This window comes from Actinocatenispora rupis, assembly GCF_016861975.1.
Lineage (GTDB): Bacteria > Actinomycetota > Actinomycetes > Mycobacteriales > Micromonosporaceae > Actinocatenispora > Actinocatenispora rupis.
Map to the genome: position 1 here is coordinate 1 of NZ_BOMB01000035.1, position 52,142 is coordinate 52,142.

Here is a 52,142-nt window from a genome sequence, read left to right on the forward strand (position 1 = left end):
AGTAGAGAGCTATTCGGCAGTCACCATCGCTGGCTGCCTGTCCTGTACCACCTATGTGCGGCCGGGGTGCGCCAATTGATCTGCGACACGGCTGTCTCGACCATGGCGCTTGTCGAGGTGCGCGGTTGATTGTGGTTCGGTGCCCGGCGGTTGGGGAGGTGCCAGCGATTTCCGATTCGCCGGATTTCCGAGTAGGCGCGGCCTAGCCTGCTGTCATGTGCACGCGGGTGTTGTGGCCGACGAACGGCCAGATCGTCCTGGTGGGCCGGAACATGGACTGGCGCAGCAGCCTCGACACGAACCTGTGGTCCTTGCCGCGCGGCGCCGAGCGCTTCGGTGCCCACGGCCGGGATCCGAACCCGCTGCGCTGGACGGCCCGGTACGGCAGCGTGGTGGCCACAGCCTACGACAGGGCCAGCACCGACGGCGTCAACGAGGCCGGCCTCGGCGTTCACCTGCTGTGGCTGGCCGAAGCCGACTTCGGCGAACGCGACCCGGCGTTGCCGGCGCTGGCCGTGTCGCTGTGGGCGCAGTGGTTCCTGGACACCGTCGCGACGGTCGCCGAGGCCGTCGAGGAACTGTCCGCACACCCCGTGCAGGTGCGGCCACAGACCGAGTCGCACTCCGGCAGCTTCTCCACCGTGCACCTGGCGCTGGACGACGCGATCGGCGACTCCGCGATCATCGAGTACCTGGACGGCACGCCGCACGTGCACCACGGCCGCGAGTACCGGGTGATGACCAACTCACCGCCGTTCGACGAGCAGCTCGCGCACCTGCGCCAGTACGAGGGTTTCGGCGGCACCGCGCCGCTGCCGGGCACCACCGAGGCCGCCGACCGGTTCGTGCGGGCCAGCTACTACGCCGACCGGCTACCGCCGGCGGCCAGCACCGAGGCCGGCTACGCCGCACTGCTGAGCGTGATGCGCAACGCCGCGCAGCCGTTCGGCACGCCCGATCCGGAGCGCCCGAACATCTCCATGACGATCTGGCGCACCCTGACCGACCTCTCCAACCGGGTGTACGCGTTCGAGTCCACGTTCCACCCGAACATTGTCTGGACCCGCCTGGACGAGCTGGACTTCACTCGCACGTCCCGCCTCGACCTCTCGGTCGACGGCCTGGTCGGCGACGTTACCAATCACTACCAGCCGAGCGCTCCGATCGAGTTCGCCTACCCCTGACCGGTTGGCCGAGCAAGCGGGCCATGTCCTTGCGGCCCAAGTCTCGCTGCTCGACCCTGGCCTGCGCTCTGTCACACATGAGCTTGCACGCTTCCGTCGCGCACCAGGTGGCACAAGGCACCATCGCTGGCTGCCGCTGCCTCGCTGGGGTCGTGGCACCGTGGGCGGCTCGTACACTGAGGGCATGTCGCTGTACTTGACGGCTGCGATCACGCACGAGGACGACTGGTACGTGGCCCGGTGCCTCGACGTGGAGGTCACCAGCCAAGGCGAGACGGTGGAAGCGGCTCTGGCCAACCTGCGTGAGGCGTTGGAGCTGTACTTCGAGGATCAGCCGGTGCCTGAACTGCACGAGGTGATGACGGCGCCGATCCGCCTCGATGTCGCGTGACGCCCTCGTCGCTGCCGCGTGGCCTGTCCGGTGAGGCGATAGCGCGGGCGCTGCAACGCGGAGGATTCGAGTTCGTCTCGTCCAGGGGTAGCCACCACAAGTACCGCGATCACGACGGGCACACGGCCATCGTGCCGATGCATCGGGAGATCGCCATCGGCACCTTGCGGTCGATCCTCCGGCAGGCCGGCTGGGACGACGACACTCTCCGTAGCTACCTCTAGCCCAACGCGCTCTGTTGAAGTCGGACGGCTCGGAACGTCCGGTCGCGCTCCCCCCGCCCGTGCCTGGTCGCGCTCGCCGCGCACCGGGACGCCCAGGAGGCGGAGAAGGAGGCGGCTGGCACCCGGTGGCACGACCTCGGGCTGGTGTTCACGACCGGTCACGGCACCCCGATCGAGCCGCGCGACGTGAACCGGCAGTTCGTACGACTGACCGAGCTGGCAGGGGTGCGGCGGATCCGGTTCCATGACCTGCAGCATCGTGCGCGACGCTGCTGTACGAGCAGGGGGTGCCGATCGAGAACATTCAGGATGTTCTGGGTCACAGTTCCCCGACGATCACGAAGACGATCTACGTGGATGTGTCGCGGCGGGTCCAGCGGGGCGCCGTGGACAAGCTGGGCCACCTGTTCGAGGACGAGGGTGGCGGGCAGGACGGCTGAGCCGGTTGGGGTCAACCGTGGGGGTCAAAAAAGGGGCGGCCATCGGGCCGCCCCTTTGTTTTGCCTGGTGCGCCGCCAGGGACTCGAACCCCGAACCCGCTGATTAAGAGTCAGCTGCTCTGCCAGTTGAGCTAGCGGCGCAACGGGTAAGAACTTAGCACGGGGCTGGCGGGGGGCGGAAACCGATACCCCGGTTGCGGGCGGCAACGACGCAACCGAGGCACCCTTCGCGCAGTTTGTCGGTTTTCTCAGGGGGCGAGGAGCTCGATCTGGGCGAGCGTGAGCGCGTCGCCGGACGAGGCGGTCACGGCGAGCCGGTACCTCGTGTACGCGCCGGCGTGCGCCACCGCGAACGGCCGCGTCTGCGTACGCCAGGGGAACGTCTCGGCGGTGCGGGTGTCGAGCGTGGTCCAGGTGGTGCCGTCGGTACTGCCGCTGAGGGTCCAGGCGGTGGCGTCGCCGGGGACGCTGCCGGAAGTGAGCGTGTAGTACGTGGCGGTGACGGGCTGGTCGAAGGTGTACGTGATGCTCGGTGTGGCGGTGGTGAACGTCACCTGGGTGGCGGAGGTGTTGTCGAACAGGTGGGCGACGTCGCTGCCGTCGGAGGCGGTCGGGGTGCCGTGGCCGGGTGCGGTGCGGTCGACGAGGGGGCGCGCGACGGCGCTGCCGGTGGTCAGCGAGGGCGGCGCGGCGGCGGGGTCGCTGGCCCAGCGTGACGGCGTGGTTCCCATGGTGAAGTCGAGCCGGGCGCCGCCGACGATCTCCGCGTGTTCCAGGTACGCGCGGTCGTGTGGGCGCCCGTTGCGGCGCAGTCCCTGGACGTACACGGTGTCGGTGGTGTTGCCGGGGGCGGTGATGACGAGGTCGTGGCCGCTGTCGAGGTGCACGGTGGCCTTGCGGAACAGTGGCGAGCCGATGGCGTAGCGCGGGCTGCCGACCTGGAGGGGGTAGAGGCCGAGCGCGGAGAACAGCCACCAGGCGGACATCTCGCCGTTGTCCTCGTCGCCGGGGTAGCCCTGGCCGATGTCGCTGCCGGTGTACAGCCGGCGCAGCACTTCGCGTACCGCGGCCTGGGTCTTCCACGGTTGGCCGACGTAGTCGTACATGTAGCAGATGTGGTGCGAGGGCTGGTTGCTGTGGCCGTACTGGCCCATGCGGACGTCGCGGGCTTCGAGCATCTCGTGGATGGTGCCGCCGTAGGAACCGGGATACTGCGCGGTTTCCGGGGTGGCGAAGAACGTGTCGAGCTTCGTGGCGAGCTTGTCGCGCCCGCCGTAGAGGTTGGCGAGGCCGTTCCCGTCGTGGGGTACGTGGAAGGCGAAGTTCCACCCGTCGGTCTCGGTGTACTCGTTGCCCCAGACGCGCGGGTCGTACTGGGCCGGGGTGAGTCGTGGCTTGTGGTCGGCGTCGTAGCCCTGGAAGAAACCGATTGCGTCGTCGAACAGGTGCACGTAGTTGCGGGCGCGGCTGAGGTAGTAGGCGCTTTCTTCGGTGTACCGCTTGGCTTCCGCGCTGCCGGGCTTGGCGCGGCGGGCGAGTGCGGCGGCCATGTTGCCGATGCCGAAGTCGTTGACGTACCCCTCCAGCGCCCAGGAAACGCTTTCCCCGGTACTGGTCGGCGTGTAGCCGAGGAACAGTGACGTGGTCAGTCCCTTGCGTCCGACGGACTTGTCGGTGGAGGCGACGGTGCCGTTGCGCACGGCCGCGTCGTACGCGGTGGCGGGGTCGAATCCGGTGACGCCCTTGAGGTACGCGTCGGCGAAGGCCACGTCGGAGCTGGTGCCGGTCATCTGGTCGGCGTAACCGGGCGACGACCAGCGCGACACCCAGCCGCCGTCGACGTACTGCTGGACGAAGCCGCGGACGAGCTGCCCGGCGACGGTCGGGTAGAACAGCGCGTACGCCGGCCACACGGTGCGGTAGGTGTCCCAGAAACCGTTGTTGACGTAGATCGTGCCGGTGACGATCTTCGCGCCGGTCCGCGTCGGCGTCGGGTCACCGACCGCCTTCGACACCGGCGAGGCGTACTGCCAGACGGGGCGGCGGGCACTGCCGGTGTTCTCGTGACCGGAGTTGGGGTAGAGGTTGAGCCGGTACAGGTTGGAGTAGAGGGTGGTGAGCTGGTCGGTGGTGGCGCCCTCGACCTCGATCACGCCGAGCCGGTCGTCCCACTGGCGTTGCGCGCGCCCGCGTACCGATTCGAGGCTGTCGCCGGCGGAGATCTCCAGGGCGAGGTTGTGCTTCGCCTGGTCGACGGAGATCAGCGAGGTCGCGATCCGCATCGTGACGGTGCGGGAATCGCCTGCGGCGAAACGGAACCAGCCGGTCACCTTGTCCCCGCCGCCGCCGGGCAGCATGCCGCCGGCGGTCACCGCGCGGTCGAACTCGGCGTACACGAACAGGCGGGTGGCGCCGGCCGACCCTCCACTGTGGACATCGGAGTAGCCGGTGAGGCTGCGGCCGTCGGCGTCCAGGGTGAGCCCGCCGTTGTTGTTGGCGTTGTCGAACACCAGCGCGGCGTCGGCGCCCGGGTACGTGAAGCGGAACAGCGCGGCGTGGTCGGTGGGCGCGAGTTCGGCGACGATGCCGTTGTCGAACGTCACGGCGTACGTGTGCGCCCGCGCGGTCTCGTGGTCGTGCGAGAACGGCAGCGCCCGTGCGGTACGGGACGCGTCCGGGGTGCCGCTCGCCGCCGACGGCATCACCTGGAACGTCTGCCGCTCCCCCATCCACGGGCTCGGCTCGTGACTGACGGCAAACGCTTGCAGCCGCGGCCGGTTCTGCGCGTCGTTCGACGCCTGGTACCGGTAGAGCCAGCTGGTGGAGCCGGCGTCGGTGACCGGTATCCAGAAGTTGAAGCCGTTGGGTACCGCGGTGGCGGGGATGTTGTTGCCGCGGGAGAAGCCGCCCGACGCGTTCGTCCCGCGGGTCGTCACGACGTACTCGGAGGGCCGGGATCGCTTGTCCGGTACCGGACTGCCGATCGTGACGTCGTCGATCCAGCCGTGGAACAGCGCCGGCCCGTGCGGGTTGTCGTAGCCGAACAGGACGCGCTTGATGGTCTTTCCCTTGGCCACCGTGCCGATCCGGCACACGACCGAGTTCCACTGGTCGGCGTAGAGGATCTTGCCGGTGCCCTGGCCGCTCGGGCTCAGCGGGACGCCGTGGATGTCGACACCGTCCAGTTCGGACAGGTAGCTGCCGTCGGCGAACGCGAGGTCCACCGCGACGTACGTGCTGGGGTAGCTGAGGTCGCCGGCGGTCAGTTCCGGGAACACCTTGTACGTCAGCTCGAAGTCGGCGCCGACCGTGATGTCCACGTCGTACAGCTTGTTGTACGCGTAGCCGCGGCCGTCGGCGGTGTGCTGCCCGGAGTACTCCAGGGATCGGACGCCGGTGAATCCCGCGTGCGGCAACATGTTCGGACCGTTGACGGGTCCGGCGGCGACGAACGTCTTCATGTCCTCGGCGGGCGGCGGCGTACCGTCCCCGTTGGACAGTTGCAGCTCGGCAAGCTGGAGCAGGTCGTCGCCGTTGCTGGCGCTGATGGACAGCCGGTAGTGCCGGTAGGCGGTCGTGTTCGTGAACGCGTACTCGCGCAGCTGGAAGCGGCGGTCGAAGCTCTGCCCGGTCTGCCGGTCCAGGTCCGTCCACTGTGTACCGTCGGCGGATCCCTGGAACGTCCAGTCCTTCGGGTCGCGACCGGCGGCGTCGTTGGCCGTGGTCAGCGCGTACGCGACGACGGCGACCGGTTCGGACAGCGTCACGGCGACCCAGCCCGTACCGGAGAAGGTCAGCCATTTGGTGTTGAGGTCGCCGTCGACGAGGTTCGCGGCGACCTCGGACGGCGGGTTCTCGCCGCTGGCGGTGCACGCGGTGATCTTGTCGGCGATGCTGCCGGGGATCCCGGTCGACGAGCTGCCGGTCACGCCGGACATCCGCTTGTGCCCGGCCGGATCGGTCTCGACGGTACTGGTCCAGTCGAGCGGCCGGTCGGTCGCCTCGAACGACGAGGAGAAAGCGTTGTCTACCGCCGTACTACCGCGGCCCGGTGCGGCGGACGCGGCGTCCGGCATCCCCTCGGCCAGCGCTACCAGCGTGGCCCCGCTGCCCGCCAACAACGACCTGCGCTTCATGCCCGCCTCCAGCCCACCGGGGGGTGAATCAGGACGCACCCAACCGGAATCTGACACCGTTGTCAAGAGCGGAACACGGCGCGTAGCCGGCTTCCCGCGCGAGAACACCGCACGCCCGCGTACGAACCCTGACCGGAGCGACCCGGGGAAAGCGGGACGGGCGGTTCGTCAGGCCGGGGGTTCGGTGAGCACCGGGAACGGCGGGGATCCCTCGCCACCCACCCGGTACCGGCCCCACGGGTCGGCGTCGGCAAGCGTCGTGGTGACCGACCCGTACGGCGTGGTGAGGGTGATGCCGCGGGTGCGGACGCCGGCCAGCTCGGCGATCTCGGCGTCGGCCGAAAGCCGCCCGTACCACCGGTAGCGGCCGCTGATCGGCTCGACCGCGCCGCGCAACTCCGCCTGCGCCTCGACCGTGCGGCCGGACACGGCGAGCGTGACCGGGCCACGGTACCCGTCGTCGGACATCAGGACTCCCCCACGAGAATCGGCAACGGTACGTCCGGGTCCAGCTCGATGCCCCGGGCGCGCAGGTGACCGTCGATGATGTGCCAGATGGAGTCGGCGAGGATGTCGACCAGCTTGCGGCGACTCATGGAACGCTCCCGCAGCCACCAGTCGCCGGTCGACTCGACCAACCCGATCAGCCCGAACGCCAGCGGCGCGGCCACGTCGTCGGTGACGCCCAGCGCGGTCATGCAGGCTTCGAGCACCGCGGCGAGCCGGGCGGCGAACACCGTCTCGCCCTCAGAAAACGCTTCCCTACCGACCGGCAGCGTCGAGCCGGTCGAGATCAACCGGTACAGCTCGGGGTGCTCGTCGATCCAGCGCACGTGCGCCTGGACCACGCCGCGGATCATCCGGCGCGGCACGGGACTGGCGCTCAGCGGCCGGGTCAGCTTCTCCAGCAACAGATCCACGGCCCGTCGGGCCACCGCGGACTGCAGGTCCTCGCGACCCTCGAAGTACCGGTAGAGCACGGTGCGGGAGACGCCGGCGCGGGCGGCCATCGCGTCGACGCCGGCGTCCGCCCCCTCGGCCTCGATGGCCTCGATGGCGGCGTCGACCAGCGCGAGCCGTCGGGCCCGGCGATGCTCGACCCAGCGGCGGGCACGCCCGTCGGTCACGTCCTCGGTCTCTGTCGGCACCGCGCCAGTCTAGCGCTTCCTGTGACACGCGTTATCCGTAACTTCCCGTCACAGTATCTCTTGACGGAATCGCCGCGGCTCCCGCACACTGGGTGAACGCGACACGGCGTCACACACACTTCCGCAGATCGAGAAGGTGACCCCGGCATGCCCGACACCTCGACACCCACCGACACCACCCGTCGCCTGCTCACCGCGTCCGCCCGGCACAGCTACGACCCGGATCTCGACATCGACTGGGAGGCGCCGGTGCCGGACGAGGGGCACAGCCTGCCGCCGCACCGCATCTCCCTGTACGGCACGGACCTGTGGGACCGCCTCACCCCCGAGCAGCAGATCCGCCTCGGCACGCACGAGTGGTGCAGCATCACCCGGTTCGGCATCTGGTTCGAGATGCTGCTGATGCGGATGCTGCTGCGCGACATGTACCGGCGCGACCCCGCAAGTGAATACGTGCGGTACGCGCTTACCGAGATCGGTGACGAGACCCGGCACAGCGTCATGTTCGCCCGCGAGATCGAGAAACTCGGCGCCGCGCGGTACGCGCCGAGCGCCACCACGTACCGGCTCGGCTCGCTGTTCGTGGCAACCGCACCGCGCGGCCCCGCCATGTACGCCGCGGTCCTGCTCGCCGAGGAGACGCTCGACCGGCTGCAACGCGAGATGATGGCCGACGAGACCCTGCAACCGTTGGTACGCATGGCATGCCGCATCCACGTGGTCGAGGAGGCGCGGCACGTCCGGTTCGCCCGCGCCGAGCTGGTCAAGCAGCTCGAACACACCTCCCGCCCCGTACTGCTGCGGCACCGCCAGCTCACCGCCGCCGCGGCGTACGTGATCGGCACCAACCTCATCCACCCGCGCGTGTACACCTCGGTCGGGCTCGATCCGCGGGTGGCGACCGCGGCGGCGCGCGCCAACCCGTACCACCGGGACACGTTGCGCTGGATGGCCGGACCGGTCACCGACTTCCTCACCGAGGTCGGCATGATCGGTCGCCCCGGCGGCGCACTGTGGCGCCGATCCGGCTTTCTCGACTGACGTCGCCCGGACCTGGGGGCGGGTCGCCGGCGGCCGCGGGTGGTCCCGTACCGACCGCCCGCGGCCCCGCGCGCACAGCCCGCTCCACCCAGGCGCCAGTTCCGGTAGCAAACGTTTCACCCCCGCCAACCACGAACGCCGTCCAGCACCAGAGGTGCCGCGGAAACGGTCCACCCGCGCCACGCGGAGCAAACGCTCACCCCGCGCACCGCAGAAACGTCGGCCAACCCGGCTCGCCGCGAACGGGTCAAGCCTCCGGCCCCCCGACAAGCGCTCACCCCGCGCACACAAGAAGCCCCCCGCACCCGAACCGCTGCGGAAACGTCCAACTGCCGCCACCCGCAGTAAACGCTCACTGTCCCGCGTCAAGTAGTTGGCAGGATTTCGGGTTCGGGAAAGTTGGGGATCAGGGGGTCGGCGAGGCCGACGTGAACGTCGTGCGGGCGGTTCCAGGCCAGGGCCTCGTGGGGCCGCACGGTGTTGTACTCGGTCCGGTAGTTCTCGGCGTGCTGCACGAGGTCGAGCACGTCGTCGATCTCTTCGCAGAACAGCTTCTCGTACTTCAACGAGCCGAAGCCGCGTTCGCGTGAGCCGTTCTGGCCCGGGGTGCGAACTCGGGTGCGGACGTGTCGCAGTTCGGGGTGGGTGGCGATGAACGCTTCGAACCGGAACGAGCGGAACGGTCCGCCGTTGTCGGTCACGATCGTGACCAGAGGCTGGATCTGCCCGTCAGCGTCACGGCTGGCGAGGTCGACCAGCCGGGCTCCGGCCAGGCGCTCGGCCTCGGCCAGGGCCAGCTCGATCGCGGCGATCGCGTCGTGCTGGTTGGCGGTCGGCGCCACGTGCCAGCCCAACTCGTACTTCGACCAGTAGTCCCGGCAGCCCGCCAGCCGCCACGTGCCGCCGGCCGTGGTCTCGAACTCGGAGAAGTCCAACTGCCACACCTGGTTCGGGCCGGTCGGCTCGGTCGCGAACGCGGCCTTGCTCCGCGCGGCGAGCTGTCTGCGTTCACGCTGATAGTTGGCCTCGAGCAGCAGACCCTCGTCGCGCAGCAGCCGCAGCACGCTGGCCTGCGAAACCCGCAGCCCGTCGTGGCGGCACATCGCCCACACCTTCCGATGCCCCCACGCCGGATGCGCCAGAGCGTGCCGCCGGGCCGCGGCACGGACCCGTTCGCGGGCCGGGCGAGGCCACGGGCCCTTCGCCCGGTGCCCTGCCCGCGCCCGGGCCTGACGACGTCGCCAGGTGCGTTCGGGCACGCCGACCAGCTCGCAGAACCTCGTGGTCGGCATGCCCGCCTCGACGCGGATCACCTCGAGGTCCTCGAAGGGCCCAGCCGACCCTCCGCAGACTTCTTCCACACCCGCAACTCCACCGCGGCCTCACCCAACGCCTGCGTCAAGTCCGCGACCTGAGTCTCAAGCTGCTGCTCCCGGCTGCTGGGCCCGGACTTGCCGGCCACCAGCCCGGCCCGGCCGGACTCCAGGAACTGCCGTTTCCAGTTCCCGACCGACTGCTCGGACACCTTCGCCCGCCGCGCAGCCTCAGCGACCGTGACCTCACCAGCCAGGATCGACAACACGATCCGGACCTTCTCCTCCGGCGGCAACACCGCTGGTCTTGCCATGAACGATCAGACTCCTTCACACACGGCAGGACCCGCAAGAAACGAGCCCTGCCACAAAGTCTGACGCGCGACACCACCTCCTCACCCCAGAAACGTCCGGCACCCGGCCCGCAGGGGAAGCGCTCAGCCCGCGCGAACGGCGGAATGGCAAGCACTCCGGCTCGTCGTGGACGCGTCCGGCACGGTCTTCCGGGGGACACCGTTCTCCTGGGACGTCGAGGAACGGTCAGCTGCGGGCGTGGCGGAGGAACTCGGCGTACGCCGGGGCGTGGCGGGGGTCGGGTGCGCCGACCGGTTCGGTGGGCAGGGTGGGGGCGGGGAGCAGGCCGGCGCGGGTCGCGGCGAGCAGGGCGGCGCCGGTCGCCACCGGTTCGGCGGCGGTGACGTGCCGCACCGGTACGGGGAGGATCGCGGCCTTGAGGCGCAGCCACAGGTTGGCGCCGTCGGACTCGCCGCGACCGAGGCCGAGTACGGTGACGGACCCGGTGTCGCGGGGCTCGCCGGCGAGGGCGCGCTGGGTCTCGTACATCCAGCGGGCCTGGTACGAAAGCGCTTCCAGTACGGCGCGGGTCGCCTCGGCGTCGTCGCCGTCGGGCAGCCGCAGCGGGGCCGCCGGATCGGGTTCCGGGCACTGCCGGCCGGACGGGTACGGCAGGGCGAGCCGCCCGGTCGGTGGGTCGGGCAGCGCCGCGGCCGACGCGAGTGCCGCCTCCCGGTCCAGTCCGCGCGCGGCGAGGAACCGGTCGAGCATGGCGCCGGCCGCGGGTGAGCCGGCGACCAGCGCCTCGTGCCGGGCGTCGACCGTTCGTGCGAGGCTCATTCCCTGTGCTGCCACCGCATCCCGCGGCACCGGCGCACCGAGTACGCGGATGAGGGATTCGGCGGTGCCGATGGAATCGGCGACCGTGCCGGGCTCGCGTACCCCGGCGGCCCAGGCGCCGACGGCGTGGTCGTGCCCGGCGACGACCACGGGCGTGCCGGGGGTCAGCGGTTCGCCGGTCGCGCGGGCCACCGGATCGACCGCGGGCAGCTGGGACGGCGACATCCCCACCGCCGCAAGGAGATCCGCGTCGTACCCGGCTGGCAGGTCGGCGCCGGCCGGCGGCAACCGGTACGCCATGGTACGACCGGCGAGGGTGTGGTCGGTGACGAGCCGGCCGGTCAGCGCCAGGCAGACCAGGTCGGCGACGCCCGCCCAGCGCGCCATCCGGTCGAACACCGCCGGCCGGGTACGCCGCAGCCAGGCCCAGGTGGCCAGCGGTGTCTTGCCCGCCGGCCGTACTCCGGTGGCGGCAAACAGCGCGCCGCGCCCGAAGGTGGCAGCAAGCGCGTCGGCGTCGGTGCTGCCACGGCCGGCGTCCCAGCGCAGCAAGGCACCGATCGGCGTATCGTCGGCGTCCAGCGGTACGCCGGTCTCGGCCATCGACGCGATCCCCACGGCAGCCACCGGAACGCCGCCGGACACCGCGCGGATCCCGTTGCGTACCAAGCGAATCAGATCGGTCGGGTCGGACGGGGTGGGTGCCCGGCGGACGGTGCGCACCTCGCCGGCGCCGGCGACCAGGACGACCTTGGTACTGGTCGATCCGACGTCGACGCCGACCGTGAACACCTACCGCACCAGGGATTCCAGCGTGGCGCGGGCACCGCGCTCGTGCAGCGAGTCGAGCGCCGCCCGGTACGCGGTGACGAAGCGGTGATTGTCGACCAGATCGCCGAACAGGTCGCGGTCGGCGAGGAACGCCAGCGGCTCCTCGTACTGCCGGCGCGCGGCGGCGGTCAACTGGTCGGCCAGCCGGTCGACGACCTCGATCGGCTCGCCCTGCTCGTCGACACCCTCCGCGTACCGCGCCCAGCTGGCGACGACGGCCGCGGCGCGCTCCATCGGCCCGTCCGACGCGAGTTGCGTGCGTACCACGGGAAGCAGCCACTTCGGGATGCGGTCGGACGACTCCGCGCACAGCCGCGCGATCGTGTCCCGCACCTCCGGGTTCGCGAACCGCTCCAGCAGGGAATCCTTGTACGCCACCAGATCCACGCCCGGCACCGGCGACAGCGTCGGCGTCCCCTCCAGATCCATGTACTGCCGCAGGAACGTGGCGAACAGCGGATCGCCCGCCGCCTCGTGCACCAGCCGATAGCCTGCCAGGTAACCGAAGTAGCACAGCGCCTGGTGGCTGGCGTTCAACAACCGCAACTTCATCAGCTCGTACGGCTCGACGTCGCGCACCACCTGCACGCCGACCTTCTCGTACGCCGGGCGGCCGGAGACGAAGCTGTCCTCCAGTACCCACTGGGTGAACGGCTCGGTGACCACCGGCCACCGGTCCTCGATGCCGAACCGGCGGGTCACCTCGGCGCGGTCGTCGTCGGTCGTGACCGGCGTGATCCGGTCGACCATCGAGTTCGGAAACCGCACCGTACGGTCGATCCAGTCCGCCAGCTCCGGATCGCGCAGCCGCGCGTACGCGGTGAAGACCCGGCGGGACAGGTCACCGTTGCCCTGCAGGTTGTCGCACGACATCACCGTGAACGGCGCGACGCCGCGCTCCCGCCGCCGCGCCAACGCCTCCGTGACCAGACCGAACGTCGTGCGCGGGGTCGCACCCGGCGCGAGATCGTGCTGCACGTCCGGGTTGTCCGCCGCGAACTCGCCCGTCACGTGGTGCAGGTTGTAGCCGCCCTCGGTGACCGTCAGCGACACGATCCGGGTGGTCTCCGCGGCCATCCGCTCGATCACCGCCTCCGGATCCTCCGGCGCCAGCAGGTACTCCACGATCGACCCGACCACCCGCGGCTCGTACCGCCCGTCCGGGTGCTTGACGACCAGCGTGTACAGCCCGTCCTGGGCGTCCAGCGCGTCGCGCATCGCCGCGTCGGCCGGCAGCACACCCACCCCGCAGATGCCCCAGTCGAGCGCGAGCCCCTCGTTCATCAGCCGGTCCAGGTACATCGCCTGGTGCGCCCGGTGGAACCCGCCCACACCCAGGTGCACGATGCCGACCCGCACCCGACTCCGGTCGTACGCCGGGACCGGGACCTCACCCAGCGAGTCCAGCGTCTTCGCGTTCAGCGCGACCACGGCACGTCCTTTCCGATCATTCGCCTGCCCCGCACGGTACCGGTGAGCGCCGGGTGCGGCCCGGTGGGCGGTCAGCCGCGGCGCAGCAGCCGGCCGACCGCGCCCATCATCTCCTCGGTCATCTCATCCGACCGCCCGTCCGCCGCGCCCTCGCGCATGCAGTGCCGGGCGTGCCCGTCGAGCAGGCCCAGACCGACCTTGTCGAGCGCGGCCTGGATCGCCCCGATCTGGGTGAGGATGTCGATGCAGTACCGATCCTCCTCGACCATCTTCTCGATGCCCCGGACCTGACCCTCGATCCTGCGCAGCCGCGTCGTGAGCTGTGCCTTGGTCGCCGTGTAGCCGCGCGTCGTCATGCCGCCATGATATTCGGCCGCGCCGCCGCCACCGCCCCACCGAGATCCCCCGGTACTGCCCGCTCCCGCCCGCCGCCGCTCCACCCCATTCCCCGGTACGCCCGGTTGAGCCCGTGTCCGCTCGTTGCTGGTACGGCATTGCCCGGGGCGGCCGGCGGTGGAGTGCCGTCAGCCGCCCCGGGTCGGGTGTCCCGGCCGGGATCAGCCGAGGTGCGGACGCCGGGGAACCCGGTCCCCCGCGTACGGGTCGGTCACGCCGGTCAGCGTCGCCGGCGCGGCCTTCGGCGTCGCGGTGTGACCGCGCCACGCGCCGGTGTCCGTACCGGCCGGCGCGCGCCCGGCGACGTAGTCGGCGTACACCCCGAACCACTGCTGCGCGGTGTACGGCGACCAGCCGTGCCCCTTCTCCCGGCCGTACACGAAGCTCGCGTCGGCGGGCGGGGACGTCTCGGCGTCGAGCTGTTGCTGGAGGAGTTCGACGGCGTCGTTGAGGTAGTAGGTGTCCGTGTCACCGACGTACAGGTGGATCTCGCCGCGCAGGGTGTCGCCGAGCTGCGGCCAGTGCGCGGCGAGGTAGGCGCGGATGTCCTTGCCCTGCCACTGCGCCGCGACACCGTGGTCGATCGCGCCGGTGTCCTTGTCCCACACCGTCGCCGGGTAGCCGTCGGCGCCCTGCGGACCGTACACCGCCTCCCAGATCGCCCAGGCCCCTTCGGAACGGTCCTTGTCGCCTAGCGCCAGCTCGTAGTGGTTCTCGTCGGCGTTGGAGTAGTTGATCTCGCCCTGCGGAGTCCGCGAGTCCGGCCGCGTCACGCTGTCGTACGGATGGTCGATCCGGTAAGCGTTTGCGTCCGAGTAGACGTTTACTATCTGGTGCCGGCGGAAGTCGACCGGGTCGGGGTAGCCGGCGAACGTACCGCCGTACACGTCGGGGTAGAACACCAGGCTGGCCAGCGCCTCCCAGCCACCGGTCGAGCCACCCGAGGTGACCCGCGCCCACGGCTGCCCGATCGTACGGAACTGCTTGTCCAGCAAGGGAACCAGCTCGCGGTTGGTGGCCGTACCGTACGGTCCGACGTTCGGCGAGTCGACGTTGTACGACGAGTCGTAGAACGGGTTCTCGGTGCGGAACGTGACCGAGATGAACCGCGGCGCCGCGTCCGACAGCCACCAGGCGGAGAAAGCGTTTCCACCGTCCTCCCTGAACCCGTGCGGCGCCCCCGTCGAGAAGTGCCCGAAGTTGTACTCCACCGGGTAGCGCACGCCCGCGTTCGCCGGGTCGTCGTACCCGGCGGGCAGCAACACGTTCGCCCCGACGTACATGGGACGGCCCCAGAACGCCGACAGCGACGGGCTCAGCATCTTCACGTACTTGACGTGCGCGGTGTCGGTCGGGTTGCCCTGCTGGCAGGTGCCGCCCGGCGGAACCGTCGGCTGCGGGATCACGTTGCCCAGGTCCAGGTTCACCGTGCCGGTGTTCCGGTCGATGTGCACCGTCCTCGGCGTACTGAACAGGTTCCCGGGCGAAGCGAACATGTTCTGCCCGTCGCCGCACGGCATGTGCAGCTTGACCGTCGAGCCGTCCGACCGGTGGAACGTGTCGTACGTGTTCAGAAAAGCCTGTACGTGGTAGTCACCGGGCGGCAACTGATCCACAGTGGACAGTGGATGCCCGTACGTCACCGCGTCGTCCGACAGCACCGCCCGCTGCCCCGGCCGGAGACCGTTCACGTCCCGGCCCCAGAACGGCGTACCCCCGATGATGTCGATCTGCTCGAACGGATCGCTCGACCCGTCCTTGCTCACCGCGACCAGCACCCGACCGTCCACCGGCGAGCTGCGTACCTGGCTGCCGAACGACACCGCGAACCGCAGCGGCTTTCCCGAACCCGCCGCCGATCCGCTCAACCCCACCGCCGACACCACGACCATCGCCGCCGCTGCAGCCACCCACCGCGCGCCACGTCCGCTCATGAAACCTCCCGGCATCCGCCTGTTGGCGAAGGAAGTTTCCACCGCCGGCCCGCCGCTGTAAAGACACCCCCGCCAGCCGCCGTACGAACCGCCGGTGACATCCGCGTACCGGCACCGCGGCGTGGAGCCTGGCTCGCCCCGTGAGCCGACTGGTCCGGGCCCGTCGGGTGGGACGTGGGGCAAGGCGGTCCGCGTGGTGCGGTTGGCACGGCGAGGTGGGCGCCGATGGACCGCTGCCGGATCCGGCACATGCTGGTAGCAGACCGCGCGCGTTGTCCCGCCGCCCGGCGGTCCGCGCTGCCCGACGCATCGTCGGCATCGGCAGCGCCGTCGGTATCTCAGCCACGAACGGACCGGGTCGGCGCAGCCGATGGTGACCGGCAGGCACGGGTGACCGAGACGGCACACCCAACCGTCGCGACGGCCGTCCCAGCATCGCCGACGTGAACGCGGCGCGTCTCGCCGGTCGCCTCTCGCTGTATGGGCCGGTCATCCCGGCCAGCCGATCGGACGCGAGGATCACGGGGGCGCCATCGCCGAACGCCCGCAGCCCGGGGCGGGTGCCGCGCGCCGCGACCGGCAGCGCCACTCGGGCGGCCACGTGACAGGGAATGGGCTCGCCCCGAACACGGTGCCGGCGAGCACGACGGTGCCGCCGGCCCGCACCGGCATCACGGACCGCAGGGGGGCACTACGGTGTCGCCGGCGCGCACCGACCGGCGCTGACGTGACACCCAACCGGAGCCGACAGCTGAGCCGAACTCGTCACCGGGCAGGGAGCGGGCAACACAGCCGAACGGGCCCGCGCAAGCCGCGGACGGCCGCTACGGCTCGCGGCGCGCGAACAGCATCGCGCCCGGCCGCGCCGAATCCACGCCGAGTCGCAGGTCGGACTCCACCACGAAGCCGGCGTCGCCGAGCAGCCCGGCCATGACCTCGGGGCGCCGGCGGTACACGTGCACCCGCATCGGATGCCCGCCGTACCCCTCGGTCTTCAGCCGCGCACCGTCGCCCACGTGGAACCCGACCAGCAGCTGCCCACCCCGCCGTACGACCCGACGGAACTCCCGCAGCGCGAGCGGCAGTACCTCGTCGGGCAGGTGGATCAGCGACCAGAACGCCAACGCCCCGGCGACCGACGCGTCCGCCAGACCGAGGCCGGTCATCGACCCCACCGCGAACCGCAGGCCCGGATGGTCCCGCCGCGCCACCTCGACCATCCCCGGCGACAGGTCGATCCCGAACGCGTCCACGCCCAGCCCACGCAGGTGTGCCGTCACGTGCCCCGGGCCGCACCCCACGTCCGCCACCGGACCACCGCCCGCCGTCGCCACCAGCTCGGCGAGCACCGCCAGTCCCGCCCGCAGGTGCGGCGAACCCGCCAGCGCCTCCCGCACGAACTCCGCGTAACTGTCCGCGACCGTGTCGTACGACCTGCGCGTGTCGGCAAGCCACCCATCCCCCGGTACTGCCGCGAGCGGTTCGGACGTAGCGTTCGACTCGGCGCTCATGCGCGACACCGTAGCCGCACCCTCCGACAAGGGTGCGGTCACTGGAAGCCTGGGACTCCGTTTCCTGGCAACCACATGCCTGCGCCGCCCTCGGGCGCGCCATTCCGGCCTGTCGGCCCCGGCCAAGCGTCGTCGCGACCGCGTGGCTCCCTGGGCTACCGAGGCTGGGCCGCGACCTCGTAGATGATCCCCAGGCCGTCCTCGTCGTCCCAGTCCTCACCGACCTTGGCGAAACCGTACTGCGCCGCCAACTGCCACGAAGCGGTGTTGTCAGGGCTGATCGTCACCCGTACCGTGTGCACCTGCGGTTCGCGGGCCGCACGGTCGAGCAGTACCTCCAAGGCCGCCCGGGCGAAGCCCTGCCGTCGGTACGCCGGATCGACCGCGTATCCGATCTCCACCATCCCCGACGCATCGGGCGGCCCGTGGTAACCAGCGCGGCCGACGGCCACCTGCCGCCGCTCGTCCCAGATCACACCGGTCACCCAGGCCGCGCTGGCCGGGTCCTCCTCCACCTGCCTGCTACGCATCCGCCACACGCCACGCCAGTCCGGGCCGGCGAAGTACGCCGAGAGGGGCACGGGACTGGCCGCGTTCGCAGCCGCCAGGTCACCGTCGGCCAGCGCGCGGAACACCGGCGCCGTCAGATGCACGATGCGTACACGCTGCGGACGGCGCCGTTCGGTCCTGTCTCCCTGCTCCTCTGGTATCACGAGGCAAGAATGCCAGCCCAGCACACCGGCAGCGGCACAGGGCCCGATCCTCGCCGCGTCACGCCCTGGCCACGGCGGCGGCATCTCAGCGGTGCCCGGCGTTGCGACATGATGAGCCAACGGCACAACGTCAGGTCGTAGGCAGGTGCCGGCTTGCGCGCCGACCCAGCCGGCGACGATGCGGTGTACTGCTCCCGCGTCTGCAACGCCAGCCGGTACGCCGGCGCCCTGACACGGCATCGGTTCTGGGCGGTGCAACGTGGCGCAGGTGCCGTCCGGGTGTTCGATCCGCTGCGGCTGCGACTCCGGCCCGGGAACCCTGCTGGATCGCAGTACTGCCAACACATGCAAGCCCCGTCAGTACGTCTCGACGGGGGTGGGGACGATGTGGACCTGGGCGCCGGCGGCGCGTATCGCGTCGATCTCGGCGGTGGGGGTGGCGTCGTCGAGGACGACCAGGTCGGTGGGGCGCAGCGGCGGGAACACGTAGGTCGAGGTGTGGCCGAACTTGCTGTGGTCGACGAGCAGTACGCGGCGGTCGGCCGCCTCGGTCATCGCCACCTTGAGCGCGCGCGATTCGGGGAGCGGGTGGAAGAGCTGGCCGTCGGCGACGGCGGGCACGCTGAGCAGCGCCACGTCGACCCGCCAGGTGCGTACGGCGTCGACGGTGGCGACGCCGAACACGGCGTCCAGGTCGGGCTCGTACTCCCCGGGCAGCAGGTGTACGCGGATGCCGAGCCGGTTGCCGGCGAGCCGGGCGGCGCGCAGGTAGTTGGTGACGACGGTGAGGTTGCCGAGCGGCCGGGCCAGGCCGGGCAGCACGCCGAGGCAGGTGGTCGAATCGTCGACCAGAACGGACCGGGCGTCGGTGAGGAACCCCACGGCCGCGGTGGCGAGCACGCTCTTCACTTCCTGCCCGCTGCGCAGCCGCCACCGCGCGCTGGTCTGCACCAGCAGCGCGGACGGCGCCTCGACCCAGCCGCGGTGTTTGGCCAGCAGCCCGTCGGCGACGAGCGAGTCGACGTCGCGGTGCACGGTCATCGCGCTGATCCCGAACTCGTCCGCGAGTTGCTGGATCTCCGCCCGTCCCTGGCTGAGGATCCGGTCGAGCATCTGTTCGCGGCGCGTGTTGACGTCGGCGGCGGACCTGCGCCCAGGGTTGGCCATGGCGGTCATCCTGCCCTGAGCTGCGGCAGCACCACCGCCTTGATCCGCTCCTCGCCGTCGGGCTTCGGGCGCATCGCGGCGGCCGCGTCGTCCAGCGGGTACCGGTCGGTGACGAGGCCGTCCAGGTCGATCCGGCCGGTGGCGGCGAGGCGGATGGCTAGCGGCCAGGTGTTCGCGTACCGGAAGGTGCCGGTGAGGGTCAGCTCGCGCCGCTGCACGACGTCGACGGGGATCGGCACCTCGTCGGCGCCCATGCCGACCAGTACGGCGGTGCCGGCGCGGCGGACCGACCGCAGCCCGGCGGTGACCGCGGCCGGTGCCCCCGAACAGTCGACGAACACGTCGAACCCGCCACCCGCAGTCGCATTCTCGGCGCCGGCGAGCGGTGTTCCGGCGAGTACGGTGCCGGTCGCGCCGAACCGCCCCGCGACGGCCAGCCGTGCCTCGCTCACGTCGGTGACGATCACCTCGGCGGCCCCGAAGACCCGCGCGGCCTGCGCGGTGACCAGGCCGATCGGTCCGGCGCCGGCGACCAGTACCCGGCTGCCGGGGGCGACGGATCCCTTGCGGCAGGCCCAGATCCCGACCGACATCGGCTCGATCAACCCCGCCGCCTCGTCCGACACCCCGTCCGGTACGGGATGGGCGAAGTCCGCGGGGACCGTCACGTACTCGCAGAAGGCGCCGTCGATCGGCGGCGTGCCGAAGAACCGTACGTCGGGGCAGAGGTTGTAGCGCCCGTGCCGACACTCGTGGCAGCGTCGGCAGGGCACGCCCGGCTCGACGGAGACCCGCTGGCCGATCCGGTCGGCCGGCACGTCCGCGCCGACCGCGACGATCCGCCCGGCCGACTCGTGCCCGAGGACCAGCGGGGCCCGCACCACGAACTCGCCGATCCGGCCGTGCTCGAAGTAGTGCGTGTCGGAGCCGCAGACACCGACGGCGGCCACCTGCACCAACACCTCGCCGTACGCGGGGGTGGGGCGCGGACGCTCCTCGATCCGCAGGTCGCCGGGCGCGTGCAGCACGGCGGCCCGCATGGTGTCCGGCAGTCCCATCCGCTCCCCCGCTCTCCGACGCACGACCGCACGGGTCGCCACCCGCGTCGCCCACGGACGGCCCCGGGCGACGCGGCCGGATGCCAACTTCTCACAGATTTTGTGAGCGGACAAGCCTTGATTCCACATGCTTCGCGGGGCATTCTGGTCTGGCCGCGCCGGCCCGGCGCGCGGTGGACGTTCCGGACCGACGACGCGACTGGGAGGCGACGGATGGCCGTCCGCGGGATCGACTCCTCGACGCAGTCGTGCAAGGTCCTCACCGTGGACGAGACCACCGGGCGGGTGCTCGCCACCGGCCAGGCACCGCATCCGGACGGCACCGAGGTCGACCCTTTAGCCTGGTGGCGCGCGCTCGCCGACGCCGGCGGCCACGACACCGATGGAGTCGACGCGCTGTCGGTCGCCGCGCAGCAACACGGCATGGTCGCGCTCGACGGCGACGACACCCCGGTCCGCCCCGCCCTGCTCTGGAACGACGTGCGCAGCGCGCCGCAGGCCGCCCGGCTCACCACCGACCTCGGCGCCGAGTGGTGGGCGAAGTCGGTCGGCCTGGTGCCTGTCGCGTCGTACACGGTGACCAAGCTGGCCTGGCTGGCCGAGCACGAACCGGTGCACGCTGCCCGGGTCGCGCGGGTCCTGCTGCCGCACGACTGGCTCACCTGGCGACTGCTCGGCGCCACCGACCCGCCCACCACCGACCGCAGCGACGCCTCCGGCACCGGCTACTGGTCCCCCGTCACCGGACGGTACGAGCGGGATCTGCTGGTCCGCGCGCTCGGCCACGACGTCGACGTACCGGAGGTGCGCGGCCCGACCGACCCGGCCGGGCGTACCGCGGACGGCACGCTCGTCGCCGCCGGCGCCGGGGACAACGCCGCCGCCGCGCTCGGTCTCGACCTGCGCCCCGGCGAGGCGGTCGTGTCCCTTGGCACCAGTGGCGCGGTGTTCACGGTGACCGACCGGCCCGTCACCGACCCGACCGGCGCGGTCGCCAGCTTCGCCGACGCCACCGGCCGGTTCCTGCCGTTGGCCTGCACGCTCAACGCCGCCCGGGTCCTGTCCGCGACCGCCACCCTGCTCGACACAGACCTCTCCGGGCTCGACGCGCTGGCCGAGTCCGCGCCACCCGACGCCGGCGGCCTCGTCCTACTGCCGTACCTCGACGGCGAGCGCACGCCGAACCTGCCGGATGCCGCCGGCAGCCTGCACGGCCTGCGCCGCGCCACGATGACCCCACCGCACCTCGCCCGCGCCGCGGTGCTCGGCATGCTGTGCGGGCTCGCCGACTGCCTCGACGAACTGCGCCGGCACGGCGCCAGCATCGACCGCGTCCTGCTCATCGGCGGCGCCGCCCGGTCCCGCGCGGTCCGTTCCGCCGCACCGGACGTGTTCGGCGTGCCGGTCCTCGTCCCCGAACCCGCCGAGTACGTGGCGCTCGGCGCGGCGCGGCAGGCGGCCTGGCTACTGTCCGGCGCCGACGAACCGCCGGCCTGGCCGCGCCAGATCGCCGACCACCGGGCACCCACCGGCGCACCCTGGACCGCCGACCTCCGCGCGCGGTATGCGGAACACCGCCGCAGGACGTACGGCGTGTGAGCATGTACCGCCTCGGATCTCACGCCGTCGTGGAACCGTTGCGCCGCAACCGGTCCGTGCTGTGGCGGGGACGACCAAGTCGCCCCGTCGGCGGATCGTTCGACAAGGTCGCCGGGTCGTACTGGTCAGCGCAAGGGAGGCCACCCGGCACCCGGCAGGGGCTCCGGCAGGAATATCCGCACCAGGTCGTGACAGCGCGCGTAGTGCCGGTCGTAACGGTCGTGGTCGAAGACCCACCGCCAGCCTTTCCACGCCTGCGCCCAGCGTTCCGACACCCCCTCGATAGTGTGCACGGTCCAACCGGTGCCGATGCGGCTGGCCGTGTCGAGGTGCAGCCCCAGACCGGGCAGCGGCACCGGCTCGTCGCGGTGCCACCATTCGGCCAGGTTCTCGATCCGCCAGGCGTCGGGCAGGGTGACGGCCTCGTCCGGTCCGGCCAGCAGTTCGGCGGGTTCGTCGGGCATGCTCAGTGCGTACCCGGCGTCGTCGACGGTGACGAGGAAGAACTGTTCGTCCCAGGGCTGGTGCATCGTCTCGTACGGTCGCCACCCCGGGGCGTACAGCGGGGTGACCTCACCGGGCGCGTGGCCGAGGTACGCCTCGATGTCGCCCGCGCCGCCGTACGCCCAGCAGACGTCGTAACCGGTCCATGCCTGCCGCAACTCAGGCAGGACGGCGTGCCGGTGCGCGTGCATGACGTCCCAGGCCCAGATGGCGAGCACGCGCCGGTCCCGGTCGATGAGCACCGTCCCCTCGTACGGCGCGAGGTGGGTCGCCTCGTACGACCAGGGCCCGAGTTCGGCGACCCGGTCCAGAACCGCCTCGGGCCCGCCGGCCAGCGAGGTGAGAAAGCCGTATCCGTGTGTGTCGCCGGCCATGCGCACCGTGCCGCCCTCGACCACGACGTACGCGATCCAGTAGCTCATTGCGGTGCATGCCCTCCTCGCCGCCGTGTTCTGCCCATCATTCGCTGTCCATGCACGCCCCGCTGACCGCAGGTCTCGCGGCGGTGCCGCCCGCGCCCGCTCAGCCCGTCACGGTGGGGTTGGGTTGCCTAGGTAGGTGGGCCGATCTCATGGGGCGGCGGTGAGGCGACGCGGGAGTACGGAAAAGTCTGGGGGTGGTGTCGATCGGGGTGCGGTTCGATCGACGCAGGGGGTGAGCGGGGACCGACCCCGCCGTACGGAGGAGAGATCATGCCGCGCTTCATGACGATCGTGCACGTCGAGGAGAGTTCGCTGGACCACGGGGAGCCGAGCCCGGAGGCGCAGGCCCGGATGGGTGCGCTGTTCGAGGAGATCACGCGGGCCGGGGTGATGGTCGACACGGCGACCCTGGCGCGTACGGCGCAGGCGACCCGGGTGGTCGGGTCGGGCGGCAGCGTGAGCTACACCGACGGTCCGTTCACGGAGAGCAAGGAGGTCATCGGCGGGTACTCGATCCTCCAGGCCAAGGACATGGCGGAGGCGGTCGAGTGGACGCGCCGGTTCGTGGAGATCCAGTCGGAGTGGCAGGAGGTCACCGCGGAGGTCCGCGAGATCCTCGACGCGTGACACACACGATCCGCGCCGGTACGCGAGATCCTCGACGCGTGACGCGCATGGTCTGATGAGAAGCGTGGACGCGGCGGGTTCGGTCGAGGCGGTGTACCGGATCGAGTCCGCGCGGATCATCGCCGGCGTGGCGCGCATCGTGCGCGATGTCGGCATCGCCGAGGAACTGGCGCAGGACGCGCTGGTGGCCGCGCTGGAACAGTGGCCAGGGTCGGGCATCCCGGACAACCCGGGTGCCTGGCTCATGGCCGTGGCGAGGCGCCGGGCGGTCGACCTCGTCCGCCGGCGCGACACGTACGCGCGGAAGCTGGCGGAGGTCGGCCGCGCGCTGACCGACGTACCGCCGGACGAACCGCCGGAGCCGGACGGCATCGACGACGACCTGCTGCGGTTGATCTTCACGGCGTGCCACCCGGTGCTGTCCACGGAGGCGCGGATCGCGCTGACGTTGCGGCTGCTCGGCGGGCTGACTACGGCCGAGATCGCCCGGGCGTACCTGTCGGCGGAGTCCACGATCGCGCAACGCATCGTCCGGGCGAAGCGGGCACTGGCGCGGGCGGACGTGCCGTTCGAGGTGCCGTACGGGGCGGACCGCGCGGACCGGCTCGCCTCGGTGCTGGAGGTCGTCTACCTGATCTTCAACGAGGGCTACTCCGCGACCTCCGGCGACAACCTGGTACGCCCGGCGCTGTGCGAGGAGGCGCTCCGGCTGGCCCGGGTACTCACCGGGCTGATGCCGACGGAACCGGAGACGTACGGGTTGGCGGCGTTGCTGGAGTTGCAGGCGTCGCGGCTGGCCGCGCGTACCGGGGAAGACGGGGCGCCGGTGCTGCTCGCCGACCAGGACCGGACTCGCTGGAACCGGCTGCTCGTCCGGCGCGGACTCGACGCGCTCACCCGCGCCGGCACCGGCCCGTACGCCACGCAGGCCGCGATCGCCGCCTGCCACGCGCGCGCCCTCCGGTACGAGGAGACGGACTGGGCGACGATCGCCGCACTGTACAGCCGGCTCGCCGTGCTCGTTCCCTCACCCGTCGTGGAGCTGAACCGGGCCGTTGCGGTCGCGCAGGCCGACGGTCCCGCCGCCGGCCTGCGCCTGCTCGACGCGCTCGCCGCCGAACCGGCACTCGACTCGTACCACCTGCTGCCGAGCGTGCGGGGCGACCTGCTCGCCCGACTCGGGCGTACGGCGGAGGCGAGCGCCGAGTTCACCCGCGCGGCCGCGCTGACCCGCAACGAACGCGAGCGCGACCTGCTGCTCCGCCGCGCCGCCGACCCCACCGCCCGCTGACCACAAAACCGGAAACCCTTACCCCACAACAAACGCAGCGCACCCTACCACCCCGCGCGCCGCCGATCCGGCCGCTCAACCCGCGCACAGTCCGTACCCTTGCGCAGCAACGCCGCGAACTGCGCCACTGCCCAGGGAACGGGAACCGTTGCGCCGCAAGGAACGCGAACGCGACCTCCTACTCCGCCGTGCCTCCGACCCGACGACCCAAACCCTCGTCCGACAGCAATCGCTCGTGCGAGCTCCTGCCTCGTCGCTCCGCCAACTCGCCGGAACAACAAGCGCGCGACCTGTCGCCCCGCCGTGCCGACAAGCCGACCACCACGCGTACGGGAACCGTTGCGTTGCAAGGTATCGAGCGGGTTCAGGCGGAGGCGTGTTCGGGGACGGCGGGTGGGGGCGCGGGCGCGCGGCGCAGTCCGGGGGTGGTGGCGCCGACGAGGACGACGGCGGCGACGCACGCGATTCCGCCGGTGAGTAGCGCGACGGTGGCGGATGTGGCGCGGGCGACGAGGCCGCCGCGCAGGTTGCCGAGGTCGGGTCCGGCCATGCCGACCATCTGTTCGACGGCGGCGAGCCGGCCGCGCATCGAGTCCGGTGTGGACAGTTGGACGATGGTGCCGCGGGACACGACGGTGAGGGTGTCGGCGGCGCCGGCGAGGGCGAGGCAGGCGAGGGCGGCCCATGCGCCGGGTGCGAGGGCGAAGCCGACGAGCGCGATCCCCCAGCCCGCCGATCCCGCCAGCATCACCAGTCCGGTACGTGCGCGGCGGGTGAACGTGCCGGACAGCGCGGAGGCAACGGCGCCGCCGACGGCGATGGCGCTGAGGAACAGCCCGAACGTCCGGGGGTCGCCGCCGAAGCGTTCGGCGTTGACGACGGGGAACAGGCTGACCGGCATGGACAGTACGGTCGCGGCGAGGTCGCTGATCAGCGCGCCGCGGACGATCGGCGTACGGGCGATGAAGGCGAGGCCGTCGACGAGGCCGTGCACCCCGGGCCGGGACGCGGTGCCTTCCGGCCGCATCGCCGGCAGCCCGAACGCGCCGAGGAACGCCAGCCCGAACGTGGCCACGTCGACCAGGTAGCACCCGCCGACGCCGAGCCAGCCGAGTACGAGGCCGCCGAGCGCCGGCCCACCGAGCATCGCGGCCAGGAACGCGATGCGGTTGAGTGCCTGCCCCGCGGCCACCTGTTCGGGCGGCAGCAGCCGCGGCACGAACGTCCGCGCGGCGGGTCCGGACACCGCGAAGAAGCACGACTGCGCGGCGAGGAGGACGAGTACGACGGCGGTGGGCGTGTGCCCCGCGATCCCTTGTACCGCAAGGAGAATCGAGCAAGCGGCCGAGCCGACGAGCGCGACGAGGTAGATGCGGCGGCGGTCGAGCCGGTCCACGAGCGACCCGGCGAGCAGCCCGACCACGATCAGCGGTACGGCCTGGGCGACGCCGACCGCGCCGGTCCACACCGTGCTGCCGGTCGCGCGCCACACCTGGAACATCACCGCGACGAGCGTCATCTGCCCGCCGAATCCGGAGAACATCGCCCCGAGCCACACCCGCCGGAACGCGGGGGACGTACGCAGCGGGGTCAGGTCGACGAGTGCGTGTCTCAGCGCCACGAGTCGTCCTCGGCGAGCTTGGCGCGGATCCGGTCGTGGAAGCTGCGCCGGCGCAGCGCGGCCTCGATGTCGGTGACGACGCGGCTCAGCGGGTACGGGATCTCGGCCTCCAGTTCGGCGAGGGCGGCCTCGGTGGCGCGCCACTCGGCGGCCATCCGGTCGACGAGCGCAACGGCGCGCTCGGTGAGGGTGATCCGCTTGCTGCGCGCGTCCGGGCCGGGTTCGGTACGCACCAGGCCGGCCTCCCGCATCGCCGCCACCTTCTGGCTTTCGGCCGAGTGGGTGCGCTGCACCGACTCGGCGAGTTCGCTGATGGTCATGGGGCCGCGGCGGTGCAGCCGGATCAGCTCCAGCACGAAGCTCGGCCGCAACCCCTCGACGTGTGCCTCCGTGTACAGCCGGGCGATGTCGTCGTCCATCTCGGCCTGGAGCCGCCGCAGCGGTCGCCACAGGCTCTCCTCGGTCGGATCCGCGTCGTCGGGTTCGCGTGTCATGCCCGGGATCGTAACAGCGCTTATATAAGTACTGTCAAATTGGATGGCGGCTATCGTGGGCGACCATGACGCGCGCCTGGTACCGCGGCGACCTGCACGTCCACTCCGTGCACTCCGACGGCGAGCTGACCCCCGCCCGGCTGGCCGCCGACGCCCGCCGCGCCGGGCTCGACTTCCTCGCCACCACCGACCACAACACCGCCGCCGCCCATCACGCCTGGGACGACCACCACGACCTCCTCGTCGTACCGGGGGCCGAGGTCACCACGGCGACCGGCCACTGGCTCGCCCTCGGCGTACGCCCGGGTCAGGTCGTCGACTGGCACCACCGGGTACGCGACGGCTCGGTCGCCGCGCGCCTCGCCGAGGTGCACGCCGCCGGCGGCATCGCCGTCGCCGCACACCCGCACGCCCCGTACCGGTCCGGCACGTTCATGTACCCGTACGACGGGTTCGACGCGGTCGAGGTGTGGAACGGCGCGTGGACCTCCGACCGGCCCTGGCAGGCCGACAACGAGGCGGCGCTCGCCGAGTGGGGCCGCCGGCTCGGCGCCGACGTCCACAGTGGACAGTGGCGCCCAGCGGTCGGCGGCAGCGACACCCACCTCCTCGACCAGCTCGGTACGCCGCACACCGTCGTGCTCGCCGACGCCCACACCGCCCCCGCCGTACTCGCCGGGCTGCGCGCCGGACGCAGTTGGCTCGCCGAGTCCGCCCGCGTCACGCTCACCCTCACGGCCACCGCCGGCGACCGTACCGCCGGGATCGGTGACCGACTCGACACCGCCGGCCGCCCCGCCGCCGTACTCGTCTCGATCGGCGGCGTCCCCGCCGGCACCGTCGTCCTGCACACCGAGGAGGGCGCCGTACACCGGGCACCGCTGGGCGCCGGCCCCGTCGAGTGGACCACCACAGCCGCCGAGTCCGGCTTCGTCCGCGTCGAGGTACGCCACCCCGACGGCCGCATCGCCGCCCTCACCAACCCGGTACTCCTCGCCTGAGCCGGACGTGCCCCGGTCGGCGCATCGCCGCCCGTGAGCCGCGCCCGCCGCGTCGCGGGCCGTGACCGGTCCGGCGGCTCACTGTCCATTCCACGCACACCGCCGGATCGTCGGACGTGACCGGCCCGGCACAGTCGTTGTCCGCCCGCCGCGCTTCCGCGTCCCGCCGCATCCCGACGGACATCACCGGCCCGGCCGAGACGTTGGCCGTCCGCCGCAGCCTCCGCGTCCCGCCGCGTCCCGACGGACATCACCGGCCCGGCACGGTCGCCGTCCGTCCACCGCAGATTCCGCGTCCCGACGGGCGTCACCGGCCCGGCCGAGACGTTGGCCGTCCGCCGCAGCCTCCGCGTTCCGCCGCGTCCTGACGGATGTGACCGGCCCGGCCGGGTCGTTGTCCGCGGGCCGTATCCGTCGCGCCCGTAAGTGACCGGTCCAACGGGACGCTGCGTGGGGTGCGTTACGTTCGGTGGACGGCCGGAAGGCGTCGGCTGTGACCAATTCCGCCGGCGTCGGGCGATACTCGGCCGGCGGCCGGGCGGGTGCGTTAGGGTCCGGCCGTGAGTATCGAGGACGGACGATCCGACACGCCGACCAGCCCGGCCGAGGCGTTGGCCACGCTGATGACCGGCAACGACCGGTTCGTCACCGGCGACCGGCAGCATCCGCACCAGGACGCGGACCGCCGTACCGCGGTGGCGACCGTGCAGCGACCGTTCGCGGTGCTGTTCGGGTGCAGCGACTCCCGGCTCGCCGCGGAGATCATCTTCGACCGCGGCCTCGGCGACCTGTTCGTCGTCCGTACCGCCGGGCACGTGGTGGGGCCCGAGGTCCTCGGCAGCATCGAGTACGCGGTGGCGGTGCTCGACGTGCCGCTCGTCGTCGTCCTCGGGCACGACTCCTGCGGTGCGGTCACCGCCTCCCTCGACGCGCTGCGCGACGGCGTTCTGCCCCCCGGATACGTCCGGGACCTCGTCGAACGCGTCATGCCGAGCGCCCTCGCCGCCCGCGGCACCGCGCCCGACGACGTCGACGCCGCGGTCGCCGAACACATCCGCTACACCACCGGCATGCTGGTCGAACGCTCCGACATCATCGCCGAACGCGTCGCGGACGGCCGCTGCGCCGTCGTCGGCCTTTCGTACCGCCTGGCGGAGGGCACCGTCAAGCAGATCGCCTCGCGCGGCCTCTGACGTACCTGCCGTTCCGGTGCCCGCGATGTCCCGCGGACATCGGAACGGCGACGGCACCCGGACCACGTACTTTCCTTGCGGTGCACGGGTTCCGTCACCGGCGCGATGACCGGAATCCCACTCTCTCAGCCCGGGCAACCACCCCGCCACCAGGCCGAGAACTGAAGCGCATCGCCCAGGTTCACCGGACGCTCGCCCGCATCCATCCTGGCCCGCGCCCGCTCATGCCGACGAGTGACACAACGGTTCGGGCACCGAACGGACCATGCCCGTCAGCCGATCGATGCTCAACCACAGATCCGACCGCAAGCCACACCCGTTGCGGGGCACGGGTTCCATCCCGACCCGACACCCGTCGCGCGCCCGGCCTGGCATCCGGCCTGCGCCAACACGCTGGAGTGAGTCACGGCCGGCATCCCGTCGGGTACCGGTGCACGCGTCGTGGCGTCGGCACCTCCCGGTGGCCGGCCGGGAGTCGTTGGGGCGTAGGGGTTCTACGGGCGGGCGGCGGCGGCCGCGGCGACGATGTCGGGGTCGGTGACGAAGTGGGTGGCGGCGTCGGCGGCGCCGAGCGGTACCCAGGCGGCGTTGTCGCGGGACGGTGCGGGGCGCTTCGCGGACAGGTGGACGGCGGCGACACCGGCGCCGGCGAGCGCGGGCACGTCGGCGGGCCGTACGCCGCCGCCGGCCATCACCTCGATCCCCGGTACTGCGGCGGCGATGCGGCGGATCGTGTCGACGCCGTCCGCGGCGACGGCGGCACCGCCGGAGGTGAGTACCCGGGTGCAGCCGAGGGCGTACGCGGCGGCGGTGGTGTCGACGGGATCGGTGGTCTGGTCGACGGCCCGGTGCAGGGTGACCTCGACGGGGCGGCCGGCGGCGGTACCGGCGTCGCGGGCGGCGTCGACGAACCGCCGCACCGCGTCGCCGTCGAGTACGCCGGTGGCGGTGAGCGCGCCGACGACCACACCCGATGCGCCGGCGGCGACGGCGGAGCGCACCTCGGCGGCCATCAGCGCCACCTCGTCGGCGTCGTACACGAAATCGCCGGGGCGGCAGCGGACGAGGACCTGCACGGGGAGGCCGACCCGCGCGGTGGCGGCGACGAGCGCGTCGGACGGGGTGACGCCGCCGAGTTCGAGGGCCGAGCAGAGTTCGACCCGGTCGGCGCCACCGTCGCGGGCGGTCCGCGCCCCGGCGGCGGCCGTGACGGCGATCTCCAGCGCGATCATGCGTACTCCTCGGTCAGCGGTGCGGCAGACGGTCCAAACGTCGACCGGTCGGTACGGCACGGGACGCGTCCGGTCGGCGAGAGCCGGCCCGCTCCCGCCGCAGAACCTAACATCAGCACAGGTCACGGCAGTCACCTCCGGCCCCCGACGTGCCGCGTACGTCACCCGCACCGGCCAGGGCCCGGACGCGAGGAGGACGATCCGATCGGTCTCGACATCGAAGCCCAGCAACGGATCGCGACCGTCGCCTCTGCGCGCACGAGTACCGGCTGAGCCAACCACGCGGCGGGATGGTCGGCGCCCGAGCCGGGAACCGAGAGGCCACGCGCTGCCATCTCGACGCGACACACCGCGCTCCCGGTAACGAGAATCCCGGGGCCGGCCGACTCCCACTCGCCCCGCACAACATCGGCCAGCACCGCAGCGGACACTTCCGCGCTGCGGCAACGACAAGGCGGACTGGCGCCGCGCTAGCAGGTCGACCGGGCCGGAAAGCCGGTCGCAGCAAGGGATCCGGCCGGCGGACGAACTCGCCACCGCGGCAACGTGGCGGAAACACGGCCGTGTCACGCTGGCGCGGTGACACCCCTGTGCATCGAGCCCGGCGACCTGACGAGCCCCGACGTCCGCGCGCTGCTCGCCGAGCACCTGACCGACATGTACGCCACGTCGCCGCCGGAGAGCGTGCACGCGCTGGACACCGAGGCGCTCCAGGTACCGGAGGTGACGTTCTGGACGGTACGCAAGGCGGGCGTGCTGCTCGGCTGCGGTGCGCTCCGCCGGCTCACCGCCGAGCACGGCGAGATCAAGTCGATGCGTACGGCCCGGCACGCGCGCGGCACCGGTGTCGCGTCCCGGCTGCTCGACCACATCACCGCGGAGGCGCGGCGCCGCGGGTACGCACGGCTGAGCCTGGAGACCGGTGCGCAGCCGTACTTCGCGCCGGCGCGCCGGCTGTACCGCGGGCGCGGGTTCGTCGACTGCGCGCCGTTCGGCGACTACGCGCCGGACCCGAACAGCGTCTTCCTCACGCTGCCGCTCGGTGGAACTCCCGTACGACGGTGATCTCACCGACGAGGTGCGCGTTGAACTCGGGCAGGTCCTCGGCCGGCACCCACAGTTCGCGGATGGTGCGCCCGCCGACCTGCCGTTCCGGGTACCGCGCAAGGAAGTCCGTCGCGACCTCGAACCGCGTGACGTACCCGGCTCCGTCGCGCGGCACGTGCCAGTCGCGCGCGATCCGCACCGCGTACGCCTCGTTCAGTACCGGGTAGAAGATCGGCTGGTCGGGCAGCCGCGGCGGCCAGGCGCGCCAGCCGGAGCGGCGGACCAGCGCCAGATCGGCCGGGCCGGTCGGCCGCCAGAGCGTCGTCGTCGCGGTCATCGCACGCCGTCCCGGGTCGGTCGTCAGGGCGACCACACGCTACCCCCGCGACCACCACCGCTCACCCCAGAAACGATCCACGGCGCCGTCGGAAAGCCACCCGCGCGCCGTGGCAGCGCCGACGACCCGCACCTGCGGCGTACGGGATGGTCTGGGATGCTGGCGGTCGGTTCGTCCCGTCGTGGTCCGGAGGGGTACTCGTGCGCGTGTCGTGGTGGCGTGTCGGTGCGGTGTCGGCGGCGGTGGTACCGACGGCCGTGACGATCGCGGCGGCGCCGTGGCGGCGGTCGTCGACGTTCGCCTGGGCGGGTTCCGGGGACATCATGACGACGGTGCGCCTGCTGAACGCGTGGTTCGTGTGGCAGTCGGTGGTGGTCGTCGCCGTACCGGCGCTGATCGTCCTCGCCGCCGGTCTCGTCCCGGTACGTCTCCGGCGACCGGCGACCCTGGTCGCCGCGGTGCTGCTGGCCGTCGCGACCGCGGTGGCCGTCGCCATGGCGTACGTGCGGACGGAGTTGACGCTGCCGGCCGGCTTCCCGATCCCGCCGGTGGCCGCCGCCTGGACCTTCGTCCCCTGTTACGCCGCCGCGGCGGTGCTGCTCGTCGTGACCCGACGACGAACGGAAACCCAGTAGTACCAAGGGGTGTGTGTCTGTCCGCTGTGGACGGTCGGGTGCGGCGCGGCGCGGCTTCGCTCTCGCCGTCGACGATGCGGCGGTGACACGAACCCGCCGGCTGTGCGGGCCACTCTCCCGGCTCACGGTGAGCAGGGCCCGGCCGCGGCGGCGCACCTCGGCGCAGGCGGCGAACCGCCCGTACCTGCGGCCCTGGCGAGCCCGACCCCTGGTCGGCCACCCACGGGCCGCCGTTCACCAACCGTGTCGGCCGCGACGTTGCGGCGCCAGAGCGCGCAGCCGACGGGCTCGGTGTCGAGCTGGAACGCGGCCATCACGAACGCGACGGCACGGCCGGCGTCGGTGATCAGCCGCGGCCACGCCACTTTCCCGCTGCACGTACGCCTCGGCGAGGGAGACGGCGACCGGTGCCACCATGCGCTGCCGTTCCGGCCGGACGTTCCCGGGTGCTGGTCTCGATCCGGCCGGCCCCCTACCGGTACGCGACCCGACGACATATAGCCTACGCGCAGATCATCTCCACGGAGGCCACCGGAGGCACCCATGTGGGAGTACGAGCACAGCATCGAGACCACGGCGGGGCGCGACGCGCTCTGGGAACTCTGGGCGGATGTCGCCCGCTGGCCCGACTGGAACGCCGGCGTGGCAACGATTCGCGCGGACGGACCGTTCGCCGTCGGTACCCGGATCACGATGACGCCGCCCGGGGAGGACGCCGTCGAACTGCGGCTGGCCGAGGTGGAGCCGGGCGCGCTGTTCATCGACGTGATGGACGCCGGCGACTTCACCGTCCGTACGACGCACCGGCTCACCACACTCGACGGCGGCCGCACCAGGATCGGGTACCGGACGGAGATCGACGGGCCGGCCGCCGACCGGGTCGGTCCGGAACTCGGCCCCGCGATCACCGCGGACTTCCCCGACGTCCTCGCCGCACTCGCCGCGCTCGCCGAGTCCCGCGCGCCGCGCTGAGGCGGCGCCGCGGAACCACGGTCAGGCGAACATCGCGTCGGCCATCCGCAGCGAGCCGTCCACGGTGTCGAAACCCCGCGGCAGCATCACCTTCTCGTACGCCGCAACCGCGTCGGGCAGCGGTGCCCCGGCGCGCACCGCGGCGAGGAGTTCGCCGGACAGCGTGGCGGCGTCGCGCAGCGCGGTGTTCGCGCCGACCCCGCCGGTGGGCGGCATCGCGTGCCCCGCGTCGCCGAGCAGCGTGACCGGACCGGTCGGCCACGGGTCGACGCGTTCGGCGGCCCGGATCGTGATCGGGAAGTACGCCTCGGGGTCGGAGGCGGCGAACAGCGCGCGCAGGGTGGGGTGCCAGTCGGCGGTGGCGTCGAGGCAGACTTCCAACAGTTCCCGGGAACTCAGCGCGAACAGCGTCTCGTCCGGGACGCCCAGCCGTTCCCGCGTCGCGACGAACGTGGTCATCAGGTAGTCCGCGGCGCCGTCCGGCTGTCGGGTACGGAAGCGCATCGGCGCGATGCCGGCGCCGCAGCCCGTTCCCCCGCCGTACCAGCAGAAGCCGCGGGAGATCTCGGTCGGGACGAGCGGCACGGTCTCCGGGGTGAGGACGAGCCGCCCGTACAGGCAGCGCAGGCCGGTGTCGCGGACGACCGCGTGCGGGACCAGCTGGCGGCGTACCGGGGAGCCGATGCCCTCGGCACCGACGAGCAGGTCGCCCTCGTCCGAACCGCCCTCGGCGAACTCGACGCGCACCCGACCGTCCACAGTGGTCCGGTACCCGGTGACGGTCCGTCCGAAGTGGACGGTGTCGGCGAGGCCGGTGAGCAGGCAGCGGCGGAACGCGTTGCGGTCCACGTGCGTGATCTCCGTGGCCGGGATGTCGGGGAACTCCTGCACCGACACCGGTTCCCGCTGCGCGGTGTACATGCCGACGAGGTCGTTGGCGTCGCCGCTGGAGTCCCGTACGACGTCGAGGACCTCGGGCGGCAGGCACGCGCGCAGTGCCGTGTTCCCGTCGTGGTCGATGTGGATGCGGTAGCCCTGGTTACGGATCTGCGGCGTGCGGTCCCGCTCGTACACGGCGACGTCCACGCCGCCGGCGCGCAGGGCCTGTGCGAGCGCCAGCCCGCCGACGCCCGCGCCGGCGATCAGGACCCGTGTTCGGTTCGCCATCGTCGTCCCCTCCCGTCCCGCCGGACGCCTCCGCGCGGCCGGCACCAGCCCAGCGTAAAACGGGCGCATGACTCCGTCAAGTAGATGTTTGATTAAGTCGACCGCGTGCATGAGAGATTGGGTACGCGATGAGTTTCGGTCGTGCGGGCCGTCTCCACCAACGGACACGCGCATCGCGAGGAGGTACCGATGAGCCACGACCGAACCGCCGACGGGTACGCGCTGGCGGTCGAGCGGGTGATCGCCGCGCCGGCCGACACCGTCTTCGCCGCCTTCGTCGACCTGTACGACGGCGACCGCCCCGACTGGGTCACCGCCGCCCGGCTCGACCTGCGGCCCGGCGGTCGGTGGACCATCACGTTCCGGGTGCCCGGCGTGCCGGAGTTCACCGAGGAACGGCGCATCACGGTGCTCGATCCGCCGCGCCGCCTCGGCTACACCGCCACCTCGACGTACGACGACGGGACCGTGCTGGAGACGGTCGTGGAGCTGACCCTCGACGCCGTACCGGGCGGGCAGCGCGTGCGGCTCGGCCAGCGCGGTTTCCCCACCGCAGCGATCCGCGACACGTACGCGGGCGCGTGGCCCGACGTCCTCGCCGAACTGGCCCGCCGCGTCGGCGGCTGACCCGTGACCACCCACGCTCGCGCCACCGCTGCGGCAGACCGCGGACGGCCGGGCCGAGCGGGAACTACGGGAGCGGTTCGCGTCGAAGGGCGGCCGGGTCGCCGCCGAGGTACGCGACCTCGACGTCAGCGTCGACGGCGACGTGCGTTCGGGCACTGCCTGGAACGGATGGGCTGGCCGGACGGCGCCGGCGAGTACTCGATGTGGTTCCGCACGACGTTGGGGCTGCGGCTGATCGACGGGCGGGCGCGGATCGCGCACGAGCGCACCTCGACGCCGTTCCAGATGAACGGGTCCGCGCGCGCCGCGACCGACCTGGCCCCGTAGACCGGGCGCGCGCTACTCCTGCCACTGCGCGTTCTCGCGGTCCAGGTCGGGGATCGGCCCGAGGATCGTCCACCCCGGCGTCAGGTCCCGGGTGCTCCGGAACCCCCGATCATCCGCGTACTCGTCCACGTCCGTACCGTCGGGTGCGCGCATGATCGTGTACCGCGGCGGATCCTCGCCGTACAGCTTGAAGAACGTGCGCCCGCGGTCGTGGGACTGCCGGACGATCACGTCGACACCCCACAGCCCGTCGTACGTCGCCCGGTCCCGCGGGCTCGGTGACGCGCAGGTCTCGGCGCGTCCGGCGTCGCGTACGCAGATCATGGCCATGGTCCAGGCGATCCGTTCGGCACGCGGGTGGGCGGCGGCCAGCTGCCGCATCCGCGCGTCCGCCCGCGCGAACGCCGTACGCCGGTGGTCGAACTGCGACTCCAGCGTGTCGAACCGGCGGGCGTCGAAGCCGGCGCCGAAGTGCAGCTCCAGCATGCCGAAGACGAGGACCCGCCAGGCCACGAGGACCGCCACCACCACGACCAGGACGACGGGCGCCGCGACGAGCACGACCCGGAGCGGCGAGCCCCGGCCGAACCTGGACCTGTTGTCTCCCAACGACTCCACTCCGTGACCTGTCGCGCCAACCGGCCCGAGCCGGGCCTCGGGACAGTGTCACAGGAGCACGCGCGCGCGGCCACCCCGACCGCCTAGAGGTACGGGTGCTGCGCCTCGCGGGCCTTCTCGTACCCGGCGCGGGCCGCGCGCGTCTCGTCCACTGTGGACACCTCGGCCACCGGTACGTCCCACCACGCGGCCGAGTCCGGCGCCGGTACGAGCGGATCGGTCCGCACGTGCACCACCGTCGTACGCGGGGATCGGCGGGCGGCGGCGAGCGCGTCGCGCAGCTCGGCGACCGTGGTCGGGGTGTGCACCTCGGCGCCGAGACTGGCGGCGTTGGCGGCGAGGTCGGTCGGCAGCGGGTCGCCGGTCAACCCGCCGCCGGCCTCGCGGTAGCGGTACCAGGTGCCGAAACGGGGCGCGCCAACGGTTTCCGACAGCGCGCCGATCGAGGCGAAGCCACCGTTGTCGACGAGGACGACGATCAGCTTGACGCCCTCGGCGACCGCGGTGACGATCTCCTGCGCCATCATCAGGTACGAGCCGTCGCCGACGAGCACGTACACCTGGCGGTCGGGGCCGACGGCGAGCTTCGCGCCGAGCCCACCGGCGATCTCGTACCCCATGCAGGAGTAGCCGTACTCCACGTGGTACTGCTTCGGGCCGCCGGGCCGCCACAGCTTGTGCAGGTCGCCGGGCATCGAGCCGGCCGCGCACACGACCACGTCGTCGTCGGCCGCCGCCTCGTTGACCGCGCCGATCACCTCGCTCTGCGCCGGCAGCGGCCCGTGCCCCAGCGTGTACGCACGGTCCACAGTGGACGACCAGTCGTCCCGCAGCGCCGCGATCCGTTGCCGGTAGCCGGAATCCACCTGCCAGCCGGACAGTCCGGCGCGCAACGCCTCGACGGTCGCGCGCGCGTCGGCGACGACCGACAGCCCGGCGTGCTTGGCCGCGTCCATCGACGAGACGTTCACGTTCACGAAGCGCGGCGAGCCGAACAGGGTGCGCGACGCGGTCGTGAAGTCGGTGTAGCGCGTGCCGATGCCGATCACCACGTCGGCGTCGGCGGCCAGCGCGTTCGCCGCGGTGGTACCGGTGGCGCCGATCGCGCCGACCGCGGCCGGATGGTCGTGCCGCAGCACGCCCTTGCCGGCCTGCGTCTCCGCCACCGGTACGCCCGACTCGGCGGCCCAGGCGGCCAGCGCGTCCTGCGCCCCCGAGTACGTGACGCCGCCGCCGGCGACGACCAGCGGCCGGCGCGCCGCGCGTACCGTGGCGACGGCCTCGGCGAGGACGTCGGGGGCGGGCACCGCGCGGCGCACCGGCCAGTCGCGCTCGGCCAGGAACGCCGCCGGCCAGTCGTACGCCTCGGCCTGGACGTCCTGCGGCAGCGCCAGGGTGACCGCGCCGGTGGCGGCCGGGTCGGTGAGCACCCGTACGGCGGCGAGCGCGGCGTCGACGAGCTGCTCCGGCCGCGTGACGCGGTCGAAGTACGCCGACACCGGGCGCAGCGCGTCGTTGACCGACACGTCGCCCGCCCACGGCGCCTCCAGCTGTTGCAGCACCGTACCGGTGGCGCGGGTGGCGAACACGTCGCCGGGCAGCAGCAGTACCGGAAGGCGGTTGATGGTCGCGCCGGCCGCGCCGGTCACCATGTTCGTCGAGCCGGGGCCGACCGACGCGGTGCACGCGTACGTCGACAGCCGGTCCGTCATCCGCGCGTACGCCGCGGCCGTGTGCACCATCGCCTGCTCGTTGCGCGCCTGGTGGTACGGCAGGGCGTCGCCGGCCTGCAGCAGCGCCTGACCGAGCCCGGCGATGTTGCCGTGCCCGAAGATGCCGAAACAGCCGGCGAACAGCCGTCGCCGCCGCCCGTCCCGCACCGTGTACTGGTTCGCCAGGAACGTCACCAGGGCCTGCGCCACGGTCAGCCGCATGTCCCGCCTCCCGTCATCGGCAGTCGCGGATCGGTGCTCTCGTCCGCCCAACGCCCGCGGATCCACGCGTACGCCGGGTCGTCGGTGATGCGCCACGCCCGTTCCGGGTGCGGGCCGGCCATCACGTTCAGGTAGTACATGGGGTAGCCGGGGGCGGCGATCGACGGGCCGTGCCAGCCGTGCGGCACCAGCACCACGTCGCCGGTACGTACCTCGGCGAGGACGTCGATCGGGCGCTCGGGCGTGCCGTACACCCGGTGGTAGCCGACGCCGTCGCCGCCGATCTCGAAGTAGTAGACCTCCTCCAGTTCGGATTCGGCCGCGGTGTGCTCGTCGTGCTTGTGCGGCGGGTAGCTGGACCAGTTGCCGTCCGGCGTCAGGACCTCCACCACGATCAGCCGGTCGCAGCCGAACCCGCCGGCCGCCGCGAGGTTGTTCACCTGCCGGCTGCACGCGCCCGCGCCGCGCAGCTCCACCGCCACGTCACCGGCCCCCTGGTACCGGAAGGGCAGGTCGGCGGTGGCGGGCGCGGCGGGCAGCGCGAACCGGCCGCCACGGGCGCTGGTGATGGTGGCCTCGCTGCGGCGCGGCAGGTAGCTGAAGTCGGTGAGCGCGTCGAACACGCCCGCCCGACCGGCCAGCGTGTGCGCCTCGCCGCCGCAGGCGACCTCCGCCGACCCGGCCAGCGGTACGAGGAGCATCTCCCGCTCGCCGGTCGCCACCGTGTGCGCGCCGCCCGGCGGCAGCTCCAGTACGGACAGCTCCGCGTACCCGAGGCCGGTGCGGACCGTCCACGGCGACGCGGCGGTACTCCCGGCGGGCTGGTGGTGCTCCATCGGCGTCCTCACAACATCTCGGCGGCGGTGTCGACGGCGGCGGCCACGTCGTCGTCCGGCGGGTACAGCAGGGACCGGCCGACCACCAGCCCGCGTACGCCCGGCAGGCCCAGCGCGTCCCGCCACGCCGCGTACGTCTCGTCGGGGGCGCCGTGCGGATCACCGCCCAGCAGTACGGTCGGCAGGGTCGTGGCGGCGAGCACCCGCGGCATGTCCGGCACCACCGGCAGCTTCAACCACGTGTACGCCGAGCGGCTGCCCAGCGCCTGCGCGATCGCCACCGACCGGACGACCGCGTCGGTGGACAGGTCGTTCACGGCCCGGCCACCGCGGTCCCGGCGTACCCAGAACGGCTCGACCATGGCCACCAGTGTGCGGTCCGCGAGCGCCGAGACCGCGCGGGCGCAGCCCTCCAGCGTGTCGGCGCTCGACCGGTCGTCCGGGTCGATGCGCAGCAGCATCTTGCCGCCCTGCAACCGCATGTCCGCGAGCGTGGCCGCGTCGTACGCGGTGAACCGGTCGTCGATCTCGAACACCGTGCCCGGCACGCCGCCGCGATTCATCGACCCGACGACCACCTTGCCGTCCAGCGCGCCGAGCAGCAGCAGGTCCTCCACCACGTCCGGGGTGCCGAGTACGCCGGCGACGCCAGGTCGGGACAGCGCGACCAGCAGCCGCGACAGCAGCTCGCCGCGGTCGGCCATCGCGTCCGCCCGGTCCCCCACCGCCAGCGAGCCGCGCGCCGGATGGTCCGCCGCGATCAGCAGGAACCGGCCCGCCTCCGCCAGCGACGGCCCCGGCCCGCGGTCCACGGCGGCCCGCCGTACCGCGTCGGGGCGGGTCGCGCGCAGCTCCGCCAGCCGGGCCCGCAGCTCAGTCATCCGCGGTCGTCCCGAGCAGCGCCCACACCTCGTCCGGGTACGGCATGTCGTCCGAGCACGCCAACCGGCCCGCCACGATCGCCCCGGCCGCGTTCGCGAACGCGACGGTACGGGCCAGCGGCCAACCGGACAGCAGCCCGTGGCACAGCGCGCCGCCGAACGCGTCCCCCGCGCCCAACCCGTTGACCACGTCGACCCGCACCGGCGGTACGACGACGCGCTCGTCCGCGGTACGCGCCAGCACCCCGGCCGGGCCCTGCTTCACCACGGCCAGCCGTACGCCGGCGGCCAGCAGCGCCTCGGCGGCGCGGTCCGGATTCCGTTCCCCCACGGCGACCTCGCACTCGTCGAGGTTGCCCACCGCCACGGTCGCCGCCCCCAACGCCGCCGACAGTACGGCGCGGGCCTCGGTGCGGTCCGGCCACAGCGCCGGCCGGTAGTCCAGGTCCAGTACGGTGTGGCCGCCGCGGCGTACCCCCAGGGCCGTCTGGTGCGCGGCGCGGCTCGGCTCGGCCGAGAAGCCGGTTCCGGTCAACCACAGCAGATCCGCGGCGGCCAGCGCGTCGGCGTCCAGTTCCGCCGGGCGGATCTGGAGGTCCGGCGCGGACGGCCGGCGGTAGAACCAGATCGGGAAGTCGTCCGGCGGAAAGATCTCGCAGAACGTGATCGGCGTCGGCAGGTCCGGCACCGTGGACACCCACCGGTCGTCCACGCCGTACCCGCGCAGCGCGGTGTGCAGAAAGTCCCCGAACGGGTCGGCGCCCGTCCGGCTCACCAGCGCCGTACGGCGGCCGTGCCGGGCCGCGGCGACCGCGACGTTCGCCGCGCTGCCGCCCAGGTACCGGCCGAACGTGTCGACCTCGGCCAGCGGCACCCCGACCGCCTGCGGGTACAGGTCGACGCCCAGCCGACCCATCGTCACCACCTCGAACCCGCTCACCCGAGCACCGCCGCGAGATGCTCCAGGCTCCGGCGTACGTCGTCGACCGGGCCGGCGCCCGCGGCGGGTTCGGCCGCGAGCACGGTGTCCTGCTCCAGCACGTACCAGCCCGCGTAGCCGGCCGCGCCCAGCGCGCCGAGCACCCCGGCCAGATCCACGTCCCCGGCGCCGAGCGGCCGGTACAACCCGTCGCGTACCGCCTCGGAATACGGGATCCGGCCGTCGCGTACCGCGGTGGCGAGCGCGGCGTCCACGTCCTTCAGGTGTACGTGCGCGATCCGGCCGGCGACGCGCGCCGCCAGCTCCGCCGGATCGGTACCGCCGACGAGCAGGTGCCCGGTGTCCAGGCACAGCGGCACCACGCTGCCGGCGAGTACCCGGTCGACCTCGGCCGCGGTCTCCACCAGCGTGCCGACGTGCGGGTGCAGGCACGCGGTCACGCCGTGCGCGGCGGCCAGCGCGGCGATCCGGTCCAGGTTCGCCAGCAGCAGCCGCCAGTCCTCGTCGTCCAGCGCCGGACGCCCGTCGTACCCGTCGGTGCCGGTCGCGGCGGCGAGCACCAGCGTGTCGGCGCCGCTGGCGACGAACGCCGGGAGTTCGGCGGCGACGTGCGCGACCGGGTCGACGTCCGCCCGGTGCGCCACCACCGGTACGAACCCGCCGACGGCGGCGAGGCCGTGGCCGGACAGTACCGCGGCTCGGTCGGTGGGGTCGGCGGGCAGGAACCCCTCCGGGCCGAACTCGGTGGCGGCCAGCCCGACCGCGGCCATCTCGGCGAGTACCCGGTCGGGGGCGAGCTGGTGGCCCCAGCCCGGCACCTCGCAGACACCCCACGAGATGGGCGCCCCGGCGATCCGTGCGGTCACGACAGCTCCTCCAGGCGTACGGGCCGCTGCTCGCGGCGGGACCGTTCGGCGGCCTCGGCGACCAGCAGCGCCGCGAGCGCTTCCGTTCCAGGGCAAGGGTTCTCGCCGTCGCCGCCCGCCAGCGCCACGAACGCCGACAGCTCCGCGACGTACGCCTCGGCGAACCGGTCCGCGAATCCCGCGTACGGTTCGGCCGGCGCCGTACCCAGATCGGCGGACGGCAGCGGCGAGCGCGCGTCGAGCCCGGCGACCAGGGTGCCCGCCGACCCGTGCGCCTCCAGCCGCACGTCGTAGCCGGCGCCGTTGTACCGGGTGGCGGTGCACACCGCGAGCGCGCCGTCGGACAGCGTCAGTACGCTGACCGCGGTGTCCACGTCGCCGGCCGCGGCGAAGAACTCGGCGCCGGTGTTCGCGCCGGTCGCCGACACGGCCACGACCTCCCGGCCCGTCACCCACCGCACCGCGTCGTAGTCGTGCACCGCGCAGTCCCGGAAGATGCCCCCCGACCCCGCGATGTACGCAGCCGGCGGCGGCGCCGGATCGCTGGTACAGCCCCGGAGCGTGTGCACCCGGCCGAGCGTGCCGGCGCGTACCGCGTCGCGCAGCGCCCGGAATCCGGCGTCGAACCGGCGCTGGAAACCCACCTGTAGCACCAGATCCGCGTCCGCGACGGCGGCCACCAGGTCGCGCGTCTCGGCCAGGCCGGCGGCCACCGGCTTCTCGCAGAACGTCGGCAGCCCGAGCGCCGCGGCCCGCCGGATCAGCGGCGCGTGCCCCTCGGTCGGCGTCGCGACCACGAGGGCGTCGACCCCGGCGAGCAGCTCGGCCACCCCGTCGACCACCACCGCACCGGTACGATCCGCGACCTCCGCCGCCCGCGTACGGTCCGGGTCGCTCACCACCACCCGGTCGACCGCGGGCAGCGAGGCGAGCGTCGTGGCGTGGCGGGCGCCGATCCGGCCTGCCCCGGCGAGTCCGATACGCATGCTGGTGTGGTCCGTCTCTGTCGGGGACGTCTGCATCCGCACGCGCGGCGCGGTACGCCGACGGCGTCGGCACCGTTCTATCCCGCTGGCGCTCCGGCCGTCAAGCATTTGTTAGGACATACGGACGTCCTGATCCCTGCGGTACCGGGTGCATAATGGCGACGCCGCACGGCCACGCCGCCCCGCGCCGAGGAGCCCTCCGTGACCCGCATCGCCGATGAGATCACCGTCGACAGATCCAGCCCCGTCCCGCTCTACTTCCAGGTCGCCAGCCGGCTGGAGGACCTCATCACCGCGGGCCGCCTGGAACCGGGCACCCGGCTGGACAACGAGATCGCGCTCGCCGACCAGCTCGGCCTGTCCCGACCCACCATGCGGCAGGCGATCGGCCACCTCGTCGACCGCGGCCTGCTCGTCCGCCGCCGCGGCGTCGGCACCCAGGTCGTGCACGGCACCGTCCGCCGCCGCCTCGAACTCTCCAGCCTGTACGAGGACCTCGCCGCCGCCGCGCGCCAGCCGCGTACCGAGGTGTTGGGGTTGTCGACCGTCGAGGCCGACGAGCAGGTCGCCGCCGCGCTCCGGATCGAGCCCGGCCACCCCGTCACCTTCCTCGAACGCCTCCGGTACGCGCAGGGCGAACCGCTCGCGCTGATGCACAACCACCTGCCCGCCGGCCGCGTCGACCTGACCGCCCGCGACCTGACCCGCGACGGGCTCTACCCGACGCTGCGCGCCGCCGGCGTACGGCTGGCCACCGCGGACCAGTCGGTCGGCGCGCGCCGGGCGACCGCCGCCGAGGCGCGGCTGCTCGGCGAGTCACGCGGCGCGCCGCTGCTCACCATGACCCGCACCGCGTACGACGGCGCCGGGCGACCGGTCGAGTACGGACGGCACGTGTACCGGGCGTCGCGCTACACGTTCGAGTTGACCCTCACCGCACGCTGAGCCCCGGGTGGCCGCCGGGCCGTACGCTGCGGTCCCCGCGGAAAGGACGAACACCATGGGCACGGACGCCGACCTGCCGGTCCTCACCACCGACCAGGCCGACCGGCTGCGCGCCGAGGCACGGGCCGCGTTCGCCCGGCGCGGCGTCGACGTCACCGGCGACGGCGCCGAACTGCGCGCCGGCGACCGCCGGTTCCCGCTGCACACCGTCGCGCAGAAGGTACGCCAGGCCGACGAACAGTACTGGCCGCAGGTGATCGACGCGCACGTCGGCGCCCTTTTCGGCACCCCGGACAGCGCCGACGACCTCACCGACGACGACCTGCTCGCCGGCACGTACCTGCGGCTCCTGCCGGACGACTTCGCGCCCGACCCCGCCGCCTTCCGGTACGTGCGGCCCGTCGCCGCCGGGCTCGTCGCCGCCCTCGCCGTCGACCTCCCCCAGGCCGTCCAGGTACTCGACGACGCCACCGTCGCGCGGCTCGACGCCGACGCGGCCTGGGCCGCCGGCCACCGCAACCTCGCCGCCCTGCCCGTCGAGGACCACCAGGTCGCCGAACGCCCCGACGGCGCCCGGATCCACCTCGTCAACGGTGCCTCGATGTTCGTCGCCAGCATGGCGCTCACCCTGCCCGACCTCCTCCGCCGTACCACCGGCGCCGAGCCGCCGGCCGACGGCGTCCTCGTCGCCGTACCGTGGCGGCACCACATCGCGTTCCACCCGATCGTCGACGCCACCGCGCTCACCGCCCTCAACGACATGACCGCGTACGCCGTCGGCGCGCACGCCGACAACCCCGGCCCCCTGTCCCCCCGCCTCTACTGGTGGCACGACGGCACCCTCACCTCCACCACGCACATCGACGACGCGGCCCGCACCATCACCCCCGCACCGCCCGCCGAACTCATCGACATCCTCGTACGCCTCCGCGGCTGACCCCCGCGTTCCGCCTGACACGGGTCGGGGCTCCTTCCAGGCGTCGGTACGCCAGCGCTGGTGGGCGATGCCGTGGCGCCAGTGGGACCACGCGGTGCGGCGGGCGACGGCGCCGATGCGCCACATGATGGCGTCTCAGCGCCCCGGAAGCGAGCGATCGCTGGTACCAGGCGGCTTCGCGGCGACCGACGGTACTCCGAGCGCGGTGCGGCGCGTACCGTCGCCCGCGCTCCGGGTGGTTGACGGCGGCTTCTAGAGTGCGGGGCGCCACCGCGGCCGTCTGGGGAGGAACCTGGCATGAGCACCGCGACCGTACGACCGGACGGGCCGCGCCGGCTGGTGCCCGTCCTGATGCTGGCCGGCGCGGTGGTCGGGCTGGTCGACGTGGCGCTGGCGGTGGTGCTGGCGGTGCACTCCCGGCACGGCATCGGCACGCTGCACACCCTGCCGCCGCAGTTGGCCGCCACGGTCGACACCGGCACCGTCGAGATCGCGCAGGCATTGGCCTCCGGGTACACGGGGGTGCTCGGTCTGGCGATGCTCGCGCTGGTGCCCGTGGCGCTGCTGATCCGTCGTGGACGTGCGCTGGTCGGTGTCATCACCGCGGGTGTCCTCGCCGTCGGCCAACTGGCCGGGATCGCCGTGGCCTTCGTCGCCGGCCAACTCGTCGACACGGCCACCACCCGCATGGCGAAGACACTCTGCCCGACCTGGCCGCACTGCGAGTCCGGAGCAGGCCAACTGGTCGAGAGGATGCACGGCCTGCTGCTGCCCGGCTGGTACCTGCCCGGGTACGGCGCCGCCGCGTTCCTCGCCGCCGTACTGCTGCTCGTCGCGGCCGTCCTTCTCCTCACCACCCGCCGCCCCGCGCCGGCAGGACACCCGACCCCACCCGGCGCACCGTTCCCCGGCGGACAGTTCCCGGGCGGCGCGTTCCCCGGCGCACAGTCCCCGAACGTGCCGGGCAACCGGCTCCCCGGCGCACCGGCCCCGCACGGCCAGGTCCCGGGCGCACCGATGCCGAGCGGCCAGATCCCCGGGGCGCCAGGCCCGACCGGGCAGACGCCGAGCGGCCAGGTACCGGGCGCGCAGCCCGCGGGCAGTCAGGTACCGGGTGACCCGATCCCCGGCGGGCAGGCCCCGGCCACTCCGACGACGCCCGGCGCACCACCTCTCGCCGGGCAGATGCCAGGTGCACAGATCCCGGGTGGGCCGACGCTCCGCCCGGCGTTCCCCGACGGTCCGGTTCCTGGTGCGCCATCACCAGCCGGGCACGTCGCCGGCAACCCGGTCCCTGCCGCGCAGGCGCCGGGCGGACAGGTCCCCGACACGCAGTCGCCCGCCGGGCAGGTTCCCAGCGCGCAGGTTCCTGGCGACGGCAGCCAGGCGCCGGGCGGACAGGTTCCTGGGGTACAGCCGGCGGCCGGGGAGGGCGCGGGCGGGAAGGCCGGGGACGGGCACCCGACGCGGCCGACCGCGGAGTAGGCAGGCGATGCAAGAACCGTTCGCTCAGGGGTTAAGGGTGACGGTGAGGTGGGCGGACAGGGCGTCCAGTACGGCGGGGGCGTCGAAGATCGCGCCGGCGGAGGCGACGCCGACGGTCCGGGTACGGCCGGTCAGGATGCGGTGGACGGCTTCGACGACGAGGGGCGCGCTGACGGCGTAGATGTCGCGGCCGCGGGCGACGGCGCGCCGCTGGACTCCGCCGGTGCGTACGACGGCGTCGACGAGGAAGGTCTGGTCGGAGCGGCCGGTGTCGTCGGTGGCGACGGGTGCGGGGGTGTCGGGGTCGGCGAGGTCCCGGGCGGCCTCGACGGTCATGTACGTGCGGACGTCGGGGATGTCGAGGTGGCTGGGGATGGTGACGATGTCGGCCATGGAGTACTCGGCGAGCACGGTGCGCTCGCCCAGCGGCGCGGGGAACGGCCAGGTCACGGTGCCGGCGTCGTCGTCGCGGTACTCCAGCCGGCCGTGGGCGTACCGGACGCGGCGGCCGGCGCGGCGCTGCCGGGAGACGGCGCCGGCGGCGCGGGTGCCGGCGGTGGGGTGCCAACTGCTGAGGCCGTACGCGACGTGTGCCTCGTCGGCGGTGGTCGGTTCGCCGAGTGCGGCGGTGACGAGCAGGTCGCCGAGTCCGCCGTAGAAGGCCATGGCGGGGACGACGGGGACGCCGGCAACGCGGGCCGGTTCGGCGTACCGGGTGAGGGTGTCGGCGTTGGCCTCGATCTCGGCGGCGACGTCGACGTACGGGATGCCGGCGCGCAGCGCGGCGTCGATCAGCGGCCCGGCGGTCGTGGCGAACGGTCCGGCGGTGTTGACGACGGCGGCGGAGCCGGCGAGCGCGCGGTCGAGCGAGTCCGGGTCGTCGACGGAGGCGGGCCGGACTGCCAGTCCGGGCGTCCGGTCGGCGAGGTCGCGCAGCCGGCGGGGGTCGCGGCCGGACGCGACGGGGGCGTACCCGCGGGCGAGCAGTTCGGTCAGTACGAACCGACCGGTGTGGCCGTACGCGCCGAACACCGTCACCGTTGCCGTACCCATGGGAGCCTCCGTCCGTGATCGGTCGGCCCCATCGTGGCCCGGGCGGGATCGCCGCCGTGAGTGGCCGCAACGCCAACATCCGTACACTTTCGGCCATGCACACGGTCGCGTTCGCGCTCACCGACGGGATGCTGTCGTTCGAGCTGTCCCTGGCGTACGAGGTGTTCGGGGCGGATCCGGCGGGGCTGGCCGACCGCTGGTACCGGATCGTGGTGTGCGCGCCGGGGCCGGTGCGGGCGGGGCGGTTCCGGCTGGCGCCCGACCACGGCCTCGACCACCTGGTACGCGCCGACACGGTGATCGTGCCCGGCTGGGCGGACACCGACACCGCCCCGCCCACCGACCTCGTCGACGCGGTACGTGCCGCGCACGGAGCGGGCGCGCGGGTGGCGTCGCTGTGCACCGGCGCGTTCGTGCTGGCCGCGGCCGGACTGCTGGACGGGCTGCGGGCGACGACGCACTGGGCGCACACCAACGCGCTCGCCGCCCGGCACCCGACCGTACGGGTCGACCCGGACGTGCTGTACGTCGACAACGGGACCGTGCTCACGTCCGCGGGCAAGGCCGCCGCGCTGGACCTCTGCCTCCACCTGGTACGGCTCGACCACGGATCGGCGGTGGCCAACACGGTCGCCCGGCGCCTCGTCGTACCGCCGCACCGGGACGGCGGGCAGGCGCAGTTCGTCACCACCCCCGTACCGGCGCCGGAGCAGCACGCGCTCGCCGAGGTGTTCGGCTGGGCGCTGGCCCGGCTGGACCGGCCGCTGACCGTACCGGATCTGGCGCGCCGGGCCCGGATGAGCCCGCGCAACCTGGGGCGCCACTTCCACGCCGTCACCGGTACGACACCGCTGCGATGGCTGCTGGCGCAACGGATCCGGCGCGCGCAGGAGTTGCTGGAGACCACCGGCGACGGCATCGACGCCATCGCGGTCGCCACCGGCCTGGGTACGGCGACGACGCTGCGGCGGCACTTCCAGCGCACCGTGGGCGTACCGCCGGACACGTACCGGCGGACGTTCCTGGCACGTACCGGGGAGGCGGGTCAGGCGGGGACTGAACCTCTCCGATGGCCGCGCGGTCGACAGTCCGAATTGTCGCTTTGTTCGACTGTTCAACAATTGGACAGTTGAACAGTTGAACAATCGATAGCGCATCGGCCGGGGCAGCGCACCCGCCGCCCCGACCCGACGGAATCGCTTGTACCGCAAGCGATCCGTACGTCAGCGGACGTCGCGGCGCAGTGGGGCGAGGACGGCGACTGTGGCCGCGACCGCGGCGTACCCGAGGAGAAGCAGGGCACCGGTCGTCGGCGGCAGCAGGCGGATCCCGCCGGTGGGCACCTGCTGGGCCACGGCGTCGGCGACGTAGTGGAAACCGGTGAGCGCGGAGAGCGCGCCGCCGGGGAGTACCGGGTAGAGGGTGTTGACGCCGGGGATGATCATCAGCAGCGTCTCGCCGGCGTACAGGTAACCGACGACGACGGCGAGGGCGAGGATCTGGTTGCGCAGCAACGCACCCACCGCGACACCGAGCACCGTGTACACCGCCATCGCGACGCCGATCCGGGCCAGCAGGCCGGCAACCACCGACGCCGACAACCCGAGCGGTACGCCGCGCGCCGCGGCCCCGCCGTACAGGCCGAGGCCGGCGGTCACCGCGAGCGTCGCCCCGTACGCCAGCCCCGCCACCGTGTACGCGACGAGCTTCGCCACCACCACCCGCCCGCGCGCCGGTACGAACAGGAACGTCACGTCGACCGTGCGGTACCGGTACTCGGTGGTCATGGCGAGGGTGCCGAGCGCGGCGGGCACGAACGCGGTGAACCCGAGCATCCCCAGCACCAGCCGTACGCCGGTCGCGGTGTGCAGGCCGGGCATCGGCGGGGTGAAGTGTTCGGGCCCGGTGAGGGCGAGCGCGCCGGTGAGCCCGCCGCCGAAGCCGACCGCGACGAGCAGCCCCACCCACCAGAGTCGGGTGGCGGCGAGCCTGCGCAGTTCGGCGGTGACCAGGGCGCGCGTCATGCCGCCTCCTCCGCGGTCAGGTCGAGGAACAGCCGTTCCAGGTCGGCCGGTTCGGTCCGCAGCTCGTGCACCCGTACACCGTCGGCGGCGGCGAGGTCCGCGATCCGCGCCGCGTCCGCCCCGCGTACGCGGAGGTGGTGGGGGCCGTCCGGGGTGACGGTGAGGGCGTGCGCGGTGAGCAGCCGGGCGAGCGCCGGCGCGTCGGGCGTACCGACGACCACGGCGAGCGGACCGGCGAGCTCCGCCCACGGCCCGGCCGCCACGAGCCGGCCGCGGTGCAGGACGAGGACGTCGTCGGCGATCTGGCGTACCTCACCGAGGACGTGGCTGGAGACCAGCACCGTACGACCCTCGTCGGCGAGCCGGCGCAGCAGCGCCCGCAGCCACGCCGCGCCGGCCGGGTCGAGGCCGTTGCCCGGCTCGTCCAGCAGCAGCACCGACGGGTCGCCGAGCAGCGCGGTGGCGAGCGCGAGCCGCTGCCGCATGCCCGTGGAGTACGTGCCGATGCGGCGGTCCGCGGCGCCGGTCAGCTCCAGCAGGTCGAGCAGGTCACCGACCCGGCGGGCGGGGTAGCCGCCCATCGCCGCGTACACGCCGAGGTGGCGGCGCGCGGTGTGCCCCGGGTGGAACGCGCCGGGCGTGAACGCGGCGCCCACCACCGACGTCGGCCGGTCGAGCGCGCGGTACGGCCGGCCGCCGATGGTGACCGTGCCCGCCGTCGGCGTCACCAGCCCCAGGATCATCCGCAGCGTGGTGGTCTTGCCCGCACCGTTCGGCCCGAGGAACCCGGTCACCGCACCCGGCCGTACCGAGAAGGTCAGGTCCCGCACGGCGGTGACGTGGCCGTACCGCTTGGTCAGGGCGGTCGCCTCGATCGTCGTCCCGGTCACGCGACGGCCCGCCCGGGTACGAGCGCGACGGCCAGCGCGGCGGCGTCCACAGTGGACACCAGCAGCTCGTCCACGTCCGCCGCGCCTCGGTCCAGGAACACGTGCAGCGCGGGGACGCCGCGGCGGGCCGACACCAGCCGGCGCGGACCGCGTACCAGGCCCCAGATCCCGATCTTCGCCACGCCGGTCACGTCCAGCCCGCGACGCGTGCCCTGCGCCAGCGCCAGCGGCGCCGTTTCCACCGCGGCGCCGCGTACGGCGGCGAGCGGCACGCGCAGCTCCCGCCGCCCGACCCACCGCCGCTCGAACCCGCCGAACCGCACGACCAGCTCGCTCCGACCGACCGTCACGTCCGCCATCACGTACCTCGCTTTCCTTGTCCCCCATCGGTTTCCGCCTCGCCGGCCGGCAGCACCACCGTCGCGAACAGGCGCGGCACCCGGCCCGGTCGCGGCTCGTTCGCCAGCAGCGGGCCGACCAGCTCGGCCAGTCCCGCCGCGAACCGCGCGAACTCCTCGTCGTCGAGCTGGAGCACCGTCTCCTGGTAGCCGACGCCGTCCGCGGCCAGGTCGATCCGCTCCCGCCGGGAGTACCGGTCGAACTCGGCGAGCAGGCCGGACACGAACGCCGTGAAGTAGCGCAGGTGGTCGTCGCGGGTCGCCCCGGCGAGCTGGTCGGCGGACAGCACGGTGCCGTCGGCCACCGCGTACACCCGCTCGACGGTGCCGCGGACCTTGCGCTCCGCCGCCACCCGCAGCACTCCGCCGGCGACCAGCGCGGCGATGTTGCGGTACAGGCTGGCCTGCGGGACGTCGGGCAGCTGCGCGGCGATCTCCCGGGAGGTGCGCCGGCCAGTGCCCACCACCCGGACGATGCGCAGCCGCACGGGATGCAGCAGCAGGTCCGCCCAGCGGTCACGGTCCTCGGCCATAACCGAACACTATCATTATCGAGAATGGGAATGACGGTACGGGGTCGAACCTGCCCGTTCCGTCCGCCATCGACCTCGCTGCCCGGAGCGTCTACCGTGTGACGGAATTTCCGGCCGCAGCGTGGGGGACGGGGCGGCCGAACCCGCCACGGCGGCACGCCGGCCCAGCCACCCGGCGCAGCCGCGCACGTACCAAGGAGCACAGCACACCGTGTGGATCGCGCTGGGAATCGCCGCGTTCGTCGTCCTCGCCCTCGTCGTCGGGCTCGTCTGGTGGTTCCGCCGCGACCCCGCCGGCGGCTCCGGCCCGGACGACCAGTTCACCGCGGAACGCCGCTGGGGCTGGGAACTGCGCCTCGGCGAGCAGACCGAGGCCGCGTTCCTCGCCGGCATGAAGGCGTACCACGACGCCGGCACCCCGGTGTACCTGAACGGCGAGCGCGGCACCCTGTCGATGTCCGAGCCGCCCCGCGTCGTGTCGCTGCACCTGCTCGCCGACCGCTTCGCCGCACTCGGTACGGCCGTCGATCCGGTCACCGCGGTCCGGCAGCTGATGACCGACTGCGTCGACACCGAGCAGCCGGGCGTCCTGCACCTGCGCGACCCCTGGTACCCGGAGAGCGTCGACGGCATGGACGCGCTCGCCTTCACCCGCGCCGTCCGCGACGTGCTGTGCCCGCCCGCCGCCGACGGCATCGACACCTGGTACAGCGACGAGACCACCGGGCGGCTGGACGTGACCGTGCTCGGCACCCCGCCGGCCGAGGTCGTCGCGCGGTACGAGCACGCGATGGCGCACGTACCGCGCGGCCCGGTCCGTACGGTGACCGCGCTGGTCACCGAGCAGTCGCCGTACCGCGAGGCGTACGCGGAGTACGAGGGCGCGAAGAGCCGGCACACCAACACCGCGATCGTCGACCTCGCCCGGGTACTCGACGCGTACCGTGCGGCGCGCGCCGGGCAGCCGCAGACCCCGGTCGACGCACTGCTGCGCGAGATCCTCCGGTACCGGCTGGCCACCGGCGCACCCGGCGTCACCTGGACCCGCCCGCCGAACCGGGAACAGCTCGTCGTACTGCTCGCCGCGCTCGACCTCGCCTGAGGCTCCCCGACTCCCCGGCTCCCCGGCTCCTCGGCTCGGCGTGTCGGCGTGTCGGCGTGTCGGCGACCCAGATTGTTCAACTGTTCCCTTGTTGAACAAGGCGACAGTTGAACAATTGGACAATCGATAGGCGTACCAAGATCATTTGCGTCCATCGAAACGTCGCCCACGGATGGGCCACGATGGCGGCATGACATCGAGAATCGGCGAGATCGTCATCGACTGCCGGGACCGCGCCGACGAGGCCGCGGCGTTCTGGTGCGCCGCGCTGGGGTACCGGGAACTGGCGCGCGACGGCACCGGTGTGGCGATCGGCGGCGACCCGCGGGCGCCGACGATCCTGCTCGTCCGCAGCCCAGATTCCAAGCGGGACAAGGCATCCGTGCACCTCGACGTGTGCCCGACGGACCGCGACCAGGCCGCGGAGGTCGATCGACTCCTCGCGCTCGGCGCCCGCCACGCCGACATCGGCCAGGGCGACACCCCCTGGGTCGTACTCGCCGACCCGGTAGGCACCGAGTTCTGCGTGCTGCCGATCGTACTGCCGCCCGAGCCGGAACCCTTTC

General features: G+C 72.9%; 52 protein-coding genes and 1 tRNA gene. 21 read left to right on the forward strand and 32 right to left on the reverse strand.

From position 1 onward, the window contains the following. The first annotated feature begins 215 nt into the window (after positions 1 to 215). From Aru02nite_RS28920 to Aru02nite_RS28935, 4 genes are all read left to right on the forward strand, one after another. A complete protein-coding gene (locus Aru02nite_RS28920; RefSeq protein ID WP_203662990.1) occupies positions 216 to 1,184 on the forward strand; it encodes a linear amide C-N hydrolase in 969 nt (322 codons plus the stop codon). A gap of 184 nt (positions 1,185 to 1,368) precedes the next feature. Further along, positions 1,369 to 1,575 carry a type II toxin-antitoxin system HicB family antitoxin gene (locus Aru02nite_RS28925; RefSeq protein WP_203662992.1) on the forward strand — a complete coding sequence of 69 codons (207 nt, stop codon included), beginning with the start codon at positions 1,369 to 1,371 and terminating at the stop codon, positions 1,573 to 1,575. Beyond that, positions 1,572 to 1,799, forward strand: a complete 228-nt coding sequence (locus Aru02nite_RS28930) for a type II toxin-antitoxin system HicA family toxin (RefSeq protein ID WP_239077020.1) — start codon at positions 1,572 to 1,574, stop codon at positions 1,797 to 1,799. The genes Aru02nite_RS28925 and Aru02nite_RS28930 overlap by 4 nt, the downstream gene beginning before the upstream one ends. A gap of 269 nt (positions 1,800 to 2,068) precedes the next feature. Next, positions 2,069 to 2,239, forward strand: a complete 171-nt coding sequence (locus Aru02nite_RS28935) for a hypothetical protein (RefSeq protein ID WP_275408742.1) — start codon at positions 2,069 to 2,071, stop codon at positions 2,237 to 2,239. 65 nt (positions 2,240 to 2,304) lie between these two features. Here the strand turns inward: Aru02nite_RS28935 and Aru02nite_RS28940 are convergent. From Aru02nite_RS28940 to Aru02nite_RS28955, 4 genes are all read right to left on the reverse strand, one after another. Then, a tRNA-Lys gene (locus tag Aru02nite_RS28940) sits at positions 2,305 to 2,380 on the reverse strand. A 107-nt stretch (positions 2,381 to 2,487) separates the two neighbouring features. Further along, entirely contained in the window at positions 2,488 to 6,375 is a 3,888-nt protein-coding gene (locus tag Aru02nite_RS28945; RefSeq protein ID WP_373325005.1) for a GH92 family glycosyl hydrolase, read from the reverse strand. 168 nt (positions 6,376 to 6,543) lie between these two features. Further along, entirely contained in the window at positions 6,544 to 6,843 is a 300-nt protein-coding gene (locus Aru02nite_RS28950) for a DUF4873 domain-containing protein (RefSeq protein WP_203662996.1), read from the reverse strand. Continuing rightward, positions 6,843 to 7,523 carry a TetR/AcrR family transcriptional regulator gene (locus Aru02nite_RS28955; RefSeq protein WP_203662997.1) on the reverse strand — a complete coding sequence of 227 codons (681 nt, stop codon included), beginning with the start codon at positions 7,521 to 7,523 and terminating at the stop codon, positions 6,843 to 6,845. The genes Aru02nite_RS28950 and Aru02nite_RS28955 overlap by 1 nt, the downstream gene beginning before the upstream one ends. 147 nt (positions 7,524 to 7,670) lie before the next feature. Here Aru02nite_RS28955 and Aru02nite_RS28960 point away from each other — a divergent pair, with 147 nt between their 5' ends. Then, positions 7,671 to 8,564 (forward strand): AurF N-oxygenase family protein, encoded by an 894-nt coding sequence (locus Aru02nite_RS28960; RefSeq protein ID WP_203662998.1) that lies wholly within the window; start codon positions 7,671 to 7,673, stop codon positions 8,562 to 8,564. A 365-nt stretch (positions 8,565 to 8,929) separates the two neighbouring features. Here Aru02nite_RS28960 and Aru02nite_RS28965 read toward each other — a convergent pair whose 3' ends face one another. From Aru02nite_RS28965 to Aru02nite_RS29010, 10 genes are all read right to left on the reverse strand, one after another. Then, positions 8,930 to 9,877, reverse strand: coding sequence for an integrase core domain-containing protein (locus tag Aru02nite_RS28965; protein WP_203662999.1), 948 nt, complete (start codon positions 9,875 to 9,877; stop codon positions 8,930 to 8,932). Further along, a complete protein-coding gene (locus Aru02nite_RS28970; protein WP_203663000.1) occupies positions 9,874 to 10,191 on the reverse strand; it encodes a helix-turn-helix domain-containing protein in 318 nt (105 codons plus the stop codon). The genes Aru02nite_RS28965 and Aru02nite_RS28970 overlap by 4 nt, the downstream gene beginning before the upstream one ends. Positions 10,192 to 10,417: 226 nt before the next feature. Then, a complete protein-coding gene (locus Aru02nite_RS28975) occupies positions 10,418 to 11,803 on the reverse strand; it encodes an FGGY-family carbohydrate kinase (protein WP_203663001.1) in 1,386 nt (461 codons plus the stop codon). Further along, the gene (locus Aru02nite_RS28980) at positions 11,804 to 13,273 is read right to left on the reverse strand and encodes a mannitol dehydrogenase family protein (RefSeq protein WP_203663002.1); all 1,470 of its coding nucleotides are present in this window, start codon (positions 13,271 to 13,273) and stop codon (positions 11,804 to 11,806) included. Positions 13,274 to 13,344: 71 nt separating this feature from the next. Further along, positions 13,345 to 13,629, reverse strand: a complete 285-nt coding sequence (locus Aru02nite_RS28985) for a metal-sensitive transcriptional regulator (protein WP_203663003.1) — start codon at positions 13,627 to 13,629, stop codon at positions 13,345 to 13,347. 201 nt (positions 13,630 to 13,830) lie between these two features. Then, complete coding sequence (locus tag Aru02nite_RS28990) at positions 13,831 to 15,603, reverse strand: alpha/beta hydrolase-fold protein (RefSeq protein ID WP_203663005.1); 1,773 nt, start codon at positions 15,601 to 15,603, stop codon at positions 13,831 to 13,833. A gap of 824 nt (positions 15,604 to 16,427) precedes the next feature. Next, positions 16,428 to 17,114, reverse strand: a complete 687-nt coding sequence (locus tag Aru02nite_RS28995) for a class I SAM-dependent DNA methyltransferase (RefSeq protein WP_203663007.1) — start codon at positions 17,112 to 17,114, stop codon at positions 16,428 to 16,430. A gap of 155 nt (positions 17,115 to 17,269) precedes the next feature. Beyond that, the gene (locus tag Aru02nite_RS29000) at positions 17,270 to 17,767 is read right to left on the reverse strand and encodes a GNAT family N-acetyltransferase (protein WP_239077021.1); all 498 of its coding nucleotides are present in this window, start codon (positions 17,765 to 17,767) and stop codon (positions 17,270 to 17,272) included. Positions 17,768 to 18,184: 417 nt separating this feature from the next. Continuing rightward, positions 18,185 to 18,994: a DeoR/GlpR family DNA-binding transcription regulator gene (locus Aru02nite_RS29005; RefSeq protein ID WP_203663008.1), complete on the reverse strand. Its 810-nt coding sequence runs from the start codon at positions 18,992 to 18,994 to the stop codon at positions 18,185 to 18,187. Positions 18,995 to 18,999: 5 nt separating this feature from the next. After that, on the reverse strand, positions 19,000 to 20,052 hold the full coding sequence (locus Aru02nite_RS29010; protein WP_203663009.1) for an NAD(P)-dependent alcohol dehydrogenase: 1,053 nt from the start codon (positions 20,050 to 20,052) through the stop codon (positions 19,000 to 19,002). A gap of 213 nt (positions 20,053 to 20,265) precedes the next feature. On the opposite strand from Aru02nite_RS29010, the gene xylB reads away from it, so the two are divergent. Next, a complete protein-coding gene (gene xylB, locus Aru02nite_RS29015; protein WP_203663010.1) occupies positions 20,266 to 21,651 on the forward strand; it encodes a xylulokinase in 1,386 nt (461 codons plus the stop codon). A gap of 125 nt (positions 21,652 to 21,776) precedes the next feature. On the opposite strand, the gene Aru02nite_RS29020 is transcribed toward xylB, so the two are convergent. Beyond that, complete coding sequence (locus Aru02nite_RS29020; RefSeq protein WP_203663011.1) at positions 21,777 to 22,577, reverse strand: hypothetical protein; 801 nt, start codon at positions 22,575 to 22,577, stop codon at positions 21,777 to 21,779. Between the two features lie 270 nt (positions 22,578 to 22,847). On the opposite strand from Aru02nite_RS29020, the gene Aru02nite_RS29025 reads away from it, so the two are divergent. Together Aru02nite_RS29025 and Aru02nite_RS29030 are read left to right on the forward strand one after the other, a co-directional pair. Next, positions 22,848 to 23,204, forward strand: a complete 357-nt coding sequence (locus Aru02nite_RS29025) for a YciI family protein (RefSeq protein WP_203663012.1) — start codon at positions 22,848 to 22,850, stop codon at positions 23,202 to 23,204. Positions 23,205 to 23,259: 55 nt separating this feature from the next. Beyond that, entirely contained in the window at positions 23,260 to 24,495 is a 1,236-nt protein-coding gene (locus Aru02nite_RS29030) for an RNA polymerase sigma factor (RefSeq protein WP_203663014.1), read from the forward strand. 364 nt (positions 24,496 to 24,859) lie between these two features. On the opposite strand, the gene Aru02nite_RS29035 is transcribed toward Aru02nite_RS29030, so the two are convergent. Together Aru02nite_RS29035 and Aru02nite_RS29040 are read right to left on the reverse strand one after the other, a co-directional pair. Continuing rightward, positions 24,860 to 26,116: an MFS transporter gene (locus Aru02nite_RS29035; RefSeq protein ID WP_203663016.1), complete on the reverse strand. Its 1,257-nt coding sequence runs from the start codon at positions 26,114 to 26,116 to the stop codon at positions 24,860 to 24,862. Continuing rightward, positions 26,107 to 26,610 carry a MarR family winged helix-turn-helix transcriptional regulator gene (locus Aru02nite_RS29040; protein WP_203663017.1) on the reverse strand — a complete coding sequence of 168 codons (504 nt, stop codon included), beginning with the start codon at positions 26,608 to 26,610 and terminating at the stop codon, positions 26,107 to 26,109. The genes Aru02nite_RS29035 and Aru02nite_RS29040 overlap by 10 nt, the downstream gene beginning before the upstream one ends. A gap of 65 nt (positions 26,611 to 26,675) precedes the next feature. On the opposite strand from Aru02nite_RS29040, the gene Aru02nite_RS29045 reads away from it, so the two are divergent. Both Aru02nite_RS29045 and Aru02nite_RS29050 read left to right on the forward strand, forming a co-directional pair. Then, a complete protein-coding gene (locus Aru02nite_RS29045) occupies positions 26,676 to 27,611 on the forward strand; it encodes a CehA/McbA family metallohydrolase (protein WP_203663019.1) in 936 nt (311 codons plus the stop codon). A 623-nt stretch (positions 27,612 to 28,234) separates the two neighbouring features. After that, positions 28,235 to 28,804, forward strand: a complete 570-nt coding sequence (locus tag Aru02nite_RS29050) for a carbonic anhydrase (RefSeq protein WP_203663064.1) — start codon at positions 28,235 to 28,237, stop codon at positions 28,802 to 28,804. Positions 28,805 to 29,298: 494 nt separating this feature from the next. Here the strand turns inward: Aru02nite_RS29050 and Aru02nite_RS29055 are convergent, their stop codons facing one another. Further along, the gene (locus tag Aru02nite_RS29055) at positions 29,299 to 30,036 is read right to left on the reverse strand and encodes a copper homeostasis protein CutC (protein WP_203663021.1); all 738 of its coding nucleotides are present in this window, start codon (positions 30,034 to 30,036) and stop codon (positions 29,299 to 29,301) included. A 579-nt stretch (positions 30,037 to 30,615) separates the two neighbouring features. Here Aru02nite_RS29055 and Aru02nite_RS29060 point away from each other — a divergent pair. Further along, on the forward strand, positions 30,616 to 31,101 hold the full coding sequence (locus Aru02nite_RS29060) for a GNAT family N-acetyltransferase (RefSeq protein ID WP_239077022.1): 486 nt from the start codon (positions 30,616 to 30,618) through the stop codon (positions 31,099 to 31,101). Here Aru02nite_RS29060 and Aru02nite_RS29065 read toward each other — a convergent pair. Continuing rightward, positions 31,064 to 31,420 (reverse strand): ADP-ribosylation/crystallin J1, encoded by a 357-nt coding sequence (locus Aru02nite_RS29065; RefSeq protein WP_203663023.1) that lies wholly within the window; start codon positions 31,418 to 31,420, stop codon positions 31,064 to 31,066. The two genes, Aru02nite_RS29060 and Aru02nite_RS29065, sit on opposite strands and share 38 nt — an antisense overlap. 200 nt (positions 31,421 to 31,620) lie before the next feature. Between Aru02nite_RS29065 and Aru02nite_RS29070 the strand changes: the two genes are divergently transcribed. Together Aru02nite_RS29070 and Aru02nite_RS29075 are read left to right on the forward strand one after the other, a co-directional pair. Then, the gene (locus Aru02nite_RS29070) at positions 31,621 to 32,055 is read left to right on the forward strand and encodes a hypothetical protein (RefSeq protein ID WP_203663025.1); all 435 of its coding nucleotides are present in this window, start codon (positions 31,621 to 31,623) and stop codon (positions 32,053 to 32,055) included. A 543-nt stretch (positions 32,056 to 32,598) separates the two neighbouring features. Further along, positions 32,599 to 33,027, forward strand: coding sequence for an SRPBCC family protein (locus Aru02nite_RS29075; protein ID WP_203663027.1), 429 nt, complete (start codon positions 32,599 to 32,601; stop codon positions 33,025 to 33,027). A 21-nt stretch (positions 33,028 to 33,048) separates the two neighbouring features. Here the strand turns inward: Aru02nite_RS29075 and Aru02nite_RS29080 are convergent, their stop codons facing one another. After that, positions 33,049 to 34,194: an FAD-dependent oxidoreductase gene (locus tag Aru02nite_RS29080; RefSeq protein WP_203663029.1), complete on the reverse strand. Its 1,146-nt coding sequence runs from the start codon at positions 34,192 to 34,194 to the stop codon at positions 33,049 to 33,051. Between the two features lie 189 nt (positions 34,195 to 34,383). On the opposite strand from Aru02nite_RS29080, the gene Aru02nite_RS29085 reads away from it, so the two are divergent. Further along, positions 34,384 to 34,821: an SRPBCC family protein gene (locus Aru02nite_RS29085; RefSeq protein ID WP_203663031.1), complete on the forward strand. Its 438-nt coding sequence runs from the start codon at positions 34,384 to 34,386 to the stop codon at positions 34,819 to 34,821. Positions 34,822 to 34,989: 168 nt separating this feature from the next. Continuing rightward, a complete protein-coding gene (locus Aru02nite_RS29090) occupies positions 34,990 to 35,148 on the forward strand; it encodes a hypothetical protein (protein WP_203663032.1) in 159 nt (52 codons plus the stop codon). A 12-nt stretch (positions 35,149 to 35,160) separates the two neighbouring features. Here Aru02nite_RS29090 and Aru02nite_RS29095 read toward each other — a convergent pair whose 3' ends face one another. The 7 genes from Aru02nite_RS29095 to Aru02nite_RS29125 form a co-directional block, all read right to left on the reverse strand. Then, positions 35,161 to 35,757 (reverse strand): hypothetical protein, encoded by a 597-nt coding sequence (locus Aru02nite_RS29095; protein ID WP_203663033.1) that lies wholly within the window; start codon positions 35,755 to 35,757, stop codon positions 35,161 to 35,163. A 92-nt stretch (positions 35,758 to 35,849) separates the two neighbouring features. Beyond that, positions 35,850 to 37,700 carry a 3D-(3,5/4)-trihydroxycyclohexane-1,2-dione acylhydrolase (decyclizing) gene (gene iolD / locus Aru02nite_RS29100; protein WP_203663034.1) on the reverse strand — a complete coding sequence of 617 codons (1,851 nt, stop codon included), beginning with the start codon at positions 37,698 to 37,700 and terminating at the stop codon, positions 35,850 to 35,852. Then, the gene (iolB, locus tag Aru02nite_RS29105; protein ID WP_203663035.1) at positions 37,691 to 38,536 is read right to left on the reverse strand and encodes a 5-deoxy-glucuronate isomerase; all 846 of its coding nucleotides are present in this window, start codon (positions 38,534 to 38,536) and stop codon (positions 37,691 to 37,693) included. Before iolB ends, iolD begins: the two co-directional genes overlap by 10 nt. An 8-nt stretch (positions 38,537 to 38,544) precedes the next feature. After that, positions 38,545 to 39,417: a Cgl0159 family (beta/alpha)8-fold protein gene (locus Aru02nite_RS29110; protein ID WP_203663037.1), complete on the reverse strand. Its 873-nt coding sequence runs from the start codon at positions 39,415 to 39,417 to the stop codon at positions 38,545 to 38,547. Next, positions 39,410 to 40,357: a 5-dehydro-2-deoxygluconokinase gene (gene iolC, locus Aru02nite_RS29115; protein ID WP_239077023.1), complete on the reverse strand. Its 948-nt coding sequence runs from the start codon at positions 40,355 to 40,357 to the stop codon at positions 39,410 to 39,412. Before iolC ends, Aru02nite_RS29110 begins: the two co-directional genes overlap by 8 nt. After that, on the reverse strand, positions 40,354 to 41,223 hold the full coding sequence (locus tag Aru02nite_RS29120; protein ID WP_203663039.1) for a TIM barrel protein: 870 nt from the start codon (positions 41,221 to 41,223) through the stop codon (positions 40,354 to 40,356). Before Aru02nite_RS29120 ends, iolC begins: the two co-directional genes overlap by 4 nt. Next, complete coding sequence (locus Aru02nite_RS29125) at positions 41,220 to 42,245, reverse strand: Gfo/Idh/MocA family protein (protein ID WP_345710145.1); 1,026 nt, start codon at positions 42,243 to 42,245, stop codon at positions 41,220 to 41,222. The genes Aru02nite_RS29120 and Aru02nite_RS29125 overlap by 4 nt, the downstream gene beginning before the upstream one ends. A gap of 165 nt (positions 42,246 to 42,410) precedes the next feature. On the opposite strand from Aru02nite_RS29125, the gene Aru02nite_RS29130 reads away from it, so the two are divergent. The 3 genes from Aru02nite_RS29130 (at position 42,411) to Aru02nite_RS29140 (ending at position 45,576) form a co-directional block, all read left to right on the forward strand. Further along, complete coding sequence (locus Aru02nite_RS29130; RefSeq protein WP_275408741.1) at positions 42,411 to 43,154, forward strand: GntR family transcriptional regulator; 744 nt, start codon at positions 42,411 to 42,413, stop codon at positions 43,152 to 43,154. A gap of 55 nt (positions 43,155 to 43,209) precedes the next feature. Continuing rightward, positions 43,210 to 44,091 carry a hypothetical protein gene (locus Aru02nite_RS29135; RefSeq protein WP_203663042.1) on the forward strand — a complete coding sequence of 294 codons (882 nt, stop codon included), beginning with the start codon at positions 43,210 to 43,212 and terminating at the stop codon, positions 44,089 to 44,091. 297 nt (positions 44,092 to 44,388) lie between these two features. Beyond that, positions 44,389 to 45,576: a hypothetical protein gene (locus Aru02nite_RS29140; RefSeq protein ID WP_203663043.1), complete on the forward strand. Its 1,188-nt coding sequence runs from the start codon at positions 44,389 to 44,391 to the stop codon at positions 45,574 to 45,576. 24 nt (positions 45,577 to 45,600) lie between these two features. Here Aru02nite_RS29140 and Aru02nite_RS29145 read toward each other — a convergent pair whose 3' ends face one another. After that, positions 45,601 to 46,629 carry an NAD(P)H-binding protein gene (locus tag Aru02nite_RS29145; RefSeq protein WP_203663044.1) on the reverse strand — a complete coding sequence of 343 codons (1,029 nt, stop codon included), beginning with the start codon at positions 46,627 to 46,629 and terminating at the stop codon, positions 45,601 to 45,603. A 95-nt stretch (positions 46,630 to 46,724) separates the two neighbouring features. On the opposite strand from Aru02nite_RS29145, the gene Aru02nite_RS29150 reads away from it, so the two are divergent. Continuing rightward, positions 46,725 to 47,762: a helix-turn-helix domain-containing protein gene (locus tag Aru02nite_RS29150; RefSeq protein ID WP_203663045.1), complete on the forward strand. Its 1,038-nt coding sequence runs from the start codon at positions 46,725 to 46,727 to the stop codon at positions 47,760 to 47,762. A gap of 90 nt (positions 47,763 to 47,852) precedes the next feature. On the opposite strand, the gene Aru02nite_RS29155 is transcribed toward Aru02nite_RS29150, so the two are convergent. From Aru02nite_RS29155 to Aru02nite_RS29170, 4 genes are read right to left on the reverse strand one after another with little or no spacing between them, the layout of a single operon-like run. Then, positions 47,853 to 48,653, reverse strand: a complete 801-nt coding sequence (locus tag Aru02nite_RS29155; RefSeq protein ID WP_203663046.1) for an ABC transporter permease — start codon at positions 48,651 to 48,653, stop codon at positions 47,853 to 47,855. Beyond that, positions 48,650 to 49,543 (reverse strand): ABC transporter ATP-binding protein, encoded by an 894-nt coding sequence (locus tag Aru02nite_RS29160; protein ID WP_203663047.1) that lies wholly within the window; start codon positions 49,541 to 49,543, stop codon positions 48,650 to 48,652. Before Aru02nite_RS29160 ends, Aru02nite_RS29155 begins: the two co-directional genes overlap by 4 nt. After that, the gene (locus Aru02nite_RS29165) at positions 49,540 to 49,902 is read right to left on the reverse strand and encodes a hypothetical protein (protein ID WP_203663049.1); all 363 of its coding nucleotides are present in this window, start codon (positions 49,900 to 49,902) and stop codon (positions 49,540 to 49,542) included. Before Aru02nite_RS29165 ends, Aru02nite_RS29160 begins: the two co-directional genes overlap by 4 nt. Next, positions 49,902 to 50,474, reverse strand: coding sequence for a helix-turn-helix domain-containing protein (locus tag Aru02nite_RS29170; RefSeq protein ID WP_203663051.1), 573 nt, complete (start codon positions 50,472 to 50,474; stop codon positions 49,902 to 49,904). Before Aru02nite_RS29170 ends, Aru02nite_RS29165 begins: the two co-directional genes overlap by 1 nt. Before the next feature lie 211 nt (positions 50,475 to 50,685). Here Aru02nite_RS29170 and Aru02nite_RS29175 point away from each other — a divergent pair, with 211 nt between their 5' ends. Continuing rightward, positions 50,686 to 51,576, forward strand: a complete 891-nt coding sequence (locus tag Aru02nite_RS29175; protein WP_203663053.1) for a hypothetical protein — start codon at positions 50,686 to 50,688, stop codon at positions 51,574 to 51,576. A 190-nt stretch (positions 51,577 to 51,766) separates the two neighbouring features. Continuing rightward, positions 51,767 to 52,142 (forward strand): VOC family protein (locus Aru02nite_RS29180; RefSeq protein WP_203663055.1); only part of this gene is annotated, 376 nt, incomplete at its 3' end.

Bases quoted from the DNA above. Each gene is read 5' to 3' on its own strand.
- Aru02nite_RS29045 (WP_203663019.1), top strand. From the start codon at position 26,676: ATGACGCGCGCCTGGTACCGCGGCGACCTGCACGTCCACTCCGTGCAC.
- Aru02nite_RS29040 (WP_203663017.1), bottom strand. From the start codon at position 26,610: ATGACACGCGAACCCGACGACGCGGATCCGACCGAGGAGAGCCTGTGG.
- Aru02nite_RS29030 (WP_203663014.1), top strand. From the start codon at position 23,260: ATGAGAAGCGTGGACGCGGCGGGTTCGGTCGAGGCGGTGTACCGGATC.
- Aru02nite_RS29080 (WP_203663029.1), bottom strand. From the start codon at position 34,194: ATGGCGAACCGAACACGGGTCCTGATCGCCGGCGCGGGCGTCGGCGGG.
- Aru02nite_RS28990 (WP_203663005.1), bottom strand. From the start codon at position 15,603: ATGAGCGGACGTGGCGCGCGGTGGGTGGCTGCAGCGGCGGCGATGGTC.
- Aru02nite_RS29155 (WP_203663046.1), bottom strand. From the start codon at position 48,653: ATGACGCGCGCCCTGGTCACCGCCGAACTGCGCAGGCTCGCCGCCACC.
- Aru02nite_RS28925 (WP_203662992.1), top strand. From the start codon at position 1,369: ATGTCGCTGTACTTGACGGCTGCGATCACGCACGAGGACGACTGGTAC.
- Aru02nite_RS28920 (WP_203662990.1), top strand. From the start codon at position 216: ATGTGCACGCGGGTGTTGTGGCCGACGAACGGCCAGATCGTCCTGGTG.
- Aru02nite_RS28995 (WP_203663007.1), bottom strand. From the start codon at position 17,114: ATGAGCGCCGAGTCGAACGCTACGTCCGAACCGCTCGCGGCAGTACCG.
- xylB (WP_203663010.1), top strand. From the start codon at position 20,266: ATGGCCGTCCGCGGGATCGACTCCTCGACGCAGTCGTGCAAGGTCCTC.
- Aru02nite_RS28970 (WP_203663000.1), bottom strand. From the start codon at position 10,191: ATGGCAAGACCAGCGGTGTTGCCGCCGGAGGAGAAGGTCCGGATCGTG.
- Aru02nite_RS28945 (WP_373325005.1), bottom strand. From the start codon at position 6,375: ATGAAGCGCAGGTCGTTGTTGGCGGGCAGCGGGGCCACGCTGGTAGCG.
- Aru02nite_RS29050 (WP_203663064.1), top strand. From the start codon at position 28,235: ATGACCGGCAACGACCGGTTCGTCACCGGCGACCGGCAGCATCCGCAC.
- Aru02nite_RS29090 (WP_203663032.1), top strand. From the start codon at position 34,990: ATGGGCTGGCCGGACGGCGCCGGCGAGTACTCGATGTGGTTCCGCACG.
- Aru02nite_RS29055 (WP_203663021.1), bottom strand. From the start codon at position 30,036: ATGATCGCGCTGGAGATCGCCGTCACGGCCGCCGCCGGGGCGCGGACC.
- Aru02nite_RS29135 (WP_203663042.1), top strand. From the start codon at position 43,210: ATGGGCACGGACGCCGACCTGCCGGTCCTCACCACCGACCAGGCCGAC.
- Aru02nite_RS29125 (WP_345710145.1), bottom strand. From the start codon at position 42,245: ATGCAGACGTCCCCGACAGAGACGGACCACACCAGCATGCGTATCGGA.
- Aru02nite_RS29170 (WP_203663051.1), bottom strand. From the start codon at position 50,474: ATGGCCGAGGACCGTGACCGCTGGGCGGACCTGCTGCTGCATCCCGTG.
- Aru02nite_RS29005 (WP_203663008.1), bottom strand. From the start codon at position 18,994: ATGGCCAACCCTGGGCGCAGGTCCGCCGCCGACGTCAACACGCGCCGC.
- Aru02nite_RS29065 (WP_203663023.1), bottom strand. From the start codon at position 31,420: ATGACCGCGACGACGACGCTCTGGCGGCCGACCGGCCCGGCCGATCTG.
- iolD (WP_203663034.1), bottom strand. From the start codon at position 37,700: ATGCGGCTGACCGTGGCGCAGGCCCTGGTGACGTTCCTGGCGAACCAG.
- Aru02nite_RS29110 (WP_203663037.1), bottom strand. From the start codon at position 39,417: ATGACTGAGCTGCGGGCCCGGCTGGCGGAGCTGCGCGCGACCCGCCCC.
- Aru02nite_RS28985 (WP_203663003.1), bottom strand. From the start codon at position 13,629: ATGACGACGCGCGGCTACACGGCGACCAAGGCACAGCTCACGACGCGG.
- Aru02nite_RS29085 (WP_203663031.1), top strand. From the start codon at position 34,384: ATGAGCCACGACCGAACCGCCGACGGGTACGCGCTGGCGGTCGAGCGG.
- Aru02nite_RS29010 (WP_203663009.1), bottom strand. From the start codon at position 20,052: ATGGGACTGCCGGACACCATGCGGGCCGCCGTGCTGCACGCGCCCGGC.
- Aru02nite_RS28960 (WP_203662998.1), top strand. From the start codon at position 7,671: ATGCCCGACACCTCGACACCCACCGACACCACCCGTCGCCTGCTCACC.
- Aru02nite_RS29150 (WP_203663045.1), top strand. From the start codon at position 46,725: ATGCACACGGTCGCGTTCGCGCTCACCGACGGGATGCTGTCGTTCGAG.
- Aru02nite_RS29025 (WP_203663012.1), top strand. From the start codon at position 22,848: ATGCCGCGCTTCATGACGATCGTGCACGTCGAGGAGAGTTCGCTGGAC.
- Aru02nite_RS29020 (WP_203663011.1), bottom strand. From the start codon at position 22,577: ATGAGCTACTGGATCGCGTACGTCGTGGTCGAGGGCGGCACGGTGCGC.
- Aru02nite_RS28950 (WP_203662996.1), bottom strand. From the start codon at position 6,843: ATGTCCGACGACGGGTACCGTGGCCCGGTCACGCTCGCCGTGTCCGGC.
- Aru02nite_RS29075 (WP_203663027.1), top strand. From the start codon at position 32,599: ATGTGGGAGTACGAGCACAGCATCGAGACCACGGCGGGGCGCGACGCG.
- iolB (WP_203663035.1), bottom strand. From the start codon at position 38,536: ATGGAGCACCACCAGCCCGCCGGGAGTACCGCCGCGTCGCCGTGGACG.
- Aru02nite_RS29140 (WP_203663043.1), top strand. From the start codon at position 44,389: ATGAGCACCGCGACCGTACGACCGGACGGGCCGCGCCGGCTGGTGCCC.
- Aru02nite_RS29145 (WP_203663044.1), bottom strand. From the start codon at position 46,629: ATGGGTACGGCAACGGTGACGGTGTTCGGCGCGTACGGCCACACCGGT.
- Aru02nite_RS29165 (WP_203663049.1), bottom strand. From the start codon at position 49,902: ATGGCGGACGTGACGGTCGGTCGGAGCGAGCTGGTCGTGCGGTTCGGC.